The organism is Streptomyces sp. NPDC007088, assembly GCF_042869355.1.
GTDB lineage: Bacteria > Actinomycetota > Actinomycetes > Streptomycetales > Streptomycetaceae > Streptomyces.
In genome coordinates this window covers 185157-241822 of sequence record NZ_JBIAFO010000003.1, presented here as the reverse complement: position 1 = coordinate 241822, position 56666 = coordinate 185157, and the positions used below count along the sequence as shown (strand labels likewise).

General features: G+C 74.3%; 47 protein-coding genes and 1 pseudogene. 26 read left to right on the top strand and 22 right to left on the bottom strand.

Translation table 11 applies throughout. The features are described from left to right. Positions 1-29: 29 nt before the first annotated feature. On the top strand, positions 30-752 hold the full coding sequence (locus tag ACFYMP_RS06775) for a hypothetical protein (protein WP_388851609.1): 723 nt from the start codon (positions 30-32) through the stop codon (positions 750-752). Between the two features lie 16 nt (positions 753-768). On the opposite strand, the gene ACFYMP_RS06770 is transcribed toward ACFYMP_RS06775, so the two are convergent. Then, positions 769-1386, bottom strand: a complete 618-nt coding sequence (locus ACFYMP_RS06770; protein ID WP_388851606.1) for a DinB family protein — start codon at positions 1384-1386, stop codon at positions 769-771. A gap of 260 nt (positions 1387-1646) precedes the next feature. Between ACFYMP_RS06770 and ACFYMP_RS06765 the strand changes: the two genes are divergently transcribed. After that, a complete protein-coding gene (locus ACFYMP_RS06765; RefSeq protein WP_388851603.1) occupies positions 1647-2642 on the top strand; it encodes an aldo/keto reductase in 996 nt (331 codons plus the stop codon). 266 nt (positions 2643-2908) lie between these two features. On the opposite strand, the gene ACFYMP_RS06760 is transcribed toward ACFYMP_RS06765, so the two are convergent. Beyond that, entirely contained in the window at positions 2909-3523 is a 615-nt protein-coding gene (locus ACFYMP_RS06760; protein ID WP_388851600.1) for a 2'-5' RNA ligase family protein, read from the bottom strand. 51 nt (positions 3524-3574) lie between these two features. On the opposite strand from ACFYMP_RS06760, the gene ACFYMP_RS06755 reads away from it, so the two are divergent. Then, a complete protein-coding gene (locus tag ACFYMP_RS06755; protein WP_388851597.1) occupies positions 3575-4102 on the top strand; it encodes a GNAT family N-acetyltransferase in 528 nt (175 codons plus the stop codon). Positions 4103-4333: 231 nt separating this feature from the next. On the opposite strand, the gene ACFYMP_RS06750 is transcribed toward ACFYMP_RS06755, so the two are convergent. Both ACFYMP_RS06750 and ACFYMP_RS06745 read right to left on the bottom strand, forming a co-directional pair. Beyond that, the gene (locus tag ACFYMP_RS06750; RefSeq protein WP_388851594.1) at positions 4334-5896 is read right to left on the bottom strand and encodes an MFS transporter; all 1563 of its coding nucleotides are present in this window, start codon (positions 5894-5896) and stop codon (positions 4334-4336) included. A gap of 81 nt (positions 5897-5977) precedes the next feature. Continuing rightward, positions 5978-6415, bottom strand: a complete 438-nt coding sequence (locus ACFYMP_RS06745) for a MarR family transcriptional regulator (RefSeq protein WP_363144367.1) — start codon at positions 6413-6415, stop codon at positions 5978-5980. Between the two features lie 180 nt (positions 6416-6595). Between ACFYMP_RS06745 and ACFYMP_RS06740 the strand changes: the two genes are divergently transcribed. Continuing rightward, on the top strand, positions 6596-6772 hold the full coding sequence (locus ACFYMP_RS06740; RefSeq protein ID WP_388851590.1) for a ribbon-helix-helix protein, CopG family: 177 nt from the start codon (positions 6596-6598) through the stop codon (positions 6770-6772). 254 nt (positions 6773-7026) lie between these two features. Here ACFYMP_RS06740 and ACFYMP_RS06735 read toward each other — a convergent pair whose 3' ends face one another. After that, a complete protein-coding gene (locus tag ACFYMP_RS06735) occupies positions 7027-8484 on the bottom strand; it encodes an NCS2 family permease (RefSeq protein ID WP_388851587.1) in 1458 nt (485 codons plus the stop codon). Between the two features lie 417 nt (positions 8485-8901). Between ACFYMP_RS06735 and ACFYMP_RS06730 the strand changes: the two genes are divergently transcribed. After that, a complete protein-coding gene (locus ACFYMP_RS06730; RefSeq protein ID WP_388851584.1) occupies positions 8902-9174 on the top strand; it encodes a DUF2530 domain-containing protein in 273 nt (90 codons plus the stop codon). A 42-nt stretch (positions 9175-9216) separates the two neighbouring features. Here the strand turns inward: ACFYMP_RS06730 and ACFYMP_RS06725 are convergent, their stop codons facing one another. Next, a complete protein-coding gene (locus ACFYMP_RS06725; protein WP_388851581.1) occupies positions 9217-9732 on the bottom strand; it encodes a MarR family winged helix-turn-helix transcriptional regulator in 516 nt (171 codons plus the stop codon). A gap of 135 nt (positions 9733-9867) precedes the next feature. Between ACFYMP_RS06725 and ACFYMP_RS06720 the strand changes: the two genes are divergently transcribed. Together ACFYMP_RS06720 and ACFYMP_RS06715 are read left to right on the top strand one after the other, a co-directional pair. Next, a complete protein-coding gene (locus ACFYMP_RS06720; protein WP_388851578.1) occupies positions 9868-12321 on the top strand; it encodes an FUSC family protein in 2454 nt (817 codons plus the stop codon). A 107-nt stretch (positions 12322-12428) separates the two neighbouring features. Beyond that, a complete protein-coding gene (locus ACFYMP_RS06715; RefSeq protein ID WP_388851575.1) occupies positions 12429-14888 on the top strand; it encodes an HAD-IC family P-type ATPase in 2460 nt (819 codons plus the stop codon). 13 nt (positions 14889-14901) lie between these two features. Here ACFYMP_RS06715 and ACFYMP_RS06710 read toward each other — a convergent pair whose 3' ends face one another. The 5 genes from ACFYMP_RS06710 to ACFYMP_RS06690 form a co-directional block, all read right to left on the bottom strand. After that, positions 14902-15885, bottom strand: a complete 984-nt coding sequence (locus ACFYMP_RS06710; protein ID WP_388851572.1) for a hypothetical protein — start codon at positions 15883-15885, stop codon at positions 14902-14904. A 346-nt stretch (positions 15886-16231) separates the two neighbouring features. Then, on the bottom strand, positions 16232-16870 hold the full coding sequence (locus ACFYMP_RS06705) for a class I SAM-dependent methyltransferase (protein WP_388851569.1): 639 nt from the start codon (positions 16868-16870) through the stop codon (positions 16232-16234). Positions 16871-17003: 133 nt separating this feature from the next. Continuing rightward, on the bottom strand, positions 17004-17609 hold the full coding sequence (locus ACFYMP_RS06700) for a hypothetical protein (RefSeq protein WP_388851566.1): 606 nt from the start codon (positions 17607-17609) through the stop codon (positions 17004-17006). A 58-nt stretch (positions 17610-17667) separates the two neighbouring features. After that, on the bottom strand, positions 17668-20817 hold the full coding sequence (locus ACFYMP_RS06695) for a sacsin N-terminal ATP-binding-like domain-containing protein (RefSeq protein ID WP_388851563.1): 3150 nt from the start codon (positions 20815-20817) through the stop codon (positions 17668-17670). A 533-nt stretch (positions 20818-21350) separates the two neighbouring features. Beyond that, positions 21351-22262 carry a DUF3027 domain-containing protein gene (locus tag ACFYMP_RS06690; RefSeq protein WP_388851560.1) on the bottom strand — a complete coding sequence of 304 codons (912 nt, stop codon included), beginning with the start codon at positions 22260-22262 and terminating at the stop codon, positions 21351-21353. Positions 22263-22738: 476 nt separating this feature from the next. On the opposite strand from ACFYMP_RS06690, the gene ACFYMP_RS06685 reads away from it, so the two are divergent. The 4 genes from ACFYMP_RS06685 (at position 22739) to ACFYMP_RS06670 (ending at position 26692) form a co-directional block, all read left to right on the top strand. After that, positions 22739-24223, top strand: coding sequence for an MFS transporter (locus tag ACFYMP_RS06685; RefSeq protein WP_388851557.1), 1485 nt, complete (start codon positions 22739-22741; stop codon positions 24221-24223). Between the two features lie 150 nt (positions 24224-24373). Next, on the top strand, positions 24374-24853 hold the full coding sequence (locus ACFYMP_RS06680; protein WP_388851554.1) for a DUF2771 domain-containing protein: 480 nt from the start codon (positions 24374-24376) through the stop codon (positions 24851-24853). A gap of 8 nt (positions 24854-24861) precedes the next feature. Next, positions 24862-25632, top strand: coding sequence for a futalosine hydrolase (locus ACFYMP_RS06675; RefSeq protein ID WP_388851551.1), 771 nt, complete (start codon positions 24862-24864; stop codon positions 25630-25632). Between the two features lie 121 nt (positions 25633-25753). Beyond that, positions 25754-26692, top strand: coding sequence for a 1,4-dihydroxy-6-naphthoate synthase (locus ACFYMP_RS06670; RefSeq protein ID WP_388851547.1), 939 nt, complete (start codon positions 25754-25756; stop codon positions 26690-26692). Between the two features lie 163 nt (positions 26693-26855). Here ACFYMP_RS06670 and ACFYMP_RS06665 read toward each other — a convergent pair whose 3' ends face one another. After that, on the bottom strand, positions 26856-27239 hold the full coding sequence (locus tag ACFYMP_RS06665) for a cold-shock protein (RefSeq protein ID WP_388851544.1): 384 nt from the start codon (positions 27237-27239) through the stop codon (positions 26856-26858). A gap of 217 nt (positions 27240-27456) precedes the next feature. On the opposite strand from ACFYMP_RS06665, the gene ACFYMP_RS06660 reads away from it, so the two are divergent. Continuing rightward, entirely contained in the window at positions 27457-27684 is a 228-nt protein-coding gene (locus ACFYMP_RS06660; protein WP_388852279.1) for a hypothetical protein, read from the top strand. Positions 27685-27751: 67 nt separating this feature from the next. On the opposite strand, the gene ACFYMP_RS06655 is transcribed toward ACFYMP_RS06660, so the two are convergent. Beyond that, the gene (locus tag ACFYMP_RS06655) at positions 27752-28567 is read right to left on the bottom strand and encodes an HAD family hydrolase (RefSeq protein ID WP_388851541.1); all 816 of its coding nucleotides are present in this window, start codon (positions 28565-28567) and stop codon (positions 27752-27754) included. Positions 28568-28703: 136 nt separating this feature from the next. On the opposite strand from ACFYMP_RS06655, the gene ACFYMP_RS06650 reads away from it, so the two are divergent. The 4 genes from ACFYMP_RS06650 (at position 28704) to ACFYMP_RS06635 (ending at position 33259) form a co-directional block, all read left to right on the top strand. Further along, positions 28704-29735 (top strand): FecCD family ABC transporter permease, encoded by a 1032-nt coding sequence (locus ACFYMP_RS06650; protein WP_388851538.1) that lies wholly within the window; start codon positions 28704-28706, stop codon positions 29733-29735. Between the two features lie 416 nt (positions 29736-30151). Continuing rightward, complete coding sequence (locus ACFYMP_RS06645; RefSeq protein WP_388852276.1) at positions 30152-31171, top strand: FecCD family ABC transporter permease; 1020 nt, start codon at positions 30152-30154, stop codon at positions 31169-31171. Next, positions 31168-32040 carry an ABC transporter ATP-binding protein gene (locus ACFYMP_RS06640; protein WP_388851535.1) on the top strand — a complete coding sequence of 291 codons (873 nt, stop codon included), beginning with the start codon at positions 31168-31170 and terminating at the stop codon, positions 32038-32040. Before ACFYMP_RS06645 ends, ACFYMP_RS06640 begins: the two co-directional genes overlap by 4 nt. Before the next feature lie 169 nt (positions 32041-32209). Then, on the top strand, positions 32210-33259 hold the full coding sequence (locus ACFYMP_RS06635) for an ABC transporter substrate-binding protein (RefSeq protein WP_388852273.1): 1050 nt from the start codon (positions 32210-32212) through the stop codon (positions 33257-33259). 644 nt (positions 33260-33903) lie between these two features. Here ACFYMP_RS06635 and ACFYMP_RS06630 read toward each other — a convergent pair. After that, a complete protein-coding gene (locus tag ACFYMP_RS06630; RefSeq protein ID WP_388851532.1) occupies positions 33904-34974 on the bottom strand; it encodes an HAAS signaling domain-containing protein in 1071 nt (356 codons plus the stop codon). Between the two features lie 435 nt (positions 34975-35409). On the opposite strand from ACFYMP_RS06630, the gene ACFYMP_RS06625 reads away from it, so the two are divergent. Next, a complete protein-coding gene (locus tag ACFYMP_RS06625) occupies positions 35410-37896 on the top strand; it encodes a helicase-associated domain-containing protein (protein ID WP_388851529.1) in 2487 nt (828 codons plus the stop codon). Between the two features lie 50 nt (positions 37897-37946). On the opposite strand, the gene ACFYMP_RS06620 is transcribed toward ACFYMP_RS06625, so the two are convergent. After that, entirely contained in the window at positions 37947-38747 is an 801-nt protein-coding gene (locus ACFYMP_RS06620) for a VanZ family protein (protein WP_388851526.1), read from the bottom strand. Between the two features lie 124 nt (positions 38748-38871). Between ACFYMP_RS06620 and ACFYMP_RS06615 the strand changes: the two genes are divergently transcribed. Further along, positions 38872-40515, top strand: a complete 1644-nt coding sequence (locus tag ACFYMP_RS06615; protein WP_388851523.1) for a DNA repair helicase XPB — start codon at positions 38872-38874, stop codon at positions 40513-40515. Between the two features lie 161 nt (positions 40516-40676). Here ACFYMP_RS06615 and ACFYMP_RS06610 read toward each other — a convergent pair whose 3' ends face one another. Beyond that, positions 40677-40925 carry a hypothetical protein gene (locus tag ACFYMP_RS06610; RefSeq protein WP_388851520.1) on the bottom strand — a complete coding sequence of 83 codons (249 nt, stop codon included), beginning with the start codon at positions 40923-40925 and terminating at the stop codon, positions 40677-40679. A gap of 780 nt (positions 40926-41705) precedes the next feature. Between ACFYMP_RS06610 and ACFYMP_RS06605 the strand changes: the two genes are divergently transcribed. After that, positions 41706-43745 (top strand): HelD family protein, encoded by a 2040-nt coding sequence (locus ACFYMP_RS06605; RefSeq protein WP_388852270.1) that lies wholly within the window; start codon positions 41706-41708, stop codon positions 43743-43745. A 32-nt stretch (positions 43746-43777) separates the two neighbouring features. Here the strand turns inward: ACFYMP_RS06605 and ACFYMP_RS06600 are convergent, their stop codons facing one another. Continuing rightward, positions 43778-44317, bottom strand: a complete 540-nt coding sequence (locus ACFYMP_RS06600; RefSeq protein ID WP_388852267.1) for a flavodoxin family protein — start codon at positions 44315-44317, stop codon at positions 43778-43780. Between the two features lie 225 nt (positions 44318-44542). Beyond that, on the bottom strand, positions 44543-45238 hold the full coding sequence (locus tag ACFYMP_RS06595) for a copper homeostasis protein CutC (protein WP_388851517.1): 696 nt from the start codon (positions 45236-45238) through the stop codon (positions 44543-44545). Positions 45239-45483: 245 nt separating this feature from the next. Between ACFYMP_RS06595 and ACFYMP_RS06590 the strand changes: the two genes are divergently transcribed. Beyond that, entirely contained in the window at positions 45484-46161 is a 678-nt protein-coding gene (locus ACFYMP_RS06590; RefSeq protein WP_388851514.1) for a hypothetical protein, read from the top strand. Positions 46162-46360: 199 nt separating this feature from the next. Here the strand turns inward: ACFYMP_RS06590 and atpF are convergent, their stop codons facing one another. From atpF to ACFYMP_RS06575, 3 genes are all read right to left on the bottom strand, one after another. After that, entirely contained in the window at positions 46361-46879 is a 519-nt protein-coding gene (gene atpF / locus ACFYMP_RS06585; protein ID WP_388851511.1) for a F0F1 ATP synthase subunit B, read from the bottom strand. Positions 46880-47033: 154 nt separating this feature from the next. Further along, a complete protein-coding gene (locus tag ACFYMP_RS06580; protein WP_388851507.1) occupies positions 47034-47303 on the bottom strand; it encodes a DUF4031 domain-containing protein in 270 nt (89 codons plus the stop codon). 13 nt (positions 47304-47316) lie between these two features. Then, on the bottom strand, positions 47317-47700 hold the full coding sequence (locus tag ACFYMP_RS06575) for a hypothetical protein (RefSeq protein WP_388851504.1): 384 nt from the start codon (positions 47698-47700) through the stop codon (positions 47317-47319). A 295-nt stretch (positions 47701-47995) separates the two neighbouring features. Here ACFYMP_RS06575 and ACFYMP_RS06570 point away from each other — a divergent pair, with 295 nt between their 5' ends. The 6 genes and pseudogenes from ACFYMP_RS06570 to ACFYMP_RS06545 all read left to right on the top strand — a co-directional run bounded on the left by ACFYMP_RS06570 (position 47996) and on the right by ACFYMP_RS06545 (position 55788). Continuing rightward, on the top strand, positions 47996-48988 hold the full coding sequence (locus ACFYMP_RS06570; RefSeq protein ID WP_388852264.1) for a MurR/RpiR family transcriptional regulator: 993 nt from the start codon (positions 47996-47998) through the stop codon (positions 48986-48988). An 83-nt stretch (positions 48989-49071) separates the two neighbouring features. Next, positions 49072-50118: an N-acetylmuramic acid 6-phosphate etherase gene (gene murQ / locus ACFYMP_RS06565; protein ID WP_388851501.1), complete on the top strand. Its 1047-nt coding sequence runs from the start codon at positions 49072-49074 to the stop codon at positions 50116-50118. 52 nt (positions 50119-50170) lie between these two features. Continuing rightward, a pseudogene (locus ACFYMP_RS06560) lies at positions 50171-51850 on the top strand (PTS transporter subunit EIIC); the annotation flags it as partial. Positions 51851-52658: 808 nt separating this feature from the next. Next, a complete protein-coding gene (locus tag ACFYMP_RS06555) occupies positions 52659-53957 on the top strand; it encodes a glutamine synthetase (protein WP_388852261.1) in 1299 nt (432 codons plus the stop codon). Between the two features lie 466 nt (positions 53958-54423). Next, the gene (locus ACFYMP_RS06550) at positions 54424-55128 is read left to right on the top strand and encodes a hypothetical protein (protein ID WP_388851498.1); all 705 of its coding nucleotides are present in this window, start codon (positions 54424-54426) and stop codon (positions 55126-55128) included. A 417-nt stretch (positions 55129-55545) separates the two neighbouring features. Continuing rightward, positions 55546-55788 carry a hypothetical protein gene (locus ACFYMP_RS06545; protein WP_388851495.1) on the top strand — a complete coding sequence of 81 codons (243 nt, stop codon included), beginning with the start codon at positions 55546-55548 and terminating at the stop codon, positions 55786-55788. Between the two features lie 27 nt (positions 55789-55815). Here ACFYMP_RS06545 and ACFYMP_RS06540 read toward each other — a convergent pair whose 3' ends face one another. Continuing rightward, a complete protein-coding gene (locus ACFYMP_RS06540; RefSeq protein WP_388851492.1) occupies positions 55816-56556 on the bottom strand; it encodes an ATP-binding cassette domain-containing protein in 741 nt (246 codons plus the stop codon). Positions 56557-56666 lie beyond the last annotated feature (110 nt).

Sequence of the window (56666 nt, the reverse complement as noted above, 5' to 3'; positions counted from 1 at the left end):
AGGCCGGGCGTTCCCGGGACGCTCTCCCCATGGACCTTCCCTCCCCCGCCTCGCGCGGCCCCGGCACGGTCGTCGGCCCCGCTCGCTGGCTGCTGCCCTGTGCGCTCGCCGGGGCGCCGCTGCTCGGCGCGGTACTCGCCGGCTGGGCGCTGCCACCGCTCGGCCGGTGGCTGTCCGGCCTTCCCGCGCTGCCCTTCCGTATCGTGTTCCGCCTCCTCGGCGGGATCGACGCGTGGTGGGAAGTGGCCCTGGCCGTCCTCGCGGGCGCCGGTATCGGCCTCGTCCTCGGGTTGTCGGCGCTCGAAGGGCGGGTGCTGCGGCTGACCGTCGACGCCGAGCGGCTCCGCCTGGAGGGCGGTACGCGGGACGGCGCCGTGCCGCGCGCGGAGGTGTCCGCCGTCTTCCTCGACGGGGACCGCCTCGTCGTCCTGGGCCCCGACAGCTTCCCGGTGCTCCACGGCCCGCTCCCACCGCCGCGCACCGCGACCGCCGACCGACTCGCCGAGTCCGCCCGGCGGTACGCCCTGCCGTGGCGTGAGGCCGACCCGTACGCCACGGAGTACCGGCGCTGGGAGCACGGACGCACCCCCGGCCTCCCGCCCGGGGCCGACACGCTGCTCGACGCGCGCCGTACCGCACTGGAACGCAAGGCGGTGCGCGAAGCCGGTTCGCTGGAACTGGCGTTGGGCGAGCACGGCTGGACCGTACGCGACGAGGACGGACAGCAGTACGTCCGGCCGCTCGTCCACTGAGGCGCGTCCAGAGCCGTCACTCCCCCGTCGAGCCGTCCGCCAACTCCCGGACGATGTCCAGGTGTCCGGCGTGCCGGGCGTACTCCTGGAGTACGTGGAAGAGGATCCAGCTCAGCGCGGGCGGCGTCGCGGGCGGCTGGAAGCGGCCGCCGGTACGGGCGCGCTGCTGGAGCGAGGAGGCCGCCGCGACGATCTCCCTGGACCGCGCGCACTCCTCGGCGAACAGCTCGCGCACGTCGGCCACGCTCTCCTCGGCCGGCACCTGCCAGCGGCCCGACTCCGGGTCCTCGTCCCCCCAGGCGGCACGCTCGTCCATCGGCTCCGCCGTGAACCCCCAGCGCAGCCAGCGGCGTTCGACGTGGGCAAGGTGCTTGAGCAGTTCCAGCGGCGTCCACCCGGAGGGCAGCCGGCTGCCGCGCAGCTCCGCCTCGGACAGCCCGTCGAGCTTCCCGAGGACCGTCGAACGGTAGTAGTCGAGATAGGCCGGGAGGAGTTCAGCGGGGTCGTCGATCGACTGCGGCGGCTCGGCGGCGGCCACCGGGGCCACCGGGGCCCCCGCACCAGGCGTGGCCGACGGGTCGGGTGTGGCGGACAGGGCGGGTGCGGCGGACGGGCCGGGTGTGGAGGAGGTCATGTCGGCACGCTAACGCGCGCCCCCTCCCGCCCACGCGCCTTCGCCTCAACTGTTCGGCCGCGCTCCGGATCGCGCCCCCTCACCCGGCCGGAACCGGCGGCCGGGCCGGCCGTGACGCGGGAAGGCGTCCAAGGCCTCCGGCGTCGTCCCGTCCGCCGTCTCCCGTACACGCAGAGCTGACGCGGCCCCCTCCCCCCGCGACCACCGGTTCACCTCGTCCACTTGCCTGGAGCGCACTCCAAGGAGTTGGCTGGAGTGTCATGAGGTACACGCAGCTCGGACGTACGGGACTCAAGGTCAGCAGGCTCGTCCTCGGGACGATGAACTTCGGACCGCAGACCAACGAGTCGGACAGTCACAGCATCATGGACTCCGCGCTGGACGCGGGGATCAACTTCTTCGACACCGCCAACGTCTACGGCTTCGGCGAGAACAAGGGCCGTACCGAGGAGATCCTCGGGACTTGGTTCGCGCAGGGCGGCGGCCGGCGCGACAAGGTCGTGCTCGCCACCAAGGTAAACGGCTACATGGGGGTCGGCGACCCCTGGCCCAACCACGACAAGCTCTCCGCCGTGAACATCCGGCGGGCCGTCGACGCGAGCCTCAAGCGGCTCCAGACCGACTACATCGACCTCTACCAGTTCCACCACGTCGACCGGGACACCCCGTTCGAGGAGATCTGGCAGGCGATCGACGTCCTGATCCAGCAGGGCAAGATCCTCTACGCGGGGTCCTCCAACTTCCCGGGCTACAAGATCGCCCAGGCCAACGAGCTGGCCGCCCGGCGCGGCCTGGTCGGGCTCGTCAGCGAGCAGTGCCTGTACAACCTCGCGGAGCGGCGCGCCGAGATGGAGGTCGTCCCGGCCGCCCAGGAGTACGGGCTCGGCGTCATCCCGTGGTCGCCGCTGCACGGCGGTCTGCTCGGCGGCGCGCTGAAGAAGGAGCGGGAGGGGGCCACGTCCGGCCGCAGCGCCTCCGGTCGTTCGGCGGACGCGCTGAAGAACCACGCGGTGCGCGAGCAGATCCAGGCGTACGAGGACCTGCTCGACAAGCACGGGCTCCAGCCCGGCGACACGGCGCTGGCCTGGCTGCTGACGCGGCCCGGGGTGACCGGACCGATCGTCGGCCCGCGTACGGCGGAGCAGCTGGAGTCGGCGGTGCGCGCGATCGACGTGGAGCTGTCGGACGAGGTGCTCGCCGGTCTCGACGAGATCTTCCCGGGTCCGGGCCCCTCCCCCGAGGCGTTCGCCTGGTAGGTCCGCCCTCCGGACGGCCACCGACCGGTTCCAGCCGGATTACGGCCGCCCTGTGACCGGTCTTCGAGGCGACGGCGGTGGGCCGCGGCCGGCGGTCCACCGCCCCGCGGTCCACCAGACGCGGTCTACTGACCGCGGTCCACTGACCGACGGCCACCGGCCGCGGTCTACTGGCCGACGGCCGCCGCCACCGCCACCACGACGAACATCAGTACGAGCACACCGGCCATGATCCGGTTCCTGGTCTTGGGGTCCACCCTTCGAGGTTATCGGTCCCCCGGGGCCCCTCCGGTCAGTGGGTACGTCGCCTGCGTCACGTAGCGCGGCCGGGCGCCGCGCAGCCCGCCGGGCGGCAACTCGCTGCGGACCAGACTCAGCTCCCGTACCGTCCACGGCGTTCCGGCGAAGTCGTCGAGCGCCCGCGCGAAGGGGCCGAGCGGCGTGCGGCGGTCGCCGCGCGCGAGGGTGAGGTGCGGGCGGTAGGGGTGCTCGCGCCGCCCGGGACCGGCCGGTCCCGCGGCCCCGGCCCCGTCCCTTCCGTCCGTCTCCGGGGCCTCGGGCAACGCCACCGGCACCGCGGCCGCCAGTTCCCGCAGGGCGCCGACCTCGCCTCGTACGCCCGTCCACAGCGTGCTGTCCCCGAAGTGGCCGCCGCCGCGCAGGGCGAGCCGCAGCGGGCCGTGCGAACGGGCCGCCGCGCGCAGGGCGGTCTCCAGCGCCCCGGGGTCGGCCTCCCCGTGGAAGGCGAGGGTCAGGTGACGGCCCGCGTCCTCGGTCCAGCGCAGCCGGTCCGCGCCCGGCAGGGACCTGACGGGGCGCAGCGCGCGGGCGAGTTCGGCGAGCGCCCCGGCGGGCGGGAGCAGCGCGGTGAAAAGTCTCATGCCGAGCAGTCTGCGCCGCGCCGCCGCCCCCGGACGCCTACCCTCTGGCGCATGGACACCTCCCGCGCACTGACCCTCCGGCCCGGTTCCGCAGACGATCTCCCCGCCGTGCTCGGCCTGTTCGACGGCGCGGTGGAATGGCTCGTGGCGCAGGGCCGGACGGGGCAGTGGGGCACCGCCCCGTGGTCGGCCCGGGAACCGGCGGTCGCGCTGGTCGAGGCGTACTTCGCGAAGGGCAGTCCGTGGGTCGCCGAGCTGGACGGGGCGGTCGTGGGGACGGTCACGCTCACCGACGGGCCCGGCTCCTGTGTCGGCCCGGCGCCGGAACCGGAGCGGTACGTGCATCTGCTGGTGAGCGAGCGGCGGCTCGCCGGGCACGGCATCGGGGCGGCGCTCCTCGCGCACGCCGCCGCCGAGACCCGCCGGGCGGGCGTCTCGCTGCTGCGCGTGGACTGCTACGCGGGCGGCGACGGGAAACTGGTCGACTTCTACCGCAGTTGCGGGTTCCGGCCGACGCTCGCGTTCACCGAGGGGCCGGACGACTGGCCGGGGCAGGTGCTGGAGATGCGGGTGGACTGACCCGGCGACGCGGGAGCCGCCGCCGGGGGCACGGGCCGCGCGCGGGGCCCCGCCGCACTCGCGTGACCGCCCGGCTCGCGCGCCCACACCGGACCCGCGTACGGGAGAACGGTCTCGCGCCCGGGAGACCTGACCCGCGTACGGAAAGGGGTGACCGCCCCGGCCCTCGGGCCCAGGGCGGTCACCCCTCCGTTCCTCCGTGCCTACGTGCTTACACGGGCCGCTCCCGGTTCAGGCCGCCGCGGCGAGCTGTTCGCGGGGGACGAACCTGACCTGCGGGTGGCCGTGGTTCCAGCCGAGCTGGACGCGCAGGCCGCCGATCCGGGCGAGGACGAGGCCGACCCCGGCCGCCGCGAGCGCCGCGATCGCGCCACCGGCCGCGAAGCCGATCCGGGCGCCGTAGGTGTCGGTGATCCAGCCGAGCAGCGGGGCGCCGATGGGCGTGCCGCCGGTGAACACCATCATGTAGAGGCTCATCACGCGGCCGCGCATCTCGGGTTCCGCCGCGAGCTGCACCGACTGGTTGGCGGTGACGTTCGTGGTCAGGCCGAACATGCCGATCGGGACGAGCAGCGCCGCGAAGGCCCACAGGCTCGGCGTCACGGAGGCCACGACCTCCAGGACGCCGAAGGCGAGGGCCGCGCCGACCAGGAGCCGCAGCCGGGTGCTGCTGCGCCGCGCGGCGAGCAGGGCGCCCGCGAGCGAACCGGCCGCCATCAGGATGTTGAACATCGAGTAGGTGCCGGCCCCGGCGTGGAAGACGTCGTCGGCGTAGGCCGAGAGCCACACCGGGAAGTTGAACCCGAAGGTGCCGATGAAGCCGACCAGGACGATCGGCCAGATCAGCTCGGGCCGCCCCGCGACGTAGCGCAGGCCCTCGCGCAGCTGCCCCTTGCCGCGCTGGGTGCGGCGGCCCTCGTGCAGTTCCGAGGAGCGCATGAGGACGAGGCCGACCAGCGGCGCGATGAAGGACAGCCCGTTGAGCAGGAAGGCGTAGCCGCTGCCGACCGCCGTGATGAGGACACCGGCGACGGCGGGGCCGACGAGCCGGGCGGTCTGGAAGTTCGCCGAGTTCAGCGAGACGGCGTTGCGCAGCTGGTCGGGGCCGACCATCTCGGAGACGAAGGTCTGCCGGGCCGGGTTGTCCACGACGGTCGCGAGGCCGAGGACGAACGCGGTGAGGTAGACGTGCCACACCTCGACGTGGCCGCTCAGGGTGAGGATCGCGAGGGCGACACCGGTCAGGCCCATGACGGACTGCGTGACGAAGAGGATCTGCCGCTTCGGCAGCCGGTCCACGAGCACGCCGCCGTACAGGCCGAACAGCAGCATCGGGAGGAACTGGAGCGCCGTCGTGATGCCGACCGCCGCCGAGGAACCGGTCAGGCTCAGCACCAGCCAGTCCTGGGCGATGCGCTGCATCCAGGTGCCGATGTTGGAGACGACCTGTCCGGTGAAGAACAGGCGGTAGTTCCGGATGCTCAACGAGCTGAACATGCCCGGCCTGCGCGGCTCATGGCCTTCGTGGCGCTCGCGCGGCTCACGGTTCTCACGGGACTCGCGCGGCTCCCGGTTCTCACGGGGCTCACGGCTCTTGTGGGCCTCACGGCCCTCTCGGGGCTCGACCGGCGTGTCCGGCGCGCCCGCCTCGCCGGGCTCCGCGCTCTCGCGGAGTTCTGCGGGCCTGCCGGTCCCGGCGGTCCCGCGGGGCTTGCCAGGTCCGGCCGGGCTGCCCTGGGTCTTGTCGAAGTTGTCAGGTGCGGGGGCGGAGTCTGCTCCGGTTCCCGTACTCAAAGACCTTCGCCTTCCTTTCATGCGCTCGTACGTCGGTCACGGACGCGGGGCGGTCGGCGTACTTCCCCCGGGTCCGGCGGCTCACAGGTGCGCGAGCTTCTCCAGGACGGGAGCCGCTGCTCTGAGCTTCTCCCACTCGTCCTCGTCCAGCTCGGCCGCGAGGCCCGCGAGCCAGACGTTCCGCTTGCGGCGGCTCTCCTCCAGCATGCTCACCGCGCGTTCCGTCGAGCTGACCACCTTCTGGCGCCGGTCCTCGGGGTGCGGCTCCAGCCGGACCAGGCCCTTCGCCTCCAGCAGGGCCACGATCCTGGTCATCGAGGGCGGCTGCACGTGCTCCTTGCGGGCCAGCTCACCTGGGGTGGCCGAGCCGCAACGGGCGAGCGTGCCGAGCACCGACATCTCGGTGGGGCTGAGGGACTCGTCGACCCGCTGGTGCTTGAGCCGACGCGAAAGCCGCATCACTGCGGAACGGAGGGAGCTGATGGCGGCCGCGTCCTCGCCCTGACTGAGGTCAAGCATGGTAGTTAGAGTAACTCATTACTCTGGCTAAAGACACTGGGGGAACGCGGCACCGACGTGTCCTCGAACACATCCAGTCGACACACCGAGGACACTCGTACGCAAGCACGTCTTCACCCGTACGAGTGAGACACGTCCGGAAAATATCGGTCTCCGCCCCGTCACCTGGACGCTGGAGGCATGGGGACCGATGTGCTCAGCCTGCGGATCGACGGTGAGCTGCTGGACCGCGTGCGCGCGCACGCCGCCCGGCGCGGGATGACCGTACAGGACTACGTGATCAAGACCCTCGTGCGCGAGGACTTCGACGAGCGGTTCAAGACGGCCGTGGAGAAGACGGAGAGGTTCTACGGCTGAGCCGCGGCGGACGCGGCGGCGGCCCTCGCGCGGGGAGAGCCGGTGGCGCCGCCTCCTCGGCGTCACGGCCCGTCACTGCCGCCGTCCGCCCGCCCGTCCGCCCGCCCGTCCGCCCGGCCGCCGCTCGCCGTCTGCCGTACGCCGCTCGTCGCTCGTCGCCCCGGCGTACGCGAAGGGCCGCCGCCCCTCGCGGGGGCGGCGGCCCTGATGTGCGGTACCGGGCGGCGGACAGGCCGCGCCGGCCTCCGGACCGCTCAGGTCAGCTGGAGCGCCGGCATCAGGTAGTAGAAGGCGAAGACCGCCGAGACGACGTACATCGCGGCCGGCACCTCGCGCCAGCGGCCGACGACGATCCGCAGCACGGTGAAGGTGATGAAGCCGATCCCGATGCCGTTCGTGATCGAGTAGGTGAACGGCATCATGAGCATCGTCAGGAACGCCGGGATGGCGATCGTGAAGTCGCTCCAGTCGATCTTCGCGATGGAGCCGGACAGGATCAGGAAGCCGACCGCGACCAGCGCGGGGGTCGCCGCCTGGGAGGGGACCATCGTCGCGACCGGCGTGAGGAACAGCGCGACGACGAACAGGCCGCCGGTGATCAGGTTCGCGAAACCGGTGCGCGCGCCCTCGCCGACCCCGGCCGTGGACTCCACGAAGCAGGTAGTGCCCGAGGAGGAGCTGGCGCCGCCCGCGGCGACCGCGATGCCGTCCACGAAGAGGATTCTGCTCATGCCCGGCATGCCGCCGTCCTCGGTCGTCAGGTGCGCCTCGTCACCGACGCCCATGATCGTGCCCATGGCGTCGAAGAACGAGGACAGCAGGACGGTGAAGACGAAGAGGACGCCGGTCAGGATGCCGACGTGCTGGAAGCCGCCGAACAGGCTCACCTCGCCGATCAGCCCGAAGTCGGGGCTGGAGACCGGGTTGCCCGGCCACTCGGGGACCGTCAGCCCCCAGGACGCCGGGTTGACGTCGGCCACCGCGTTGATGACGAGCGCGAGGATCGTCATGGCGACGATGCTGATGAGGATCGCGCCCGTGACCTTGCGGACCAGCAGGGCCACGGTGAGCAGCGCGCCGAGTACGAAGATCAGGACCGGCCAGCCGTTGAGGTGGCCGTCGTTGCCGAGCTGGAGCGGAACCGTGGTGTGCGCGGCGTCGGGCACGCGGGAGACGAAACCGGAGTCGACGAGACCGATCAGCAGGATGAACAGGCCGATACCGATCGAGATGCCCTTGCGCAGCCCCCCGGGGACCGCGTTCATGACGCGTTCGCGCAGTCCGGTCGCGACGAGCAGCATCACGACGAGACCGGCCAGTACGACCATGCCCATCGCGTCCGGCCAGGTCATCCGGGGCGCGAGCTGGAGCGCGACCACCGTGTTGACGCCGAGCCCCGCCGCGAGGGCGATCGGGACGTTGCCGATGACCCCCATGAGCAGGGTCGTGAAGGCGGCGGTCACGACGGTCGCGGTGACGAGCTGGCCGTTGTCCAGCTGGTGCCCGTTCATGTCCTTCGCGCTGCCCAGGATGATCGGGTTGAGCACGATGATGTAGGCCATCGCGAAGAAGGTGGCGAAGCCACCCCGGATCTCCCGGCCGAAGGTCGAGCCGCGCTCGGAGATCTTGAAGTAGCGGTCCACGGCGTTGTGGGGCGGGGCCCCTGCCGGGCCGCCGGGCACGGCGTCCGTGACGGTTGCCGAGGTGGGCATGGAGAACCTCAAAGGTGCGGAGAGCTACGGGGACGACGGGTACGCGGGTGGGCGCGCGGTCCGCGCGCCGTTCCGGGTGCCCGGCTTCGGCCCCAGAGGTTGGCCCAAACCGGTTGCTTTGTTGCTTCTTACGAAAGAACTCAGCCATACCCGAGCTGTTTCAGTATGAATACATGAGCCCGAAATAGCTATCTCCGCGCGTAGAACGCAAGCGGGACTATTCTCCGGGCGTGTCGCGCGCCGCGCCGGACGCTCCGGACCCGGCGGCACGACGGCCCCCCGTCGCACCGGACCCGCCTTCGCACCGGACCCGCCTTCGCACCGGACCGGTCTTCCGGGGGCCCGGCCCGGCTCCTCGCCCGTGGCGGACCGGGGTGCGCCCGCCCCGCCCCCAGGCGCGCTACGTAAGCTGGGCGCATGGAGAAGTGGACCCCGAAGCACGAGGCGCCCGAGCCGCTCGAAGGCCCTGTGGTGGCGACCATCACGACCGGCACCGGCATCTGGTTCCTGCTTTTCCTGGTGCAGCTGCCGTTCTACGGCTGGTTCGACGACCACGGGCACCTGTGGTGGCTGTGGACCTGCCTGGCCGGGGGCGGTCTCGGCCTGTTCGGCGTCTGGTTCGTGCGCCGCCGCGACCAGGCCATCAAGCGGCACGAGGCGGAGCGGGGAGCGGGGACCGCGCGGGCCTGAAGCCGCCCCTCCTCCCCGGCCCCGGAGCCGGGCGGGCCCGGCTCAGGGCTCGTGCGTCAGATACCGGCGGGCCACCGCCCTGTTGTACTTCTGGAACATGTCGCCGAGCGTGCGCAGATCGTCCTCGCTCCAGCCTTCGAGCAGTTCGCCGAAGCCCTCCGCCCGCAGCCGGCGCACCCGCGCCACCCGCTCCAGCCCCTCCCCGGTCGGCGTGACGAGGCTGCGGCGCCGGTCGGCCGGGTCGGGCGAGGTCACCACGAGCCCCTTGCGGCGCAGCGCGGCGACCTGACGGCCGGCCGTCGAGGGGTCGAGGCCCAGCATCGTGGCCAGGCGGTTGATGTCCGTCGCCCCGGCGTCCCGCGGGGAGGCGGCGCCCGGCTCCCCGGCCGTGAGGGTGCGCAGCATCAGGTACTCGGCGCGGTCGAGGTGGTCGTGGATGGTGCTGCGGCGGTGCAGCAGTTCGAAGTTCCTGTTCAGGAAGGCCGTCTGCCGCTCGATGCGGTCGATGAGGGGGGACGGCCGGGCGGCGGCGGGGCGCTCTGGCTCCTCGGTGGTCAACTCGTCGCTCCTGGCGCTCCCGGGCGTACGGCCCGTTTATCGGTACGATACATGCTATTATATGCATCGTACATGTATCGCGGTGGTCCCCGTGTCCACCGCCACCGCCCCCCGACCGGCTCCCGAAAGGATCAGATGGCAGGGCTCACGCAGGGCAGGGCAGCGGGGATACGCGACCTCTTCGTCGCCTCCGACCCCGGACTCGGCAGGTTCAGGACGGCCGCCTCGGCCGGGCTCGCGATGGCCGGCGCGCTCGCGCTGGAGTACCTCTTCGCGCGGCTGACCCACGCGGACGCGCAGTCGACCATGGTGTCGATGATCATCGGGACCGTCGTGGCCATGCTGGGCTCGAACGCGCTGGACGGTCCCGAGGTGCTGCCCAAGATCCGTACGGCCGTGTTCTTCCCGGTCGCGATCGGGCTGGGCCTGGCCGCCGGGATGGCGGTGAGCGACCGGCCGGACCTCATGCTCGTGGGCTTCGTCCTCGTCATGTTCGCGGCCGTCTTCGTGCGCCGCTTCGGGCTGCCCTTCTTCTTCTACGGCTTCATGGGCTGGATGGGGTACTTCTTCGCCTCCTTCCTGCACCCGCCGATGAGCCGGCTGCCCTCCCTGCTGCTCGCCGTCACGCTGTCCACGGCCTGGGTCCTGCTGATCTCCACGACCGTGCTGCACACCCGTTCCGGTACGACGCTGCGCCATGTGCGGCGCTCCTTCGGGGCGCGGGCCAGGTCGGTGGCGCGGGCCGCCGCCGACCTGCTCGCCGCCGGGGAGCCCCGCCGCGCCCGGCTGCGGCACCGGCTGCACGTACGGCAGCTGCGGCTCGTCGAGGCGGCGCTGATCGTGGAGGGGTGGTCGGCGCGGTCCGGCGCGCTGCCCGAGGGCTGGTCGGCGACCGCGCTGCGGCGCCGGCTGCTGGAGTCCCAGCTCGCGATCGAGTCGCTGGCCCAGGCCGCGGACGCGCTGGCCGGCCCCGAGGGCGAGGGCGCCGGCCCGGACGCCGTGCGGCGCTCCGCGCACCGCGTGGCGGACCTGCTGGCCCGCCACCAGTACGAGCGGGCGGCGCGGGCCGCGCGCGCACTGCTGGACGCCGTCCCGGACGCGACGCCCGGCGCGGCGCTCCCGGCGGCACGGCAGCTCGCGGCCGCCGCCGCCGAGTACGTGGAGCTGGCGCGGCGCGCGCAGCAGCCGCCCCGGGTCGGTGACACGGGGCCCGAGTTCGAACCCGCCGTGGGGCTGGTGCTCGGCGCCCTGCCCGGCTCGGCCTCCGTCGCCAAGGAGGTCGACGCGCGCGGCCGGCGCTGGAACCCGGTACGGCGCCTCACGCTGAGCACCCGGCAGGCGTTCCAGGCGGCGCTCGCGGGCGGTATCGCGATCGTGGTCGGCAAGGAGATCTCGGAGCAGCGGTACTACTGGGCGGTGATCGCCGCGTTCATCGCCTTCACCGGGACCGCGACCCGCTCGGAGACCTTCATCAAGGCGACGCACCGCGTCACCGGGACGCTGCTCGGGCTGGTCGCGGGGATCGGGCTGGCCCACCTCACCGCCGGGCACACGGTGACCGCGCTCACCGTGATCGTGCTCAGCATGAGCTGCGGTTTCTACCTCGTGAAGGTCTCCTACGCCTTCATGATCTTCTTCGTCACCATCATGGTGTCGCAGATGTACACGGTGCTCCACGAGTTCTCCCCCGCCCTGCTCGTGCTGCGACTGGAGGAGACGGCGGCGGGCGCCCTCGTCGGCATCCTGGTGTCCCTGCTGTTCCTGCCGACGAGCACGCGGGACACGGTGAACGACGCGCGCGGTCACCTGTTCTCGGCCCTCGCCGACCTGCTCGACGAGGTCGCGCACCGGCTCACGCCGGCCCTCGCGCGCGGCGGTGACGACAGCGGCCGCCCCGATCCGGACGCCCTCTCGCGCGCCGTGGACAACCGGCTGCGGGCGATGGCCCTCGTCGCGGCCCCGCTGACCCGGCCCCTGGTCTGGGGCAACGACCCCCGTCTCGTACGGCACCGGCTCACGCTGTACGCGGCGGCGGCCCGGCGGGGGCGGGTCCTCGCGGCGCTGGTCCGCGAGGCACGCACGCCGGACGGGGCGCGCGGGGTCCTCGGAGACGAGGCGGCGGCCACGGCGGCCGCCGCGGCCTGCCGGGCGCTCGCGGCGGCCTGCCGTGACCTCGCGGCGCACCCCGGCCGCTCCCTCGTGCCCACCGCGGAGGTCACGCTCCGGCTCGGCCAGGCGCGGGCCGCCCTGGCGGAGGCGGACGGCGCGGGTGTCCTCGGGCGGAGCGCGGCGCTGCTGCCCGCCGTACGGCTCACGGCGCTGCTGGGCGAACTGGCCACCGCGCCTCCCCTGCGGCGGGGCGGGCCCGCCGCGCCGGTGCGGACGGAGCGGTCCGGCTCCCCGGTTCCGCCGGCCCCCGTCACGGCGCCCACGGCGTCCGTGACGGCCTCGCTGACCGTGGCGCGGGGCGGGCCGCGGACACCGAACGGCGTACCGGCCGCCCCGCTGCCCGCCGCCCCCGCGGCGGCGCCGGGCACACAGGGTCACCTGCCGGAACCGCCGGTCAGCAGCGGTACTGCGCAGGGATGACGCGGGTCCCCCCGCGACTCCTCCCTGAGGGGGAACCTTGCACGGTGCGCAGGTTTTCGCCCCCGGCCGACGGGTGTCCCGCCGCCGCTCGTCATACGGTCGTACTCATGACACACCGGGCAGACGCCGACACCGGGGACCACACGGAAGACGTGGGAGACGCGGACGACGCGAGGGGCCCCGGGAAGCCGGACCGGCGGGCGGGCTCCGTCGAGGCGGGGTCCGCCTCGGGCCGCCCCTCCGGGCTGAGCGGCGCCGAGGTCGCCGAGCGGGTCGCGCGCGGCGAGGTCAACGACGTGCCGGTGCGCAGTTCACGCTCGCTCACCGAGATCGTCCGGGCCAACGTCCTCACCCGGTTCAACGCGATCATCGGCCTCCTGTGGATCGTCATGCTGGCCGTGGCGCCCTTCCAGGACAGCCTGTTCGGCTACGTGATCCTCGCGAACACCGGCATCGGCATCTTCCAGGAGTGGCGCGCGAAGAAGACGCTGGACTCGCTCGCGGTCGTCAGCGAGGCGAAGCCGACGGTACGGCGCGACGGACGCGCGGCGGAGGTCTCGGCCTCGGAGCTGGTCCTCGGCGACCTCGTGGAGATCGGCCCCGGCGACAAGATCCCGGTGGACGGCACGGTCACCGAGGCGGACGGCCTGGAGATCGACGAGTCGCTGCTGACCGGTGAGGCGGACCCGGTGCTCAAGCGGCCGGGCGAGGCCGTCATGTCGGGTTCCTTCGTGGTGGCGGGCGGCGGCGCGTTCACCGCCACGAAGGTGGGCCGGGAGGCGTACGCGGCGCGGCTGGCCGAGGAGGCGTCCCGGTTCACGCTGGTCGCCTCCGAGCTGCGCAGCGGCATCTCGACGATCCTGAAGTACGTCACCTGGATGATGGTGCCCACCGCGATCGGGCTGGTGCTCAGCCAGCTCATCGGAGAGAACAACGACTTCAAGGGCGCGGTGGCCCGCACGGTCGGCGGCATCGTGCCGATGGTGCCCGAGGGGCTGGTCCTGCTGACCTCGGTGGCCTTCGCGATCGGGGTGATCCGGCTGGGCCGGCAGCAGTGCCTCGTGCAGGAACTGCCCGCCATCGAGGGGCTGGCCCGGGTCGACACGGTGTGCCTCGACAAGACGGGGACGCTCACCGAGGGCGGGATGGACGTCACCGAGGTGCGGCCGCTGGGCGGGTACGACACGGCGGAGCTGGGCCGGGTCCTCGGCGCGCTCGGGGCCTCCGACCCGCGTCCCAACGCGAGTCTCCAGGCCGTCGTCGACGCCTACCCGGACACCTCCGGCTGGACCCTTGAGGCCGCGCTGCCCTTCTCCTCGGCGCGCAAGTACTCGGGCGCGGCCTTCACGGACCACGGCGGCTGGCTGCTCGGCGCCCCCGACGTCCTGCTCGGCCGGTCCGACCCGGCGCTCGCCGACACGGAGGAGCTGAACCGGCAGGGCCTGCGGGTCCTGCTGCTGGCGCGGGCCCCGCGGGGCGTGGCGCTGGACGACCCGGGGATCGGCGCGGGCGCGGAGCCGGCCGCGCTGGTCGTCGTCGAGCAGCGGCTGCGGCCCGACGCGGCCGCGACCCTGCGCTACTTCGAGGACCAGAACGTGGCCGCGAAGGTCATCTCCGGGGACAACGCGGTCTCGGTCGGCGCGGTCGCGGCCAAGCTCGGCCTGCCGGGCGCGGACCGCACGGTGGACGCCCGCGAACTGCCCGAGGAGCCGGAGGCGCTGGCCCGCGCCATCGAGGAGCACACCGTGTTCGGGCGGGTCACCCCGCAGCAGAAGCGGAACATGGTCGCCGCGCTCCAGTCGCACGGGCACAACGTCGCGATGACCGGGGACGGCGTCAACGACGTGCTCGCCCTCAAGGACGCGGACATCGGCGTGTCGATGGGCTCGGGCGCGGAGGCGACGCGGGCGGTGGCGCAGATCGTGCTGCTCAACAACAGCTTCTCGACGCTGCCCTCGGTCGTCGCGGAGGGCCGCCGGGTCATCGGGAACATCACGCGCGTCGCGACGCTGTTCCTGGTCAAGACGGTCTACTCGGTGCTGCTCGCGATCCTCGTGGTGTGCTCGCAGGTCGAGTACCCGTTCCTGCCGCGCCATCTGACGCTGCTGTCCACGCTCACCATCGGGGTCCCGGCCTTCTTCCTCGCGCTCGCCCCGAACAAGGAGCGCGCGCGGCCGCACTTCGTGCGCCGGGTCATGCGGTACGCGATTCCCTGCGGGGTGATCGCGGGCGCGGCGACCTTCGTGGCGTACCTCGTGGCGCGCGCGTACTACGCGGGTACAGGGGCGCTGGCCGCGGAGACGAGCGTCGCGACGCTGACGCTGTTCCTCATCTCCATGTGGGTCCTCGCGATCGTCGCGCGCCCGTACACGTGGTGGCGGGTGCTGCTGGTCGCGGCGATGGGCCTGGGCTTCCTGCTGGTGCTGACGGTGCCCTGGCTCCAGGACTTCTTCGCGCTGCGGCTCGTGGGGGCCACGATGCCGTGGACCGGGGTGGGGATCGCGGCGGCCGCCTCGCTCCTGCTGGAGCTGCTGTGGCGCTGGGCCGGCCGCCGCTTCCCCGCCTAGGCGGGCCGCCGGGTCACTTCACGTCGACGTAGTCCGAGGTGGAGCTGAGGGCCTGGCTGGCGGCCGTACCGGCGAAGGCGTACCGGTAGTAGCCGTCCGCGGTGGACTTGACGGTGGTCTTCAGCTTGCCCTTGCCGTCCGACTTGACGGTCTTGAGGGTGCTCCAGGTCTTGGCGCCCTTCTTCAGGTACTGGAGCCTGACCGACTGGCCGGTGAAGGCGCCGTAGTTGCCGGCCTCCCAGTTGGCGCGGGTCAGGGCGCCGGTGACGGTGAGCGTCGCGCCCTTCTTCACGGGCTCGGGCGCGGCGTTGGTGGTGAGCCGCACGGCGCGCTGGAGCGTCGCCTTGGTGGTGGCGACGTTCTCGTTGTCGTAGATGCCGACCTTGCTCCAGTCGGTCTTGTTGCCGCTCGTGTCCTGGCCGTTGAAGGCGATCGCGAACCCCTCCACCTTCCAGTTGGCGCCCGCGTCGCTGTTGAACAGCGCGTACGGCGAGGTGTCCAGCTTCGCGGAGCAGGTCGCGGCCGTCGAGGTCGACTTCTTGCAGGTCACGTCGGTGGCCAGGAAGAGGTCGTTGGTGGAGTTCTCCCACGAGGGCCCGCGCCACAGCGAGAGGTCGAGGAAGAAGTCCTTCGCGAAGACGTCGACCTTCGCGTTGTGGTTCAGCGTGAAGGTGACGGCGGGGTGCACGTCCTTCGTCGAGCCGACGACGACGGGCTTGCCCTTGTTGACCGAGACCTTCGAGAAGGACACGTCGAGCGGGAGCGACGGGTCGGGCTCGTCGCTGACGGTGGCCGCGCGGCTCATGGCCTTCGGCGCGGAGTGCGCGGCGGCCTTCTTCTGGGCGTCGGCGATCCGCTGGACCGCCTCCTGGTGTATCCGCGCGCCGGCGGTGTGGCCGGACGCGCTGTCATCCGCCTGCGCGGCGGGAACGGCGAGGGCCCCCAGCGCGAGGGCGCCGGAGACGGTCACTGCTGCCACGGTGGCACGAATGCGCATGTGTTCCCCATGTGGAGGAAGGTGCCCGCCGCCTCACCCCTGAGGGGGGCGCGGGGCACATGTGATCGAGGAGCCTGCTGGCCCGGCTGATCAGAGGCCCGTGCGCGCCCCGCGGTTCCATGAAGGTCGCAAAATCTTCACCCGGTCACCACGGGTGCGGGCCGGAGCCCCGGGTGACCGGGGCCCGGATGCCCAGGAGCGGGAGGCGCCCCCGGGGCACCCGGGCCAGCGCCCGCGCCCGCGCCCGCACCCGCACCCGCTCGTCCGCGTGCGCGTGCGCGCCGGTCTCCGCGCCGAACTCCGCCTCGGCCGCCGCTTCCGCTTCTGCTTCCGCTTTCGCTTCCGCTCAACGACGCCTGATCATCAGCGCGTTGTCGGTGCGCACGCCTTCGGTCCCGTCCGGCTTCCGCTGCTTGCGCTCGTGCTCCTCGGCGGCCAGCACCTCCCACGCGCCCTCGGGGAGCTCCAGGGACTCCAGGACCTCCCGCGGGCTCGGCAGGCGCATGTCCGCGTGCGCGTGGTCCGGCTGCCACTCGGGGTGACCGGCGTGCCCGATGACGAGCAGTACGCCGCCCGGGGCGGTCGCGGCGGCGGCCTGCCGCAGGACGCGCTCGCGCGGCATCGAGTCGTCGGGGGTGTGCAGGAAGCTCGCGGTGACGAGGTCGTACTCCCCCTCGGGGAAGCTCAGGCCGAGTTCGTGCCGCTCGAAGCGCACGCGGTCCGCGACGCCCGCCTCCCGCGCGTGTTCCCCGGCCCGGCCGAGCGCGACCGGGGAGATGTCCACCCCGGTGACCGTCCAGCCCCGCCCGGCCAGCCACACCACGTCGGCGCCCTCCCCGCAGCCGAGGTCCAGCGCCCGGCCGGGCGGCAGGTCCCCCGCCAGCCGGACCAGCGCGACGTTGGCCTCCCCGCTCCAGATCCGCGTGCTCTCGCGGTAGCGGCCGTCCCAGAACTCCTGCCCGCTCCCGGGCTGCGACGTCGACATGCCGTTCCTCCTCGCCTGACACGGCGCCCGTACGCGGCCGTGGCCGCCCATGGTGCGCGGAGCGGGCCGGAGCGCCAAGAAAACTTGCCGGTCCGGCAACAGGCGGCGGGACCGGCCGCCGTGCCCACCGCGCTCAGGCTGCCGGCTTGCCGCCCACGCCGTCGAGGAACTCCGCGAGCAGCGCCCGGTAGTCGGCCCTGGCCTGGTCGACGCGGCCCCGTTCGAAGGGCCAGGGATCGGCGGAGCGCAGGTCACGGCCCTCCTGGGTGCGGAAGTCCTCCGCCGCGACCGCGTCGCCGGCGGCGCTGCCCTCGGGCAGGTAGCGGGCGAGCTGGTCGGCGGCGCCGGCCGCGACGCGCAGCATCCGCGCCACCGCCGCGCTCTCCCGTTCGCCGGGCGTCTCGCCCGACTCGGCGAGCGCGCGCACCGCCGCCGCGCCCCCCTGCGCGTAGCCCGCCTCCACGGTGAACCAGTCCAGCGGGTCGAGCAGCGAGGAGCGGCCCGGCCCGTAGTCGACGGCGTCCGGCCGGTGGTCCTGCGCGGCGGGCGGGGCGGGCAGGACGAACACGTACTCCTCGCCGGGCAGCGCGCAGCGCATCCGGGTCGCCCCGGGGCCGCCCTCCGGGTACGGCTCGAACCGCGTCGAGCGGGAGGGCTCGGCCCGCCCCCCGCCCTCACTCGCCCGCAGTTCGAGGTACAGGTACGCCTCGGCCTCGTTCCTGGCCGCCAGCTCGGTCACGCGTCGCGCCTTTCCTCGGGGTGCGGGGTCACGCGGGCTTTCCCTGCCCCGCGCGGGATCAGTCGAACCAGCGGTCGCGGGCCAGTTCCGCCGTGCGGGAGGGGTCCTCCAGGAGCGCGGCCACCTCGAAGCGGCGCGGCCACTGACCGGCCGCCCACGCGAGACCGGCCGCGACGCCCTCCAGGGTCGCCGCGTGCACGCGGCCGTCGGGGGTGCGGCGCCAGTCCAGTTCCCGGCCGCCGACGGTCAGTTCCTCGTACTCGGTGTACGTCGACGGGGCCGCGGGGCCGAGCAGGGCGCGGACCGCCTCCGGCACCTCGTGGACGGTGCCCTCGCCGTGCACCGACGCGTCCGGCAGGGCCTCGCTCAGGCGGCGCACCTGGAGGAGTTCGGCGAGGTCGGCGGCGTACGCGGGGCGCACCGGCAGCAGCGGGCGGCGGTCCGCGAGGGGCAGCAGGTCGGGGGCGTCCACGACGAAGGCGTCGGCCGCGTCGACCACCTTGACGGTCCCGTCGACCACGGCGCGCAGTTCGTCGGGCAGCGTGACCCGCTCCGGGTCGAGCCGGGCCAGCTCCCCGTACAGGCCGTGCAGCTGCGGGCCGCTCACCGGGAGGTCCGGGTCGGCGAGCAGGTCGAGGAGTTCGGCGGCGCCCCCGGGTTCCTCCAGGAGGGCGGCGGCGGTGGTGCGTACGCCGAGGGCCCGCAGGACCTGCGCGTCCTCGAAGCCGGTCGCGTCCACGTCCTCGTACAGGCCGTCGAGCAGCGGGTCGCCGCCCGCCGCGCGCAGTCCGGCGGGGCGGCGGCCGTCGAGGACGGGATGGCCGCGCAGCCACCACGCGGTGTACGGCCGTACCGACTCCGTCGTGCCGTCCGGGAGCAGGACGCGTACCGGCGAGGTCAGCGCCTCGCGCAGCGGCGGCCGGGACAGCAGGGCGAGCGCCTCGGGCCAGCGGTCCTCGTCCACGAGGTCGAGGTCGCGCACGGCGAGCAGCTCGGTCGCGACGGGCGGCACGGGGGTCTCGGGGAGCTGGTCGAGGACGTCCTCGCACCACACGTCGACCGCGTCGAGCAGCCCCGCGTCGTCGGGCTGCGCGAAATCGCCCTCACGGGGTTCGAGTTCGTCCGGGTCGAGGACGACGTCGTGGGCGCGCACCAGGGCGAAGCCGGTCAGCACCCCGCACGCGGCCAGCGGCCGCTCGCCCCAGCGGACGGCGAGTTCCTCGTCCACGGCGGCGAGCGCCCCCGGCCGCATGACGGAGGCGAACTCCCCGCCGGGCAGGACCAGTTCGGAGGCGGGGGCGAGTTCGCCCTCCTCGTCGGTGAGGGCGAGCGCGCCGAGCCAGGGTTCGTCGCCCGCGTCGAGGTGCGCGTCGCGCACCAGGGTCAGGACGAGTTCGGCCAGCTCCTCGGGGCCGGGCGGGGAGCCGGGGCCCTCGTCGAGGCCGAGCCCGCCGTCCCACGCCTCCTCGTCCAGGGAGGCGGCGACGGCGGCCCGCACCTGCGGGGTCGTCAGGACGGCGCGCGGCGTCGCGGGCAGCGCGCCGAGCTTCTCCAGAAGCGGGTGGGCGGCCCGCGGATGGGCGACCTTGAGGCCGAGCCGCGCGAGGGTGGCCGCCTCGGGGCCGCCGTCCGCGAGGGGCAGCAGGATCTGGCGCGGGCCGATCGCGGTACGCCCCGAGGCGAGCGGCACGGGCAGTCCGGTGAGCCGGTCCGGGTCGACCCCGGCGAGGCTGTCGTACAGCGCGTGCCACCACTCGGGGCTCCGCTCGATCCCGGCGAGCCGGTCGACGGCCTCGGTGAGCGGGACCCGGGCGATGTCGAGGGTGCGCAGCGCGGGGCGGCGCTCCAGACCGGCGGGCAGCAGGCTCGGCAGTACTTCGGCGAGGACGGCGACGGTCTCGGCGCCCGCGCCCTCGACCACCTCGGCCTCGATGGGGCGCAGCGCCGTGAACTGCCCCGGCTCCTCGCCCTCGTGCGGGAGGGCGGGCGGCAGGAAGGCGGTGCGCGGCAGCCGGCCGAGGATCGCGGAGCGCAGCTTCCCGTCGAGTTCGGCGCGGCCCAGCGGACCGGGCACGAGGTCGAGGACGCCCTCGGTGAGCGGCTGCCAGCCGGCCAGGAGTTCGGCGTAGGCGGCGGCCGCGCGCTCCACCAGGAAGTCGGTGAGCGGCCCGTGCGCGGCGTGCCTGCGGGCGGTGTCGAGCGGGAGCGTCGCGATGAGCAGCGCGGGCACCCCGAGGGGTTCCTCGCTGGGCGTCGGGGCGTGCACGACGGGGGTGGTGCGCGGGGTCTGCGGGGCGCCGTCGGCGTCGACGGGCACCGCCCAGGTGACGGCCCAGAACGGGCGCAGCCGCTCCTCCACGGGGCGCCCGGTCAGCAGCTCGGGGGCGAGCGGCCCGCCGTGGCTGACGGTGCGCCACCGCCGTACCTCCCCGTCGTCCTCGACGAGGGTGTACGGCTCCTCGGTGCGGCGCCGCAGCACGCGCGTGCCGTCCGGGGTCTCCACGACGATCTCCTCCAGACCCGGCAGGGTCAGCAGGAGGGCGTCGTCGATCCCCGCGAGCAGGCGCTCCACGAGGTCCTCGGCGACCGCGTCGCGCAGCGGCAGTATGACGACGGTGTCGTACCCCTCGGGCGCGGAGCCCTCGGCGGGGAACGGCAGGCGCAGCAGCGGTACGTGCCCGTCGCGGCGCCGCACCTCCTCGTCCAGGGCGGGCAGGCCGAGGGCGCGCACGGCCTCGCGGGACTCGCTCAGCGACCAGCGCACCCCGCCGGTGCGGCCGACGACGGCGGGTTCGTCGGTGACGGCGAGCACGGCGGCGAAGCCGACGCCGAAGCGGCCGACGGTGCCCTGGCCGTCCTCACGTTTCGCGGAGGCGCGCAGCGTGGAGAGCGAGGCGACCCCGGCGGCGTCCAGCGGGGCGCCGGAGTTGGCGACGGCGAGGACCGGCGGATCGTCGCCCGCCGAGTCGCGCAGCGCGATCCGCAGCCGGCCGGGCACCCCCGCGCGGGCCGCCGCGTCGGCGGCGTTCTGCGCGAGTTCCACGACGACCCGGTCGCGGTAGCCGCCGAGCGCGAGGTCCTCCTCGGCGTTGGCGTCCTCGCGCAGCCGGGCGGCGGAGGCGGCCCACGCGTCGAGCACCGCACGCCGCTGCCGTCCGGTCCCGAACACGTCGGCACCCTCGTCGGCCGGCCGTACGTCTTCACTCACGGTGCTCACTCCTCGTCCCGGGGACAGCGGATGCCGTCCTCTGTGCGTTGCCGCCCAGCCGGATCTCATACCCGTGGGCGCGGACCGGCGTTTGAAGGTACCTCGCGGCGGGAGCGCGGTGACCGGGCAGCCGCACCCGTCCTCGCCCGCGCGCCCGCCCGGGGGGCGCTGCTCTCGGTCCCGTTCCGGGGAGGGCCCGCGTGCCCCCGGAACGGGCCGCGGGGCACGCCGGAGGGAGGCGTCCCCGGGGCGGGGCGGTGGGAGGGGGCGGTGCCCGGTACGGACGGGGTGGCGCGGGGAGACCGGCGGCGCGCGCGACGGGGCCGGTCCCCGTCGGGCTCGCGGTGCGGTGCGCGGCGGCCGGGGAGACCGCGGCGGCCGTGTGCGCGGCGCCCTCGTCGCCGGACCGGGCCTCGGCTCCGTCCGGGAGGCGCCGGCCGCCGCGACGGGCCGGACGCCGGTGGGGGGACGTACGGCGGTAGCGGCGCCGGGGCGGAGTGGGGCCGGGGCGGGGCGGGAGCAGGGGGGGGCGGTCAGCCCTCGCCGTCCGCCTCGGGCCGGGTGTCCGGCCGCTCGCCGCTCGCGCCGAGCGGCAGCGTGTCGGTGCGGGTCTCGTCGAGGACGAGCGGCGGGGCCTGCGGGGTCCTCGGCATGACGGCCGCCTCGGAGTGCCCGCCGCAGCCGAAGGTCAGGGCGACGACGTGCCCGTCCGCCGGGCTGTACTCGTTCGCGCACACGCCGAACGCCTGCCGCAGCGAGGACCCGGTGAGCGGCACCAGGAAACCGCAGGACTGGCACGAGGCGGGCGCCGCCTGCGCCATCGGGGTCCCCGGGCCGTACGACTCCTCCCAGCGGTCGGCGGCCACGTGCAGCCCGTAGCGGGACAGGACGCGCGCCCGGCCCAGGCCCAGCTCCTCCGCGACGTCGGCCACCGAACCACGACGGGGCGCGACGGGGAGCGCCGCGGGGGCGCCGTCGCTCAGGTCCGCGTCCTCGGCCTCGGCCAGCTCCGCGAGGTCCTCGGAGACCGCCGAGTCCGGCGGCGGCTCCTCGTCGGCGGCGAAACCGGGCTCCAGACGCAGGTCGTCGGCGTCCGTGGGCAGCAGGTCGCCGGGGCCCATGTCGCCCGGACGCAGCCGCTCGCTCCACGGCACCCACTCGGGGGCCAGCAGCGAGTCGGGGCCGGGGAGCAGCACCGTTTCGTCAAGGGTGACGACCTTCGCGCGGGAGGCGCGGGCCACCGTCACCGCCCAGCGCCAGCCGCGGTAGCCCATGTCCTCGCACGCGAAGAGGTGGGTCACGACGCGGTCGCCGTCGGCGACGACGCCCACGTGCTCGCCGACGACACCGGGCGCCGCGGTCTCCTCGGCCGCCGCGCGCGCCAGGTCGACCGCCTCGACACACAGTCGGTCAGGGGTGCGGCTTCGCGTTGTCGCTGCGCTCACAGGTATCGCTTCTCTCCTACGCCGTCTCACGAGTGCGCCCCCTCAAGGGGCCGAGGCACGGTATGAGGCGCGAACGGAGCGGACCGGGGGACCGCGTCGACGTCCGCGCCCGATCCGGTGGTTCCCGGGCGCGCCCACGCCATCCATTCTGCGGGATCGCGAAAAGGGCGCGCGGCCAGGTACAACCGCCGCGGGCGCGCTAGGCACGCTACCCTCTTCGCGCCCCGGCGCCCACACGGACGTCACTCCGGGCCGCCCGAAGCCCCTCGACGGGAGCCGCCGCGAGCCGCCACATGGCCCCGCGCGAGCACGGGCCCCAGCGCCCCGGGCGCCCCGGGCGGGGCCCCGCGTCCCGCCTCGTCGGCCGCTTCACGAAGGGGTGGCCGGGGTGGCATTCGGCCCCCTCGGTCCCCTTCCCGCACACCGGCACGTACCGGGAACGGGCTACGGGACGCCCGACGGGGCACTATGACGGGGTGACCGCATCCTCGTCGTCCGCCGGGCCGCCGGAGCGCGGCGGCGCGCTGCGCGGGCGTGCCCGCGCGGTACGCCGCGCGGTGGCGGCGCCGTTCACCTCCACCGGCCGGCTCGTGCGCCGGGTGACGCACGCGCACGGGGCCGGCGAGTCGGGGCTCGGCAAGCTCATCGAACTGCACGGCGTCAACGGCGCGGGCGACGTCATGATCACCGTGTCGCTGGCCTCCACCGTGTTCTTCGCGGTACCCACCGACGAGGCGCGCGGCCGGGTCGCGCTGTACCTGGCGATCACGATGGCGCCGTTCACCCTGCTCGCCCCGGTCATCGGCCCGCTCCTGGACCGGTTGCCGCACGGGCGGCGCGCGGCGATGGCCACCTCGATGCTGGCGCGCGCGGTGCTCGCCCTCGTCCTGTCGCACGCCGTGGCCGGCGGGAGCCTGGAGCTGTACCCGGCGGCGCTCGGGGTGCTGGTCGCCTCGAAGGCGTACGGGGTGGTGCGCAGCGCCGTCGTCCCGCGACTGCTGCCGCCGCGCTTCTCCCTCGTGAAGGCCAACTCGCGGGTCACCCTCGGCGGTCTGCTCGCGACCGGCGCGGCGGCCCCGGTCGGCGCGGGGCTCCAGATGCTCGGTCCGCGCTGGCCGCTGTACGGGGCGTGCGCGCTGTTCGTCCTGGGCGCGTTCCTGTCCTTCCGGCTGCCGCCCGTCGTGGACTCCGCGAAGGGCGAGCGCACGGCGCGGCTGCTGCCCGGCGATCCGGTGCCGCTCTCGAAGGCCCCCGGCGGGGCCGGGGAACCGGGCGCCGCCACCGGGGGCGCGCGGGACACCGGCGGGCCCGTCGGCGCCCCGGGGGACGCCGGGGCGGGGCGGGCGCGGCGGCGCCGGCCGGGGCTGCGCTCGGTCGGGCCGACGGTGATGTTCGCGCTCGGGGCGAACGCCTCGCTGCGCGGGCTGTCCGGTTTCCTCATCTTCTTCCTCGCGTTCCTGCTGCGCGACCAGCCGCTGGGCGGGCAGAGCGCCGCCGTCTCACTCGGCGTGGTCGGGGTCGCGGCGGGCACGGGCAACGCGCTGGGCACGGCGGTCGGGGCGTGGCTGCGGGCGCGGGCGCCCGAGGTCATCATCGTGACCGTGGTCGGCGGGGTCCTGGGGGTCGCGATCACGGCGGCCGCGCTGTACGGCCAGCTCCTGGTCGCGGCGCTCGGCGCGTGCGCGGGCTTCGCCCAGGCGCTCGCGAAGCTGTCCCTCGACGCGCTGATCCAGCGGGACGTGCCGGAGCAGGTGCGCAGTTCGGCCTTCGCCCGCTCGGAGACCTTCCTCCAGATGGCCTGGGTGCTGGGCGGCGCCATCGGGATCGCGCTGCCGCTCAACGGCGTCCTCGGCCTGTCGGTCGGCGCGGCCCTCGTCGCGACCGGCTGGCTGTCCACGATCCGGGGCCTGCTGACGTCCGGTCGGCGGGACAGGCAGCGGGAGCGGGCCCGGGTCGCGTAGCGCGGACCCCGCCGCCGCCGGTGCCGCCCGGTCCCGGCGTCCCGTGTCCGCGCGGGGCCTGACGGGGCGCCACCGGGAGCCCGTGCGCGGCCCCACGGCACGCCGTACCCTCGTGAGGTGCGTGGGGCCGGGGCCATATAGCCTTCGGCCATGACCTCCCCGCGTTTCCCGGCCAGCCGCCGTCGCGCCGTGGCCGCCCTCGGCGCCGTGTCCGCCGGACTCCTCGCCCTGTCCGCCTGCGACAAGCCGACTCCGCTGGCCACCGTGACGGTGGGCACGACGTCGGTGAACTCGGAGGCCGCCTGCTACCAGGACGGTGACCCGCTGAAGGCCGCCGACGTGCAGAAGTGCCTGAAGGAGACCGACGACGTCAAGACCGTCAAGGTCGACCCGGACGCGACCGTCCGCTTCGGCGTGGACCCGAAGATCGCCGACAACGGCTGGACGATCCTGATGAACGGCCAGCCGCTCACGGAGTCCAGCAAGAAGACGTACCGGACGATCCCCGGCAGCGTGTTCTTCAACCAGCAGTACGGGGGCGGCGCGAAGGGCTCCACGATCTCCATCCTGGAGGGCTCCGGCCAGAAGGCGTTCGGCCTGTGGTCCTTCAAGATCGAGAAGGACGACTGACCCCGGCCATGCGTGTCCTCGTCGCCACCGCCGTCCCCGCCGAACGGGACGCGGTGGCGCGCGCGTTCCCGGGCCCGCCCGCGACGCACCCGCTGCCCGGCCTCGTCCTGCACGCGCTCGGTACCGCGACCGGCCTGGCGGGCCCTGCGGCCCCCGCGCCCGCCGTGCACGTCGTGGCCGCCGGGGTGGGCCCCGCCGCGGCGGCGGCCGGCACGGCGACGGCGCTCACCGCCGCCGCGCTCGCCGCGCGCCCCTACGATCTGGTGATCTCGGCGGGCATCGGCGGCGGTTTCGCGCCCGGTGCCCCGCTCGGCGCGATCGTCGTCTCCGACGCGATCATCGGGGCCGACCTCGGCGCGCAGACCGCCGAGGGCTTCGTCCCGGTCACCTCGCTCGGCTTCGGCACCGACACGCACGAGCCGCCGGCCGCGCTCGTGCGGTCCTTCGTCCGGGCCCTGAGCGCCGAACCGGCCCCCGCGCTGACCGAACCCGCCGCCCCGCTCACCGTGCTCGTGGGCCCCGCCCTCACCGTGTCGACGGTGACCGGTACGGCGGCGGGCGCCGCGGCGCTGCGCTCCCGCCACCCGCGGGCGCTGAGCGAGGGCATGGAGGGCTTCGGGGTCGCCGAGGCCGCCGCCGCGCACGGCGTCCCGGCGCTGGAGATCCGCGCCGTCTCCAACACGGTGGGCCCGCGCGACCGGGCTGCCTGGCGCGTCGGCGAGGCCCTGACCAGCCTGAGCACGGCCTTCACGGCGCTCCTCCCGGTCCTCACGGCCTGAGCGGTCCGCGAGCCGTCCGCGAGCCGCTGCGGGGGCCGGACCGGTTCCGCCGCCGACCCCGGGCCGCCGCTCCGTCGCCGTCGGGCGCACTATGGCTGGGGCACCAGAGAAGGAGAAGCACATGACGACGGCAGAGACGACCGGCACGACCGAGGCGACCGAGGCGACCGGCACGAGCGGCGAGCCGCGCCGACAGGACGGTCCCGGCACGCCCGCCCTGCGGATCGCGTACTCGCCCTGCCCCAACGACACCTTCGTCTTCGACGCGTGGGCCCACGGCCGGGTCCCGGGGGCGGCGGCCCCCGAGGTCACCTTCGCCGACATCGACGTCACCAACGGCATCGCGGAGCGCGGCGGCGAGAGCTCCCCCGAGGTCCTGAAGGTCTCGTACGCCGTGCTGCCCTACGTCCTCGACGAGTACGCGCTGCTGCCGTGCGGCGGCGCCCTGGGCCGGGGCTGCGGCCCGCTGGTCCTGACGAAGGAACCGGGCCGGGACCTGAGCGGCGCCCGCGTCGCCGTCCCGAGCGAGCGTTCGACGGCTTACCTGCTGTTCCGGCTGTGGGCCGCCGACACGATCCCCGGCGGGGTCGGCGAGATCGTCGTCATGCCCTTCCACGAGATCATGCCGGCCGTGCGCGACGGCGCGGTCGACGCGGGACTCGTCATCCACGAGGCCCGCTTCACCTTCCAGAACTACGGTCTGCACCGCGCCGCCGACATGGGCGAGCACTGGGAGAACACCACCGGGCTGCCGATCCCGCTCGGCGCGATCGTCGCCAAGCGGGACCTGGGCGCCGAGCGCCTGAGCGCCCTCGCCGACACGATCCGCGCCTCGGTCCGGATGGCCTGGGCCGAGCCGGAGGTCTCCCGCCCCTACGTCCTCGCGCACTCCCAGGAGATGGACCCGGCCGTCGCGGACCAGCACATCGGCCTGTACGTCAACGAGTTCACCGAGGACCTCGGCGAGGACGGCTACGCCGCGATCCGGGGCCTGCTGGAGCGCGCCGCCACCGAGGGGCTCGTACCGGCCCTTGGCCCGGACGCGCTGCGCTTCCCGTAACGGGGCCTTCCCGTAACGGGGCCGCCGCGTACGCCGCACGCGCGCACCACCCGCGCGCCGCGCGCACCGGCCCGGCCCGGCCCCGTACGCCGAGAGAGCCACCCGACGTCTTCGTCCGGGTGGCTCTCCTCCCGCTCACGCGTCCGGTGCTACACCGCGTGCCTCACACGTCGAGCTGGTCGGCGACGGCGCGCAGCAGTCCCGCGACCTTCGCGCCGCTGGCGCGGTCGGGGTAGCGGCCGCGCTCCAGCTGGCGTCCCACGCCCTCCAGCAGAGTCGTCAGGTCCTGGACGATCGAGGCGAGTTCGTCGGGCTTGCGGCGCTGGGCGGCGGCCACGGAAGGGGCCGGGTCGAGCACCACGACGGAGAGCGCCTGGTCACCCCGCTGCCCCGCGACCACGCCGAACTCGACGCGCTGGCCCGGCTTCAGTGTCTCGACCCCGTCGGGCAGCACGGACGAATGGACGAAGACGTCGCCGCCGTCGTCGCGGGAGAGGAAACCGAAGCCCTTCTCGCTGTTGAACCACTTGACCTTGCCGGTAGGCACCTGAAGTCCTCGTCCTCGTACTCTGCGGCCGTTCTCCACAGTGAAAACGGCTCCGGATAGCACAGCAGCGGGCCATCGGGACCCGCCGTGACCCAGGCTAGTGCTCCGGGGGCCGCTGACAAGACGCACCGGGCGCATACCTGGGCCTTGGAACTACCCTGGTGCGGTGCGTGACAAAACCACCGTCCACGAGCGCGGCCCCGGCGACCGGCTCGTCATGACCGGCACCGTCCTCTTCGTCGTCGGCGCCCTCGCCACCCTGGTCACGATCGCCCCGCTGCTGCTGGGCACCGACCCCTTCCCCACCGTCGCCTACGCCGTGTGCATGCTGATGGCCGTGGGCTTCGTGACGGCCGCCGTCGGCCTGCTGTACGGCGTCGCCGCGCAGCGGAGGTCGGCGGCGCGGGCGCGGGAGAGCCTGCCGACCGGGGGCGCCGGGGGCTGACGCCCCGTCGGCCGGGCCGCCGCCGCTCTCCCCCGTCGCGCGGCGACCCGGTGGTCCGGCCGGTAGCTCAGACGGCCGCCGAGCCCGCCGCGACGTGCCGGGCGAGCCAGCCGGGGAACTCGGTCAGATCGCGCAGGACGACGTCGGCCCCGGCCGCGCCGAGTTCGGCCGGGTCGCAGGGGCCGGTGGCGACGGCGACCGACAGGGCCCCGGCCGTGCGGGCACCCCGTACGTCGCCGGTGTGGTCGCCGACGTAGACCGAGGCGCCGTGCTCGCGCAGCGCCTCACCCTTGGCCTCCGCCCACAGCCCGCCGATCAGCAGGTCGGGTTCGATACCCAGGTGCTTCAGGTGCAGGGCGGCGCTCGGTTCGTACTTCGCCGTCACCACGAGCACCCTGCCGCCGGCCGCCCGGACCGCGTCCATCGCCTCGCGCGCCCCCGGCATCGACAGCGAGCCGGTGATCGCGTACGAGGGGTACAGCGCGCGGTAGCGCTCACTCATCCCGGCGACCTGCCCGGCCGGGAACCAGTTCGCCAGCTCCTGCTCCAGCGGCGGGCCCAGCCGGCTCGTCACCAGCTCGACGTCGATGTCCACGCCCGTCTCGGCCGCGAGCGCCGCGTAGACCGCGCCGATGCCGGGACGCGAGTCGATGAGCGTCATGTCGAGGTCGAAACCGACCACGGGCCCGGCGGCCGCGGCTCCCACTCCGGACGCCGCCGTGGGCGCGGAGGGCGTCCCGGCGGGGGCGGAGGGCGTCCCGGCAGGGGTGGAGGGCGTCCCGGCGGGGGCGGGATGCCGCGTGGTGCCGGGGGTGGTGGTGGCGGCGGTCGTGGTGGCCGTGGCGGTCGTGCTGGCCGCGGCGGTGGGGAGGTCCTCAGGCATGAGTCCAGTCTCGCAGGCCGGCCGCGAACCCCCCGGTCCTATACTTAGCCAAGCCTAAGCTGACCGTAACAGCCAGGCGCTGACCTATCCGTACCCATCGGGATGAACCACCGCACAACAGCCTGGATCGGGATTCATGGCCACCGCCACCACCGCCGCGCCCGGCCGGCGCACGCTGCTCGCCCGGCGCACCGGCTGGACGGTGACCGCCCTGCTCCTGCTGTGCGTCGCCGTCCTGCTGAGCCTCGCCGTCGGCGCCCGCACCCTCGCCTTCACGGACGTCCTGCACGTCCTGCTGCACGGCGGCGACTCGGACACCGCCGACATCGTCCTCCACCTGCGGCTGCCCCGGACCCTCGTCGGGCTCATGGTCGGCGCCGCGCTCGCCCTCGCGGGCACCGCGCTCCAGGGCATCACCCGCAATCCGATCGCCGACCCCGGCATCCTCGGCATCTCGCAGGGCTCCTCCGTCGGTGTCGTCCTCGCCATCGCCTTCTTCGGCGTGCACACGCTGAGCGGCTACGTGTGGTTCGCCTTCGCGGGCGCCGCGTTCGCCTCCGTCGCGGTGTACGCGATCGCGGCGAGCGGCCGGGGCGGGGCCACGCCCGTGAAACTCGCGCTGGGCGGCGCCGCGATCAACGCGCTGCTCGTCTCGGTGACCAGCGGGGTCCTCACGACGAAGGCGGCGGCCCTGGAGGAGTTCCGCTTCTGGAACGTCGGCTCGATCTCGGGACGCGACAGCGGCATCGTGAACGACGTGTGGCCGTTCCTGCTGATCGGCCTGGTCCTGGTGCTGTCGGTGGCGCGGGGACTGGACGCGCTCGCGCTGGGCGAGGACGTCGCCAAGGGCCTCGGCCAGCGCGTGGCGACGGTACGGATCGTCGCGGGTCTCGGCGCGACCGTGCTCACCGGGGTGGGCGTCGCGGCGGCCGGCCCGATCGCCTTCGTCGGCCTCGCCGTACCGCACATCGCCCGCGCGATCGTCGGCTCCGACCACCGCTGGGTCCTGCCGATGGCAGCCCTGATCGGCCCGGTCATGCTGCTCGTCTCCGACGTCGTCGGCCGGGTGGTCTTCCCGCCGAGCGAAGTACCGGCCGGAGTCATGACGGCCCTCATCGGCGTGCCGTTCCTCGTCACGCTGGTCCGCAGGAAGGCGGTGTCGGCATGAGTGACCGTACGGAGACGACGAGGCCGGCGAAGGACGTGCGGACCTCGGAGGTCGCGGGGGCGTCGACGGAGCGCGCGGAGGCGGCTGAGACGACCGGGACCGAGGGTGCCGTGCGGGCCGGGAAGAGCGTGCCGGGGGCGCGGGAGGGTTCGCTGTCCCTGTCTTCTCCGTCCCGGCCGGGGGCACGGGCGCGGTCCCGGCCCGCGGGGTACGCCGTCGTGCGCTTGGGCGGAGGCGGAGGGCGAGGGGGAGGGCGAGGGGGAGGGCGAGGGGGCCTCGGGAGGACGAGCAGCGGGTCCGGAGAGGCTTCCCGAGACGTTTCAGGAGGCGTTTCAGGACACGCTTCAGGAGGCTCCTCAGGAGGCGTTTCAGGAGGCTTCTCAGGACGAGTTCGCGGGCGCGCTTCCGGAGGCGGGATCTCCTTCCTCCTGCACCGGCGATCCGCCGTCGTCGCGGGCTGTCTGCTCGTCCTGCTCGCGCTGTCCTGCGTCGCGTACCTGAGCGTCGGCGAGGGCTTCGTGCCGCCCGCCGAGGTCGTCAAGGTGCTGCTCGGCCGGCCCTCCCCCGACGAACTGGTCGTCGGCACGCTGCGGCTGCCCCGCATGGTCGTGGGCCTCCTCGTGGGCCTGGCCTTCGGGGTGGCCGGGGCGCTCATCCAGACCGTCGCGCGCAATCCGCTCGCGAGCCCGGACATCATCGGCATCAGCCAGGGCGCCGGCGCCCTCACGGTCGGTGCGATGACGCTCGGCGTCACCTCGTACACCGTCCTCCCCTACCTGTCGGTCGCGGGCGGGATCGGCGCGGCGGCCCTCGTGTACTTCTTCGCGTGGCGCGGCGGCCTGCACGCGACGCGCTTCGTGCTCGTCGGCATCGGCTTCGCGATCGCGCTGCGCTCCCTGACGACGCTGTTCATGACCAAGGGCGACTATCTGGTCGCCCAGCAGGCCCAGGTGTGGATGACCGGCTCCCTCAACGGGCGGGGCTGGCCCGAGGCCCGCACCCTCGCCTGGGTGCTGCTCGTGATGCTGCCCCTCGTGCTGTGGGCGGCGCGCGCGCAGCGCACCGTCTCCATGGACGACGACACCGCGACGGCCCTCGGCGTCCGGCTGGGCCGGGTCCGCTTCGGCCTCGTCGCGGTCGGCGTGATCCTCGCGTCGGTGGCGACCGGGGCGGCCGGGCCGGTCGACTTCGTGGCGCTGCTCGCTCCGCAGATCACCCGCCGGCTGACCCGGAGCGCGCAGATCCCCCTGCTGTCCTCGGCGCTCGCCGGCGCCCTGATCGTGGTGCTGGGCGACCTGCTGGCCCGCCGCCTGTTCTCGCCCACCGAACTGCCGGTGGGCGTGCTGACGGCGGCGGTCGGGGCGCCGTATCTGATCTGGCTGATCGTGAGGCGCAGCGGCCCGCGCCGCTCCGCCGGTTCTGGAGGTACCGCATGACCGCCCGGCTCACGACGCGAGACCTGACGCTCGCGTACGAGGAACGCACCGTCGTCACCGGCCTGGACCTCGACGTGCCCGACGGCGCCGTGACGGTCGTCGTCGGCCCCAACGCCTGCGGCAAGTCGACGACGCTGCGCGCGCTCGGGCGGCTGCTGAAACCGCGCGGCGGGGCGGTGCTGCTGGACGGCGAATCCCTCGCGAAACTGCCGACCCGCCGTATCGCCCAGCAGATCGGGTTGCTGCCCCAGACCCCCGTCGCCCCCGACGCGATCACCGTCGGGGACCTCGTGGCGCGCGGCCGGCAGCCGCACCAGCGCTGGTGGCAGCAGTGGTCGGACGAGGACGAGCGCGCCGTCGCCGACGCGATGGAGCGCACCGACGTGTCGGCGCTCGCCGACCGCGCGGTGGACGAACTGTCCGGCGGTCAGCGCCAGCGCGTGTGGATCGCGATGGCCCTCGCCCAGGAGACCGAACTCCTCCTGCTGGACGAGCCCACCACCTACCTCGACATCTCCCATCAGGTGGAGGTCCTCGATCTGGTACGCCAGCTCAACCACGACCGGGGACGCACCGTGGTGATCGTCCTGCACGACCTGAACCAGGCCGCCCGCTACGCCGACCACCTGATCGCCATGAAGTCCGGCGAGGTCGTCGCCCAGGGCAGCCCCGCCCAGGTGGTGACCGCCGAACTCGTCGGCGAGGTCTTCGGCCTGGACTGCGTGGTCGTCCCCGACCCGGTGACGGGCTCCCCGCTCGTCGTTCCCGGCGCGCCGTGGCAGAGCGGTACGACGAGCGGCACCGGCGGGGCCGGCGCCCCCCGCGCCGGGAGCGCCGGCGACCACAGCCGGGAGCCGGCCACGACATAACCGGCGCCGGGCCACTTTCCGTACGAGGGACACGAGGAGAGACATGGCAACAGCGCGACAGACGAAGACGCGAGACCGCGAACCGGGAAGGGAACCGGGACGGGTGTCGGGACGCGTGCAGGGACGGGCGCCGGGACGGGTGCCAGGACGGGTGCCGGCGTCCGCGCCGGTGGGGACCCGCGTACGGGCGCGCGCGGGCGGCACGTTACGGACGACGACGGGACGCGCCGCCACGGCCCTGGCGGCGCTGCTGACGCTCGCCGCGCTGGCCACCGCGTGCGGCTCCTCCGGCGAGAACGGCGGGGACGGTTCGGAGAAGGGCGGCGGCGCGGCCGGGAACGCTTCCGCCGGGCCCGCGAAGGACCACGTGGTCGATACGGCGATGGGCCCCGTCCACCTCCCCGCGCACCCCCGGCGGGTCGTCGTCCTCGACACGGCGGAACTCGACTCCGCGATCACTCTGGGCGTCACACCCGTCGGCTCGGTGAAGGCCGGTGCCGCCTCCGACTTCCTCGACTACCTCCCGAAGTCCGCGGTCGCCGGCATAAGGAACGTCGGCGAGATCGCCGGCCCCGACCTGGAGGCCGTCGCCGCCCTGAAACCGGACCTCATCCTCACCAGCGAGGTCCGCGACGGCGCCCGCTACGAACAACTCAAGGCCATCGCGCCGACCGTCATGACGGAGAGCACGGGCTACCCCTGGAAGCAGAACTTCCGACTGCACGCCCAGGCGCTGGGCCGCACGGCCGAGGCGAAACGCGTCGAGGCCGCCTACACGGACAAGGTCGCGAAGGTCCGCGCCGCGATCGGCGGCGCGGAGCAGGCGGCCGCGACCTCCGTGAACGTCGTCCGCTTCGTGGAGGGTGCCGACATCCGCCTCTACGGCGACCGCACGTACATCGGCACGATCCTCAAGGACGTGGGCCTGGGCCGCCCCCCGATCGTCGCGAAGGCGAAGGACGGCTTCTCGTACGACGTGAGCCCCGAACGCATCGACCTCGCCGACGCGGACGTCATCTTCCACGCGACCTACGGCGACGCCCGCAAGTCCAAAGCCACCCAAGTCCTCGACAGCGGCCTGTGGAAGCGACTCCCCGCCCACAAGAACCACCGCGTCACCCCCGTGGACGACGAACTGTGGCTCCAGGGCATCGGCTACACCGCCGCCGACAAGATCCTCGACGAGCTGGAGGCCGGGGTACGGAAGGGGAAGAGCTGAGCACACCCGGGTCAGGGGAAGGGCTGAGCATGCCCGGGTAACGGGAAGGGCTGAGCACACCCGGGTAACGGGACGGGCTGAGCACACCCGGGTCAGGGGAAGGGCTGAGCATGCCCGGGTCAGCGGACGTGCCTCGGCCCGTCGGCGCGGCAGATCGCGGGTACCCGTCGCGACAACAGGTACCCGCCGGTGCCGACAAGACAACAGGTACCCGCCCGTCGCGACCACGGGAAGCAGACCGATAACGCCCTCGTGGGCCCGCCCGCCGAAGGCCGGGTTCACGTGGGCACCCGTCGAAGGCCGGTTTTTCGTGGGCCCGCCCGTCGAAGGCCGGGTTCACGTGGGCCCGTGTTGCCCCCCTTGTGCTCGCCGCCGGGCGGCGGGGTCCTCTTGGCGGGCGGTGGGGTCCTGTTAGCGGGCGGCGGGCTCCTCTTGGCGGGCGGCGGGGGGCCTGTTGGCGGGCGGCGGGGTCCTGTTAGCGGGCGGCGGGCCCCAGGTGGGCCCGGCGGCCCGCGTTCTCCTGGCCACCCCGCGCGCCCCTGGCCGTCCGGCGTCCACCGGTCCTCGGCGCGCCGACCAGTCCTCGGCGCGCCGACCAGTCCTCCCGCGTACCCGCTTCGCGACCTCCCTCCGCGCCGGGACCGTCACTTCACCTTCTGCGAGCGCCACACCACGAAGACCGCCGAGGCGATCGCGGCGCCCCGGATCACCCAGGGCCATGCCTCGGAGATGGCCGCGCTCATCTGGTCCTCGGCCAGCGGGGCGCCCCAGCGTTCCGTGCGGCGGCCCCACAGCCAGACGCCCGTGGTGACGACCGCGAGGGCCGGAATGCCCGCCACGGCCAGCTTGGACTCGGCGGGCGTCAGACGACGTGAGCCCCAGGCGAACAGCCAGCCGACCGCCAGCAGTATCCAGTTGCCCAGGACCGCGCCGACGACCAGCGAGGCCGCCGCCAGGAGCAGGAACGGATTCGAGAAAGAGGGCGGTCGCGGCACGCGCAGTCGGCGACGGGCACGCGGGTCACCGCCCACCACGACGGCCGCTCCCTCCACCACCGCCCCGTCACCGGCCGGCGCGTCCGTCCCCGCTGCCCCCTCGGCCGGGGCAGGGCGCCTGCCAAAGCCGTCCTCGTCCTCGAACGCGCCCGGACGACGCAGCAGTTCGGGGATCTCGATGCCGCCGACGAAACCGGCGACGCGATCCCCCGTACCGAACGGCCCGCTGTCCACCCGCCACCAGTCCGCGCCCGCGCCCGCCTCGTCCACGGGTCGCCCGGCGCCCGGCGGTTCCTCCCCCGAACCCAGGTCGTCCAGGCCGCCGGCACCCGGTGGACGCTGGGCCGGGACGCCCGGCTGCTTGGAGAGGTCGGGGCCGGGCGCCGCCCTACGGAACGTCCCCTTCCGGTGCGATCCCCCTCGCCCGGCCGCCCCCGCACCGCCCGACGCGGGGGCGGCCTCCCCACTGGGCTGTTCGGGAATGTGCGGCCCCGGGGCGACCGCGTCCACGATCTCCTCGGGGCTGCCCAGGCGCGCCAGGATGCGGCGCACGGCGGTCGGCGAATCGGGCGTCGCCGGGCGGGACCGACTGTGGTCGATCCTGCCTCGCAGGTCCGACACGAGTCGCATCCTCGTCGCGGACGGTAGTTGACGCTGCTGCGCCAGGTCACCGACCCGGCTCAGATAGTCGAAGACGAGCTGGTCGCTCTCGATCCCCACGCCGCCCCTCCGCCTCTCCGTCTCTCCGTGAAGTCCTCGGCCCACCGGCCGACCGGTCCTTGCCGGCTCACCGGTCCTTACCGGCCCGACGGCGGCCGTTCGTCGGTCGCCGTCCGCCGGTCACGATGACCGGCTGCCCGCCCCGGCCGCCCGGCCGCCGCCGCGCGTCGACGACCCGTCAGTTCCCCTGCCTCAGGGAGTCAACCGTGACGCTTACAGCCGCTCCGCGACCGCACGGACCGACGGTACCGCCCCGCTCGGCCACCCCACGAGGGGTCGCCGCTCCCGGTGGGAGGAGCTCGGGCCGCACGGGGGCTCACCGGGCGGCGTGATCACCGGGGTGGTGCGCCCCGGCGCGTCCCGTGCCGTGCGCCAACACCCCCGTGGGCGGCCGGGACCACCCCCGCCCCCTCCGTACCCGCTACCGTGGGCGGGATGAGCAGCCCTGCACCATCCGAGGACGAGTCGGCCCGGCGGCCGGCCCCGCGTTCGCTCGCCGAAGCGCTGCGCGCGCGGGACGACGCATCGCTGGCCGCGCTGCTGCGCACGCGGCCCGATCTGCTCAACCCGGTTCCCGTCGACCTCACCCAGCTCGCGACCCGCGCCGGGACCCGTGCGTCCGTGGTGCGGGCCCTGGAACGGCTCGACCGGTTCACCCTCCAGACCGCCGAGGCCCTGGCCGTAGCCCCCGAGCCGGCGCCCTACCCGGCTCTCGAACGCCTCCTGACCGGCGACGACGGCGATCCCGAAGTGGCCGCCGCCCTGCCGGGGGCCGTCGCCGAGCTGCGTGAACGCGCCCTCGTCTGGGGCGGGGAGGACCAGCTGCGCCTCGTACGCACCGCGCGCGAACTGCTCGCCCCCTCCCCCGCGCACCCCTCGCCGACCGGCCTCGGGCCGACCATCGCCGAGGCCACCGCCGGCATGTCGCCGGGCCGTCTGCAGTCCGTGCTCGTCGAGACCGGACTGTCCTCGACCCACGACTCGGTGAGCGCCGTGCGCGCGCTGACCAGGCTGTTCCAGGACCGGCAGCGCATGGCCGCCCTCCTCGACGAGGCTCCGACGGACGCCGTCGAGATCCTCGGCCGTCTCGTGTGGGGCCCGCCCTACGGTCAGGTCACCGCCGCTCCCGCCCCGCACCTGCGCTGGCTGCTGGATCGCGGGCTGCTGCTGCCCACCTCGCCGGGCACGGTCGTGCTGCCCCGGGAGGCCGCGCTGTATCTGCGCGGAGGCCGGGCCCACCGGCTCGTGGAGCCCCACCCGCCGCGGCTGACCGTCACCGTGGAGCGCGAGCCCACCGTGGTGGACGCTGCGGCGGCCGGGCAGGCGTACACGACGCTGAGCACCCTGGAGGACCTCCTCAAGGAATGGGGCGCCCCCAACGAGACCAACTGGTCGAAGACCAGGGGCACCGGCCCCTCCGTCCTGCGCGCCGGGGGCCTCAGCCAGCGCGACCTGAAGCGGACCGCGGCCTTCATGGAGGTCCCCGAGGACATCGCCGCGTTCTGGCTCGAACTCGCCCTCGCGGGCGGACTGCTGGCCTCGGACGGCGAGGCCGACGAGCACTACGCCCCGACCCCGTACTACGACGACTGGCTGGAACTCCCGCCCGCCGAACGCTGGGCGCCGCTCGCCGCCGCCTGGCTCCTCGCGACCCGGACCGCCGGACTGGTCGGCGGGAGTGACACCAAGGACCGCACGCTCTCCGCGCTCGGCCCGCACCTCGACCGGTCCGCCGCTCCCGAGGTACGCCGCCGGGTGCTCGAACTGCTCGCCGAACTCCCGCCGGGTGCCGTGCCCGAGCCGGATTCCGTCCTGGCCAGGCTGCGCTGGGAGCGGCCCCTGCGCGGGGCCGCCGCCGAAGGCGACCTGCGCTCGCGCATCGCCCGCTGGACGCTGTCCGAGGCCGAACTGATCGGCGTCACCGGGCGCGGAGCGCTGTCCGGCCAGGGCCGGGCCCTGCTCGGGGGCGACGCGAAGCAGGTGGTCTCCGCTCTCGCCCCCTATCTGCCGGAACCGCTGGACCACGTGCTGCTCCAGGCCGACCTCACGGCGGTGGCCCCCGGTCCGCTGGAACGGCCGCTCGCCGAACGGCTGTCCGTGCTCGCCGACATCGAGTCGAAGGGCGGCGCGACGGTCTACCGCTTCACGCCCGGTTCCGTGCGCCGCGCTCTGGACGCCGGCTACTCGGCCTCCGACGTGCACACCTTCCTCGCCTCGCACTCCCGTACGCCGGTGCCGCAGCCGCTCACCTACCTCGTGGACGACGTGGCCCGCCGCCACGGGCACCTGCGGGTGGGGGCCGCCGCCTCGTACGTACGCTGCGACGACGAGGCCGTACTCGACGAGATCATGGCCGACAAGCGGGCCCAGCCACTGCGGCTGCGGAGGCTCGCGCCCACCGTCGTCGCCGCGCAGATCGACCCGGCCGCGCTCCTCGACGGCCTGCGCTCCCTCGGTTTCGCGCCCGCCGCGGAGGGGCCCGGCGGCGACGTCCTCATCCGGCACACCCCGCAGCGGCGCACCCCGCAGCGGCGGGCGCCCGAGCCGGTGCCGGAAGGGCCGCCGCTGCCCGACGCGACGCTCCTGTCCGCGGCCGTGCGCGCGATCCGGGCCGGGGACTCGGCGGCGACCACCCCGCACAAGCCGCTGCCCAGGACCACGCCCCCGGCGACGCTGCCGCGCACCAGCCCGGCCGAGACGCTCGTGACGATGCAGAACGCCGTCCTCACCGGGGAACCCGTCTGGATCGGCTACATCAACGCCGAGGGCACCGCGAGCCAGCGGGTGATCGCTCCCGTACGGGTCGAGGGAGGGTTCGTCACCGGCTTCGACCACACCGCGGACGAGGTCCGCACCTACCCGCTGCACCGCGTCACGGGCGTCGCCGAGATCGAACCGCCTTCGGAGGGGCCCCGGCGATAGCCGGCGGCCGAGCCGGGCGGTCCGCGGGACCGCCGCCCCTCGGCTGCCGATCAGTCCGCGCTGAGCTTGCCGCCCTCCGGCGGGGGGCCGGCCGGCCGCGACCGCCGCGAGAGCCGCGAGGAGCGCCAAGTGGAGCGGAGCCGTTCGGTACGCGAGACACCATGAGGGGGCTCGGAGGTGTCGGCGGATACGGCGGCCGGCTCCGGAACCGGCTCCGGCCGGTTCACCACGACGGGCGCGGTGCGCCGCTGGAGGGAGCGGGCGAGCCGACGGCCGAGCAGCCAGTAGCCGAGCAGCGCGCCCGTCGTGTTGAGGATCACGTCGTCGACGTCGAAGGCCCGGCCCTCGATCACCGCGCCCTGCGCCATCTCGACCAGCACCATGACGAGCAGGGCCACGAAGAACACCCGGACGACCCGCAGCCGCCCCGGTACGAGCAGCGGGACCAGGACGCCGAAGGGCGCTCCGAGCAGCAGATTCCCCCCGGCCTGCTTGCAGGCCGCGAGGAAGGTGTACTCCTCCGCGTACTGCCGCAGCGAGTGTCCGGGCCGCAGATTGGAACCGGCGATGCCGTCCGAGGCGGGCGAGGGGGTGAGCGTCAGTTTCGCGAGAACCGCCGAGAACGCGACGAGCAGCACGAACGCGCACACCATCGCGAACGCTCGCAGAAGGGCACGGCCCCAGGGGCGGCGCGTCTCGGGCGGCCTGCCCCCGCCACTCCCGGTGAGCGACTTCGGCCGCTCGGTCCCGGTGTCCTCCCGGACCCGGTGCGGCCCGCGTCCGGACCGCCAAGTCCTCGCCCGTAAGGCCGTCCTGTCGTGCTCCGGCTGCTGCGCCGCACGCGTCGTCATACAACCCGGATACCCGCGCCGGGCCCGGACACGCCGCCGGTGCGCGACACTGGTTGTTTGGCCCCGCCGTACCGGCCCCGTCGGCAGCGGCCCGCACAGGGCCCCGTAGCAGGAAAGGGAGAGCGTGAACGGACCTCTCATCGTGCAGAGCGACAAGACGCTGCTGCTCGAAGTCGACCACGAGCAGGCAGACGCCTGCCGCCGTGCCATCGCCCCGTTCGCGGAGCTGGAGCGGGCCCCCGAGCACATCCACACCTACCGCCTGACCCCGCTCGGCCTGTGGAACGCACGGGCCGCGGGGCACGACGCCGAGCAGGTCGTCGACGCGCTCGTCGCGCACTCCCGCTACCCGGTGCCGCACGCGCTGCTCGTCGACATCGCGGAGACGATGGCCCGCTACGGGCGGCTCACCCTCACCAAGCACCCCACGCACGGGCTCGTGCTGACCAGCACCGACCGGCCGGTGCTGGAGGAGGTGCTGCGCTCGAAGCGGATCGCGCCCCTGGTCGGGGAACGCGTCGACGCGGACACGGTGGTCGTGCACCCCTCCGAGCGCGGGCAGATCAAGCAGACCCTGCTCAAGCTGGGCTGGCCGGCCGAGGACCTCGCGGGCTACGTCGACGGGGAGGCGCACACCATCGACCTCGCCGAGGACGGCTGGGCCCTGCGGCCCTACCAGAAGCAGGCCGTGGAGAACTTCTGGCACGGCGGCTCCGGGGTCGTCGTGCTGCCCTGTGGAGCGGGCAAGACCCTGGTCGGCGCGGGTGCCATGGCCGAGGCCAAGGCGACGACGCTGATCCTGGTGACCAACACGGTCTCGGCGCGTCAGTGGAAGCACGAGCTGGTCAAGCGCACCTCGCTCACCGAGGACGAGATCGGTGAGTACAGCGGGACGAAGAAGGAGATCCGGCCGGTCACCATCGCCACCTATCAGGTGCTGACGACGAAGCGGAAGGGCGTCTACCCGCACCTCGAACTGTTCGACTCGCGGGACTGGGGCCTCATCGTCTACGACGAGGTGCACCTGCTGCCCGCGCCCGTGTTCAAGTTCACCGCCGATCTCCAGGCCAGGCGCCGGCTGGGCCTGACCGCGACGCTCGTGCGGGAGGACGGCCGCGAGTCGGACGTGTTCTCGCTGATCGGGCCGAAGCGCTTCGACGCGCCGTGGAAGGAGATCGAGGCGCAGGGCTACATCGCGCCCGCCGACTGCGTCGAGGTCCGGGTCAACCTGACGGACTCGGAGCGGCTCGCCTACGCAACGGCGGAGTCGGAGGAGAAGTACCGCTTCTGCGCGACGACCGCGACGAAGCAGCGCGTCACCAAGGCGCTCGTGCGCCGGCACCAGGGCGAGCAGACGCTCGTCATCGGTCAGTACATCGATCAGCTCGACGAGCTGGGCGCCGATCTGGACGCCCCCGTCATCAAGGGCGAGACCTCGAACGCGCAGCGCGAGAAGCTGTTCAACGCCTTCCGCGAGGGCGAGTTGTCGGTGCTCGTGGTGTCGAAGGTCGCCAACTTCTCCATCGACCTGCCGGAGGCGACCGTCGCCATCCAGGTCTCCGGTACCTTCGGCTCGCGGCAGGAGGAGGCCCAGCGGCTCGGGCGGGTCCTGCGCCCGAAGGCCGACGGACACGAAGCCCGCTTCTACTCGGTCGTCGCCCGCGACACGATCGACCAGGACTTCGCCGCCCACCGGCAGCGCTTCCTCGCCGAACAGGGCTACTCGTACCGCATCGTGGACTCGGAGGATCTGCTCGCGGACAGCTGAGCGCCACCGCGCGAGGGCGGGCGCGAGGGGACGGGGGACGTGTGAGGGGCGCGGGGGCGCCGGGAGACATGAGCAGGCCGGCGCGTGAGCAGGCCGGCGAACGACGAGGCTCGGTGCCGCGGCCTCGCGTGTCCCGGCGCCGCCGCGTGGGGTCGGGAAGGTCATGTCCGGTGCTCACCCGGCCTCTCCCGCCCTTCGTCGACGTGGCGGAGGCGGCGCCGTATCCCCGCGCGCCCGCCGTAGCCCTCCCTCCCCTCGTACTCCCCGAGCACGACGACCTCGAAGGCGGTCTCGGCCACGGCACGAACCGCGCGCAGGGCGTGGAGCGCGCGGGCGGAGGACAGGCGGCGCGAGGCGGCGCCGGCGGAGGATGCGGTCACGGACGGTGTCAGGAAGGTCACGGTGCTCATGCGCCAAGAATGCCGATCCGCGCCCGGTTCCCGCATCGGACCACGGGTGGAATCCTCGGACCCTCCCGTCTCCACCCGTGGGTCGATTACGGCCGGTCACCCCCTACTCCGGTACGACCCGTGCCCCCTACGACGGTAGCGACGCCCCGGGCCTGACCGCTCGGCCACGCACGGGCGCCGGTACCGTCGACCGTGCCGGTGCCGGTGCGCACCAGAGCCAGCGCCCACCGCCATACGTAGCCGGCAGCGGGCAGAATCCCCTCACCAGCGCCCCGGTCTGGCGGGCTCGCCGTACCCGGGAAGGCGGTCTGCCGGGGTCAGGAAAAAATCAGCTTGGCCGTCTCGGCGCTCTGCCCTAGACTCCTCCGTCTGCCCGCCTCCCTTTCGCGGAGTGCCGCCTGCCGGACGGAAACCGGCGGCTGACCGACGTCCGTCCCGCGTGCCCGTACACCCCGCGTGTACCTGTCCGCGTGGTCCGTCCGTCGCGCCCGATCGCACTGTCCGTACGCCTCAGCCAGCTCTCGTCCGCGCGACGCGGTCCCGCCCGTCGTGCCCTGTCGTGCCGTGCCCGTCCCCGGTGGTCCCGGGTGCGGGCCGGCTGCTGCGCCGTGCCGTACCCGTACCGTCTGGAGCCGCACCGTGTCCGCGTCCGCACCTTCCTCCGCCCGGGACAACGCCGACAACGCCGGGGCCAGGGACCCCGGGAACGAAGAGGGAAGGGACGACCCGCTCAGCCGGGAGCGCGCCCACCTCGCCGTGTCCCGCGCGGCGCTGCGCACGATGCGCGAGGAGGCCGAGAACCTGGACATCTCCGACGTGACCGCGAACTGGGTCAACGCGGTCGTCCTCCAGGCACAGATCGAGGAACGCGTGAAAGCGCTCGCCGATCTCTCGCACACTCCGTTGTTCTTCGGCCGGCTGGACTTCACGCGGCCCCCGGGGCTCGGCCTCGCGGAGGGAGCGGCCGGGGAGCGTTTCTACATCGGGCGCCGCCACGTGCACGACGCGGAGGGCGATCCCCTCGTCATCGACTGGCGCGCCCCGGTGTCGACGGCGTACTACCAGGCGTCCAGGAAGAACCCCATGGACGTGGCGCTGCGCCGCCGCTTCGGCTACACGGCCGGGGAGCTGACGGCGTACGAGGACGAGGCGCTGTCCGGTCCCGCCGCCGAGGCCGCCCCGGCGGCGGACGGCGAGCACGCGAGCCGGCTGCTCCAGCAGGAGATCGAGCGCCCCCGCGTGGGCCCCATGCGGGACATCGTCGCGACCATCCAGCCCGAGCAGGACGGCATCGTCCGCAGCGGGCTGTCCGGCACGGTGTGCGTGCAGGGCGGTCCCGGCACCGGGAAGACGGCGGTGGGTCTGCACCGTGTCGCCTACCTGCTGTACGAGCACCGGGAGCGGCTGGCCCGTACCGGCACTCTCGTGATCGGGCCGAACCGCTCCTTCCTGCACTACATCGAGCAGGTGCTGCCCGCGCTCGGCGAGCTGGAGGTGCAGCAGGCGACCGTGGCCGATCTGGTGCTCGTCCCCGGGGTGGAGGTGCGTGGCGAGGACGAGGCGCGCGCCGCGACCGTCAAGGGCGACGCGCGCATGGCGCAGGTCCTGCGCCGGGCGCTGCGCTCCCACGTGACCCCGCCTGCCGAGGCGACCGTGGTCGTGCGCGGTTCGCGCCGCTGGCGGGTCCCGGCGTACGAGGTCGAGGAGATCGTCACGCAGCTCCTGGAGCGCGACATGCGGTACGGCGCGGCCCGCGAGGCCCTGCCGCACCGCATCGCGCACGCGGTCCTCGTCCGTATGGAGCAGGCCGGGGAGGCGCCCGACGACCGGGTGCAGGACGCGGTGGCGCGCAACGCGGCGGTCAAGGCGACGGTGAAGGCCGTGTGGCCGCTGGTCGATCCGGCGAAACTCGTGCTGCGGCTGCTGTCCGACGCCCCCTTCCTCGCGGAGCACGCCGAGGGGCTGCTGTCGGAGGAGGAGCAGTCGGCGATCCTGTGGGCGAAGCCGGCGCGCGGCGTGAAGTCGGCCAAGTGGTCGGCGGCCGACGCCGTCCTCATCGACGAGGCCCGTGATCTGGTCGAACGTACCCACTCCCTCGGCCACGTCGTGCTCGACGAGGCGCAGGACCTGTCCCCGATGCAATACCGCGCGGTGGGCCGCCGCTGCACGACGGGTTCGGCGACCGTGCTCGGCGACCTCGCGCAGGGGACGACGCCGTGGGCCACACGGACCTGGGCCGAGGCGCTGCGCCATCTCGGCAAGGAGGAGGCGCACGTCGAGGAGCTGACGGCCGGTTTCCGTGTGCCGCGCGAGGTCATCGCGTACGCCTCCCGGCTCCTGCCGTCGATCGCGCCGGGCCTGGCCGAGGTGCGGTCCGTGCGTGAGTCGCCCGGTTCGCTGTCCGTGCGCGAGGTGGCGGCGGGGGCGACGCTCGACGAGGAGGTCGTGGCGGCGTGCCGGTCCGCGCTCGCGCACGAGGGGTCGACCGGCCTGATCGCGGCCGACGTGCGGATTCCCGCCCTGGCGGCGGCGCTGGAGGCGGCCGGCCTCCCGTACCTGTCGCCGGGTCAGGAGACCACGCGGGAGTCCCGGCTGACGCTGGTGCCCGCGTCCCTCGCCAAGGGCCTGGAGTACGACTACGTGGTACTGGACGAACCGGCGGCGGTCGTGGCGGGTGAACCCGACGAGCCGACCGGCCTGCGCCGTCTGTACGTGGCGCTGACCCGCGCGGTGTCCGGCCTGGCCGTCGTGCACGAGGGCCCGCTGCCGGAGGTACTGGGCGTACCTGAGCAGTCAGGGAACGCGCGGACGGCGGCCTGAGCCCGCGCGGCGCCCCGTGGCGTGGCCGCCGCCTACACCGCTCCGTCCGCGAAGAACGCCTTCGCGCGCGCCAGCGCCTCGTCGTCCGTGTGGATGTCACCGGGGCGGCTGCCGTTGCCGAGCAGGACGCCGCCGAACCGCATCTCCATGTACTCGGCGGACAGGCGCAGCGTGTCGACGAGCGGGGCCGCGCGCCTCGCGTCCTCGTCCGCCATCGCGCTGACGCCCCACAGGGCGCGGCCCGCCATACGGGAGCGGAACCCGAGGCCGGGCAGGCGCAGCCAGGCCGACCAGTAGTCGAGGTAGCGCTTCGCCTGGGCGGACAGGGAGTACCAGTACAGCGGGGAGGCCACGACGACGTCCGTGGCGGAGAGCGTCGCGCGCAGAAGCTCCGCCTCCGCCTCGGAGCCCGGTGCGGCGGCGGGCCCCGCCGGGCTGTGGCGCAGGTCGCGGAAGTCGGGCAGGGCGAGGTCGCCCAGGTGTATCCAGCGCTGCTCGGCCCACGGCGGCAGGTACTGTGCCGCCGCGCGAGCCAGGGCCTCCGTGTTGCCGTCCTCCCGTGCCCCGGCCAGGAGGAAGAGAAAGGAGGAGGTGGGCGCCTCGGAGAGAGTGGGCGCCTCGGAGAGAGCGGGCGCCTCGGAGAGGACGGGCGCCGCCGTCTCCGACGGGGCGGGCTCCGGCGGCTGCTCGGCCAGAGGTGGCACGGTGCACGCTCCTCGTACGTCCCGGGTGCCGTCCCGGCCCGGCGCCCGTCATCCCACCCGAACTCCCCGCGCTCTTACGGCATTCCCGGGTCGTCAGTCGAGTGCTTCGCGCCAGCGGGCGACGGCATCCGCGTCCACGGGCGCCGTCCACCCCTCGGGCCGGGCCGCGCCACCGATGTGGAAGGCCGTGACGCCCGCCTCACGCAGCGCGGGAAGGTGTTCGAGGCGCAGCCCACCGCCGACCAGCAACTGCTGGGTGTAGCCGGGGGTGCCCTGGCGGGCCGCCTCGGCGCACAGCACGGGAAGCCCCTCGTCGACCCCGTCCGCCGAACCGGCCGTCAGATACGTGTCGAGGCCGGGCAGTCCGTCGAGCGCGTGCCGCAGGGCGGCCCGGTCGGGGGTGCGGTCGATCGCCCGGTGGAAGGTCCAGCGGCAGCCTTCCAGGGCCTGGGCGAGCCGGGTCACGGCGGCCAGGTCGGGGCCGCCGTCCGGGTCGAGGAAGCCGAGGACGAACTCCTCGGCACCGGCCGCCCGCAGCGCCGCGGCCCGCTCGACGAGCACGTCCAGCGTCCGGGCGCCCCCCACCGCGAAGCCGTCGGACAGGCGCAGCATGACGCGCAGCGGAACGGTCACGGCGGAGCGGATGTCGCGGAAGGTCTCGACCGTGGGCGTCAGCCCGTCCGCGGCCATGTCCGTGACCAGCTCCAGCCGGTCGGCGCCGCCCGCCTGCGCGGCCTTCGCGTCCGCCGCGTCGAGCGCGATCACCTCCAGCACTGCCCGCTTGCTCATCAGTCGCCTCTTCCCGTTCCCCACGGTGTCGTTTACGGACCTACCCGCACATATCCGTACAGGTCTAGTCCAATCTCAACAGCACTTTACGTGGCGCGGGCCCGGCCGGGCAGCCGCGTCCACTTCTCGGCCGGCCCCGACATCCGGCAGACGTCGGTAGGACGGCCGCCGGGACGGGCGGCTGGACGACGCGGCGGCGTCGGCACGGGGGCGGGGAGACGCGGGTACCGAGCGACAATGCCCTCATGGACCGAGAGGAACCCGGAACGACGGTGGCGGCGGACGGGCTGAGCGCCCAGTGGCGGGAGACGCTGCTGCGGGTGCGCGGCGGCGAGCCGGAGCCGGACCCGGCACCGTACGCGGAGAACCTGCTGGCGCGCTGGGCCGAGCCGCAGCGCGCGTACCACACGACCGCGCATCTGCGGGCCGTCCTGTGCCACGTCGACGCGCTCGCCGGTCACGCGCGGGACGCCGACGCCGTACGGCTCGCGGCCTGGTTCCACGACGCGGTGTACCGGCCGGACCGCTCCGAGAACGAGGAGCGCAGCGCGGCCCTCGCGGTCCGCGCCCTGACCGAGGCGCGGGTGGACGAGGCGTACGTGGCGGAGGTCGCGCGGCTCGTGCGGCTGACGGTGAGCCACGACCCGGAGAACGGCGACACGAACGGCGAGGTGCTGTGCGACGCCGACCTCGCGGTACTCGCCGGTACGCCGGAGGAGTACGGGAGGTACGCGGCCGCCGTCCGCGAGGAGTACGGATTCGTGCCGGACGAGTCCTTCCGCACCGGCCGCGCCGACGTGCTGCGTCAGCTTCTCGGGCTGCCCCGGCTGTTCCGTACGCCCCTCGGGCGGCGTGAGTGGGAGGCGAGGGCGCGTCAGAACCTCGCGACGGAACTGGAACTACTGACCGTCCGGGGCGCCTGAGAGGCCGCGGGCCGCCGGCTCGGCTGGGGGCCGGCTGCCGCGGGGCCCGTCGCCGGAGACGCCGCCGGCTCGGCTGGGGGCCGGCTGCCGCGGGGCCCGTCGGCCGACCGACCGGACCGGGCGGGAACGGTTCGCCCGCACGCGGCGCGTCCACCGGCGCGGCTGTGCGGCCACGTCCCGGCCGGACGGGCCCAGCCGGTCAGTCCGGCCGCGCGGGGCCCACCGGCCGGGGGCCGAGTTCGGCGAGGAAGCGTTCGATCACGGCCTCGTTCCTGGCCACGTCCTCGACGCTCTCCCCGACGAGCCGCCCGGCGAGGGTGACCGCGAGCGTCACGACGTCCCCGCGCAGTTCCGCCTCGGCGCGTACGCGCTCGGCACTGAGTTCACGGTCGGCGCGGGCGAGCAGCGCCTGCCGTTCACGCAGCCCCTCGGCGCGCAGCCGGGCCATGAGTTCCGCGCCCTCCTCCTGGGCCCGCTGACGCGAGCGGGCCGCCTCGTGACGGGCCTCGGCGAGCTGTCGTTCGAGGGCTTCCCGCGTCTCACGCGCCTCCTGGAGCAAGGTCTCGGCGCGCTCCCGCCGGCCCTCGATGGCGTCCACCCGCTGCTCAAGGACCCGGTTGATCCGGGGCAGCAAGCGACGGGTCAGGACGAGGAGGAGAACGAGGAAGCAGAGAACGGCTGCCAAGGTCTCCATCGGCTTCGGGGCCAGAACCTCCATCGCCCCAGCCTAGGGGCCCCTTCCGATTGTCGTAAGAACAACGGCGGTTACTCGTCCGCGATGGCCGGTATGCCCTCGGCGGACCCGCCTGCGTGGCCGGAAACACGTACAGCGGGACTACCGCGCTGCGGCGCGCGGCCGGCCGCCCGCCGCCTCACCGGTCCCGGGGCGGCTTACGGCGTCTGAGACCGGCCGCGACGAGCCGGCCGAGGAGTTCCTTGCTGCCGACCGGGGTCGCACCGGCGGCCACCGCGTCCTCGTACCGGGCGGACGGCAGGTCGTAGTGGTCGCGGTCGAAGGCGCGGCGCGGCACACCGAGCGCGGCCGCGAAGGCGTGCAGTTCCTCGTAGGACACGTCGCTCACGACGTGCGACCACAGGCGGCCGTGGCCCGGCCAGTCCGGGGGGTCGATGTAGAGGGTCATCGCGCCACCGCGCTCACCGCGGGCCCGGCATCCCCGGGACCGCCTCCAGGCCGCCGACCGGGGCCACGACGATCCCGGCCTCCGCGCACACCCAGTGCGGATCAGGCCCCAGCTCGGGTTCGACGGTGAGGGCGTGCGGCTCCTCCTCGGCGCACACGGGGCACACCGGCCACCGCCCGTACCGCTCCAGGAGGCCGTCCTGGACGTCCTGGGCGACGAGGCCCGGCACGAACTCGGCACCCTGCGGCCACTGCTCCACCCACCAGCGGCGCTGCGTGACCGACTCCTCGACGAGCGACACGATCCGGGCGTCCGCCACCTCGCTCGCGGCGAGGTCGGCCAGCACGCGGGCGCGCGCGAGGTGCAGGGTCTGTTCGAGGGCGCCGGGGTGGTCCATCCGTCCATTGTGCGGCAGCGCGCGCACGAGCCGGAAGCGAGCGCCGACCGGCCCCCGCCCGGCGGAGCGCCGGGCGACCGCCGGAAGTACCACTGGGACGGCCCAGCACGCCTTGACCCCCCTGTCGGGCTAAAAGTAAATTTCAGATGTGAATAAGGATATGAAAAATAGTTTCAGCGGACGGTCGACAGGCCACCCCGCTCCGGCCCGCGGCACCCCGCCCGGCCAGGACCCGATACCCGCGTCCGTACCGGCATCGGCCGCCGCGCCGGCCGCGATACCGGCCGTGACATCGATGATGGCCTCCGCCAACCCCCCGCGTCCCCGCTCGCGCGCCGCGGCGGCCGTCCCCGCGCCCGCCACGCGTGCCGCCGCGGCGGCGCAGACCCCGGTGCCACCCGCGCCGGCGGCGCTGGCCGCGAAGGTGCGGACCCTCGCCCCCTCCATGACGCGCTCGATGCAGCGGGTCGCGGAGGCGGTCGCGGCCGACCCCGCGGGCTGCTCGGCGCTCACCGTCACCGGTCTCGCGGAGCGCACCGGCACGAGTGAGGCCACGGTCGTGCGCACCGCCCGCCTCCTCGGCTACCCCGGCTACCGCGATCTGCGGCTCGCCCTCGCCGGTCTCGCCGCGCACCAGGAGTCCGGCGCGGCGCCCTCCGTCACGGCCGACATCGCGCTGGACGACCCCATGGCGGAGGTCGTGGCGAAGCTCGCCCACGACGAGCAGCAGACCCTCGCGGACACGGCCGCGAACCTCGACACGACCGCGCTGAGCGCCGCGGTGTCCGCGCTGGTTCAGGCCCGCCGGGTCGACATCTACGGCGCGGGGGCCTCCGGGCTCGTCGCCCAGGACCTCGAACAGAAGCTGCTGCGCATCGGGATGCTCGCGCACGCGCACGCCGATCCGCATCTGGCGATCACCAACGCGGTGCAGTTGCGCGGCCGGGACGTCGCGGTCGCCATCACGCACTCGGGTTCGACGAGCGACGTCGTCGAACCGCTCCGGATCGCCTTCGAGCAGGGGGCGACGACGATCGCCGTGACCGGCCGGCCCGACGGGAGCGTCGCGCAGTACGCGGACCACGTCCTGACGACGTCCACGGCGCGCGAGAGCGAACTGCGCCCGGCCGCCATGTCGAGCCGCGCGAGCCAGCATCTGGTGGTGGACTGCCTGTTCGTCGGCGTCGCGCAACGCACCTACGAGACGGCGGCGCCCGCGCTGTCCGCCTCCTACGAGGCGCTGGCGCACCGCCACCGCGCACGCCCCGCCCCGGGCACCCACACCTGAACGGCGCCCCGTCCCGCGACGGGGCCCCCGCCGCGTACCGCAAGACCACCACCCCGACCCTGAGCACAGCGGAGCAGCCGCAGATGACGACCACCGGGCCGACCGACCAGGCCCCGCAGGACCAGAGCCGCACCCCTCTCTCCTCCCTCCCGCCGCTTACCGGGCACGACGGCCGGGCCACCGGCGCGTCCGTGGACGGCCGTCGGTACGACGAGCTGCGCGTGCAGCTCGACCGCCTCACGACCGAGGCGTTCCGGCCCGAGCTGGCCGAGATCGACCGGTTGTCGACCGAGGAGATCGTCCGGACCATGAACGGGGAGGACGCGACGGTCCCCGCGGCCGTCGCCGCCTGCGTCCCGGGGATCGCCGCCGCGATCGACGGCATCGCCGCCCGTATGGCGCGCGGCGGCCGGCTGATCTACGCGGGGGCGGGCACCGCGGGACGGCTCGGGGTCCTCGACGCGAGCGAGTGCCCGCCGACCTTCAACACCTCCCCCGACCTCGTCGTGGGGCTCATCGCCGGGGGCCCGACCGCGATGATCACGGCCGTGGAGGGCGCGGAGGACAGCAAGGAGCTGGCCGCCGCCGACCTGGACGCGCTGGACCTCACCGCCGAGGACACCGTCGTGGGCATCTCCGCCTCGGGCCGCACGCCCTACGCGGTCGGGGCCGTCGAACACGCGCGGAAGGTGCGCGGCGCGCTGACCGTGGGCCTGTCCTGCAACGCGGACAGCGCCCTGGCCGCCGCCGCCGACCACGGCATCGAGGTCGTCGTGGGGCCCGAGCTGCTCACCGGCTCGACCCGTCTGAAGTCCGGGACGGCCCAGAAGCTCGTGCTCAACATGATCTCGACGATCACCATGATCCGGCTGGGCAAGACCTACGGGAACCTCATGGTCGACGTCCGCGCCTCGAACGAGAAGCTGCGGGCCCGGTCCCGCCGCATCGTCGCCCTCGCCACCGGCGCGGACGACGCGGAGATCGAGGCGGCGCTCACCGCGACCGGCGGTGAGGTCAAGAACGCCATTCTCGTGATTCTCGGCGGGGTGGACGGTCCCACGGCGGACCGGCTGCTCACCGAGTCCAAGGGCCACCTCCGTGCGGCCCTGACCGCCCCGCGCACCGGCTGAGGCTCGACCGCCGCGGGTCCCCCCACCCCCGCACAGCAAGGCAGCACGCACCATGGCTGAGAACAAGAACCGCGAGACGGCGGCCGAACTCCTCCCCCTGGTGGGCGGCGCGGCCAACGTGACCTCCGTGACCCACTGCATGACCCGGCTCCGGCTGGGCCTCGCGGACCGCTCCCTGGTCCGCGAGGAGACGCTCAGGGCGCACCCCGCCGTCCTGGGCGTCGTCGAGGACGAGACCTACCAGATCGTCCTGGGGCCGGGGAAGGTCGCCCGGATCACGCCCGAGTTCGAGAGGCTGGTCACCGAGGGACGCGGGGAGGAGGACCACCGTGCGGCGCCGGCCAACCCGGGTCTCCCGGGTGACGTGGTGGACGAGGCGGTCAGCGGGGCGGCGGACGCGCGTCTCGGAGCGGCCGCGGACGCCGCCGCTGAGGCCGGAGCGATCGGTCCGTCGGCTTCCGCGGCCGCGGCCGCGGGAGCAGCCGGACCGGTGGCGCCGGGGGCGGGGCCGGGAGCAGCCGGACCGGCGGCGCCGGGAACGGAGGCCGGAGCACCCGGTGCTGCGGCGAGCGTGGGCGGAACGCCTGGTTCCGCTCCCACCGCCGGAGAACTGGCCGCACAGGGCGAGGCGATGAGGGCGCGACGGAAGGAGCGCAACCGCACGCCGGTCAAGCTGTTCCTGCGGCGGATCGCCGACATCTTCGTGCCGCTGATCCCGGCGCTGATCGGCTGCGGGATCATCGCGGGGCTGGGTGGTCTGCTGGTCAACCTGGGCTGGCTGGGCGGGGTGACACCCGCGCTCAGCGCGATCGCCTCGGGCTTCATGGCGCTCATCGCGGTGTTCGTCGGCTACAACACGGCGAAGGAGTTCGGGGGGACGCCGGTCCTGGGCGGGGCGGTCGCCGCGATCATCGTCTACCCGGGCGTCGCGAACGTCGAGGTGTTCGGCGCGAAACTGGCCCCCGGCCAGGGCGGGGTACTGGGCGCGCTGGGCGCGGCGGTACTGGCGACGTACGTGGAGAAGGGGTGCCGCCGCGTCGTCCCCGAGACGGTGGACGTGCTCGTGACACCGACCCTCACCGTGCTCGTCTCCGGACTCGTGACCCTCTTCGGCCTCATGTACGTGGCCGGTGAGGTCGCGTCCGGGATCGGTACGGGGGCGAACTGGCTGCTCGACCACACGGGCGCCCTCGCGGGTCTCGTCCTCGGTGGCCTGTTCCTCCCGCTCGTGATGCTGGGGCTGCATCAGGCGCTCATCCCCATCCACACGACGCTCATCGAGAGCCAGGGCTACACGGTGCTGCTGCCGATCCTGGCGATGGCGGGCGCGGGCCAGGTCGGCTGTGCCGTCGCGGTCTACGTCCGGCTGAAGCGGAACAGCTCGATCCGCAAGACCATCAGGTCGGCGCTGCCCGCCGGACTGCTGGGGGTCGGGGAGCCCCTCATCTACGGTGTGTCGCTGCCGCTGGGCAGGCCGTTCGTCACGGCCTGCGTGGGCGGCGCGGCCGGTGGCGCGTGGGTCGGCCTGTTCTCGATGCTCGGGACGAAGGTCGGCTCGACCGCCATCGGCCCCTCCGGCTGGGCCCTGTTCCCGCTGCTCGCGGGCGACAAGGGGCTGGGGGCCACCGCAGCGGTCTACGGCATGGGACTGTTCGTCGGCTATCTGGTGGGCTTCGCCGCGACGTACGCCTTCGGCTTCAGCAAGCAGATGCTGAGCGAACTGAACGCCGAGGCCCCGGCACCGGGCACAGTCGTGGCGGCCGGCCCGGACGGCCCGACCACGGCGCCGTCCCCGAACGCGACGGCGTCGCGGACGTCGGCGACTTCCCCGAATGCGGCAGCGGCACCGGAACCCGTCTCGACGCCCGCGCCGCCTCCCGCCTCGGCCGCCGCGCCGGCGCGGGAGCCGGCCGCGTCGGGTCCCCGGCCCGGCGCGACCGGCCCGTCAGCCACTCCGGCCCCTTCTCTCCCGCCGGCCGCACCGCGTGGCGGAATCGTCGCCCACGACCCGCTCCTTCCGGCCGACGTGCCGCCGAAAGCCGTGGTCGAGGACTGAGAGGCACGCCCCGCCCTCCTCCGGATCGCGCGCCGGCCACGGAGGGCCGCACGACCACCCGGCCCCGGATCAGGGACGCGTCGTCACACCGTCGGCTCGGGGGGGCCGAGGGCAGCGGGGCCCGCTGCACGGCCGCGTGTCCAGGCCGTCGGCACCCGCCGCCGAGCCGACCCGCACCACAGTCGTCCGGCACCGGGCCGGCCCTCCTCGCCCAGAAATAATCACGGAAAGTAACCAAGTGCGTGTACTATCCGTGACCAAGGGGTAGCCCAGTGTCGTCGGCGACTGGCCGACGGTTTCGGGCGGATCGAGGAAAGGGGCGGTCATGATGTCGGCAGAGGTAACGGAAGGCGCGGGCACGGCGGTGCGGGGGCCGGGCGCGGAGTTCGGGGAACCGGACACGACGGCACGGGCCGTGAGCCCGGCAGCCCACCCGGCGGAGGAGTCCCGCGCGGACATGGTTCCGCGCCGGCTTCCGCCCGGGGTGGTGGGCGTGGCCGTGACCTGTGTGGACACGGCGGGCATCACGCGGGTGAAGGGGGTACCGGCCCGGCGGCTGGCGGAGGCCGCTCACGCCGGAGTGGGGCTCTCCCCGGTCTTCGATGTCGCCCTGGTCGACGACTCCTTCACGTCGAGTGCGCGGATCGGCGGCCCGGAGGGGGACCTGAGAATGGTCCCCGACCTGGACGCTCTCGCGCTCCTGTCACCGTTGCCCGGCTGGGCCTGGGCCCCCGGCGACCGTTTCGAGCAGTCGGGGGAGCCCTACGCTGCCTGTCACCGGGGTTTCACACGGCGGATGGTGGAGCGGGCCCGTGCGCGGGGCGTCGATCTGGTGATGGGCTTCGAGACGGAGTGGGCCGTGACACGGTCCGCTTCCTGGGGTCACGAGGAGGCGCCGCCCCAGGCCCCGTTCGAGGGCAGCGCGTACGGCATGACGCGACTGGCCCCGATGAGCGACTACCTGCGTGAGATCCTCACGGCCCTGGACCACGCGGGCGTCGAGGTGCTGCAGATCCATCCGGAGTACGCGCCGGGGCAGTTCGAGGTGTCGGTGACGCCCGCGGACCCGGTCCGGGCCGCCGATCTCGTGGTCCTGGTGCAGGAGATCGTCCGGGCTGTGACGGTACGCCACGGCTGGGAGGCGAACTTCGGGCCGTCCGTCCTCGCGGGGCAGGTGGGCAACGGGCGTCACGTGCACCTGAGTCTGTGGCGCGAAGGGCGCAACCTGTGCGGCGGCGGTTCCGGGGTGTGCGGGCTGGCCCCGGAAGCGGAGTCGTTCCTCGCCGGGGTACTTGAGGAGTTGCCTGCTCTGCTGGCGATCGGCGCCCCGAGCCCGGCCAGTTACCTCCGGCTCGGGCCCTCGCGCTGGACGGGTGCGTTCCAGTGCTGGGGGCCGGAGAACCGTGAGGCCGCGCTGCGCCTGGTGCCGGGCCCGCAGGGCGGTCCCCAGTCGGCCAACGCCGAGGTGAAGTGCTTCGACGCGGCTGCCAGCCCGTACCTCGTGGCGGGTGCCGTGATCGCGGCGGGCCTGGCCGGGATGGACGCGAAAGCCACCCTCCCCCAGGCCACGCACGGCGATCCGGCGGCCCGGACAGACGGCCCCCCGCGCCTGCCCGAGAACCTCCCCGAAGCCGTGACCCGTTTCCGGAAGTCGGCGGTACTGCGGGAGGCACTGGGCGACGCGCTGTTCGAGGCGGTGATCGCGGTGCGTGAGGCCGAGTCGGCGCTGTTCGACGGCTGGTCCCCACAGTCGATCGCCAACGCGACACGACGCCGGTACTGAGGGGGACTCGTGAGCACGCACGATCCTCAAGTGCGCGAACCCCGCCGGGGAGCCGCCGGGAGACCACCGGTTCGGGGGCCGGCGACGGGCCGCGTCACCGCGATCGGGTACCGGGAACGGACGCGGCGCACAGTTCCGGTTCTCGCGTTCGGCGGCGAGGAGGGGCCCGGCGGGCGCGGGACGCAGACGTCGCGGCTCGGGCCTGCGGACCGTCCTCCGTACACCGCCCCTCCTGCGCAACGCGGTTCACCCTTCACGCCGTACGCTCCCGGTCATGGGGAACAGTGGGGGCCGAGGGGGCGCGGGGCAGCCCGGTCGTGAACGTGGGGACGGGAGTCTCGCGGACGGGCCCGGCGAAGGCGAGAGAGAAGCAGAAGGAGAAGATCGAGAAGGGCGAAAAGGGCGAGACGGGCGAGAAGAGGGGCAAGCGGGGGACGAGCGGCGGGCCGGGCGTCGTCTGCGGACGGTGGTCGCGAACCGCCTGTGGAGCGTCTTCGGGATCACCTTCGGGTTGAGCGTCATGTCGTGGGTGCTCGCGGGCCTCGCGAGGATCTGGGCAGAGGAGGAAGGCGACTGCCGTCTCGCCGGGCTGCGGGAGGACAGCGGGCTGCTCAGGACCTGGGACACCGTGTGGCCACCGTCCCAGCGGTGCACGTTCGTGGACGGCACGACCCTGTCCTCGGCGGGTTTCCTGGTTCCGGTCTTCTGGGTGGCCACGGCTCTCGCCCTGCTGTGCGGGGTGCTCGCCCTGGCGAGCGAACTGTGGGGCTTCAGCGACGTGTTCGCCGGGCGCCGGCTGCGGGCCGTCGTGGTCAGTGCGGGGCTGACGCTGGTGATGGTCGGCGGCATCGGGTACCTGCTCGCCGGTACGGAGGGCAGCGAGGCGTGCCGGGCGAGCCGTACGGGGCTCGCCGGGCCGGCGACGAGGACGGGGTACCGGCTGTTCCCGCCACAGCGGGTGTGCGCGTACGCGGACGGGGGCCGGGTCTCCCTCGTGCCGGGGCCGGTCGTCGGGGCGACGTGGGCGCTCACGGCGGTGGTGGTGACGGCGGGGCTCGGCTGGGGCGCCGCCACACGACACGGGCGCACACGACAGGGCGGGAACACCACTGCGGCGGCCTCCTCCACCCCGGGCACACCGCCCACCCGAGCCGGGGAAACCGCTCACTGACCGGCGGGAGGCCGCTAGGTTACGCCGCACCCGGGCCGCTCCCAGGTCCGGCCCGTCGCGGAACGCCGTACCCGGGCCGCTCCCAGATCCGGCCGGCCGCGGAACGCCGTACCCGGGCCGCTGTCACGTCCGGGCCCGCCGCGGAACGCCGTACCCGGGCCGCGCCCTCGTCCATCCCTCGCTCCTTCCCCGGACTGCCCCCCAGGGTCCCCCAGGTCCCCCAGGTCCTCCAGGTCCCTCAGGCCCCCTCGGCCCGTCCCAGCCCGTCCTCACCTGCCACGTTCCCCGTGAGCAGCGCCGTCCGATCCCTTCTCCGAACGCCGCCTGGCCCCTCTCCTCCCTGGCCGCCTGGCCCCTCTTCCGAACGAAGCCCGATCCCTCTTCCGGCGGACGGGTCCCTGCCGTAGCGTTTCGCTTATGCGCACATCGTCCCGTCGCCTGCTGGGTGTGACCGCACTCGTCGGGCTCGCCGTTGTTCTCGCCCTGTTGATGTGGCCGGTGGGCGGCTCCGGCTGTGGGAGCGTTCTCGGGACCGGGGAGTCCGGTGGCCCCACCGCGAGTTCCTGCAACGCCGACCACCAGCGCCAGGCAGGCTGGGCTCTCGGCTTCGCCGTGCCGACCGCCGTGACCGGCGTGCTCTACCGGAGGAGGCAGCGGTGAGGCCGTGACACCGGTCGGCGCCCGCGGTCACACCTCGTACACCCCGCGTCCCGTGCTCCCCCCGTCGTACGCGGCGGTGGCCGTCAGCGAGGCCCAGTAGTCGTCCGCCGGGCCCTGGTAGCGGGGCAGACCGGCCTCAAGGACGACGACCTCGTCGTAGAGCGAGACGGTCTGCCGCAGGTCCTCGGGGCGTTCCGTGGAGACGATCACCGGGAGTTCGGAGCCGAGCCCGGCGAGCAGTCCGGAGAAGCGGTCGCGCTGGCGGGGGCTCAGGCCCGCGGCGGGCTCGTCTACCAGCAGCACCTCGGCGCCGTGGACGAGGGCTTGGGCGAGCCCGAGCCGGCGCAGTTGTTCCGCGTCGAGCTGGTGCGTGCGGTGCGCACAGAGCGCGGCGAGCCCGGACCGGGCGAGCGCGCGCGGCGCGCCGGCCCAGGACTCGGCCTTCGTGAGCCCCCTCAGGCAGCCCGCGTGGGCGACTTGTTCACGTACCGTCAGCCCCGGGATCGGACGGGTCTCCTCCGGCAGCCAGCCGACGCTGCGCCGGTACTGGGCCCGGTCGCGTCCGTCTGAGGCGTCCAGGCCCCGGAACCGCACCGCGCCCGACCACGGTACGAGCGCGGAGGCGGCGAGACCGAGCAGCGTGCTCTTGCCCGCCCCGTGCGGCCCGAGCAGCACGCAGCTACCGGAACCGAACTCCAGGTTCAGCCGGTTGAGCACCGGGATGCGACGGCTGTAACGGAAGCTGCACTCGACGAAGTGAAAAGGCACAAGTCGGGAATGTACGCCAGAACCCCGGGCGGAGGACCGGAATGTCCCCGCCGCTACCCGCGCGGGTGACGCGAGGATCACCGGCCGGCGCGCAGGCACCTGCCCCCTCC

Bases quoted from the DNA above. Each gene is read 5' to 3' on its own strand.
- murQ (WP_388851501.1), top strand. From the start codon at position 49,072: ATGACGACCACCGGGCCGACCGACCAGGCCCCGCAGGACCAGAGCCGC.
- ACFYMP_RS06740 (WP_388851590.1), top strand. From the start codon at position 6,596: ATGGGGACCGATGTGCTCAGCCTGCGGATCGACGGTGAGCTGCTGGAC.
- ACFYMP_RS06715 (WP_388851575.1), top strand. From the start codon at position 12,429: ATGACACACCGGGCAGACGCCGACACCGGGGACCACACGGAAGACGTG.
- ACFYMP_RS06735 (WP_388851587.1), bottom strand. From the start codon at position 8,484: ATGCCCACCTCGGCAACCGTCACGGACGCCGTGCCCGGCGGCCCGGCA.
- ACFYMP_RS06760 (WP_388851600.1), bottom strand. From the start codon at position 3,523: ATGAGACTTTTCACCGCGCTGCTCCCGCCCGCCGGGGCGCTCGCCGAA.
- ACFYMP_RS06625 (WP_388851529.1), top strand. From the start codon at position 35,410: ATGAGCAGCCCTGCACCATCCGAGGACGAGTCGGCCCGGCGGCCGGCC.
- ACFYMP_RS06710 (WP_388851572.1), bottom strand. From the start codon at position 15,885: ATGCGCATTCGTGCCACCGTGGCAGCAGTGACCGTCTCCGGCGCCCTC.
- ACFYMP_RS06775 (WP_388851609.1), top strand. From the start codon at position 30: ATGGACCTTCCCTCCCCCGCCTCGCGCGGCCCCGGCACGGTCGTCGGC.
- ACFYMP_RS06595 (WP_388851517.1), bottom strand. From the start codon at position 45,238: ATGAGCAAGCGGGCAGTGCTGGAGGTGATCGCGCTCGACGCGGCGGAC.
- ACFYMP_RS06705 (WP_388851569.1), bottom strand. From the start codon at position 16,870: ATGTCGACGTCGCAGCCCGGGAGCGGGCAGGAGTTCTGGGACGGCCGC.
- ACFYMP_RS06575 (WP_388851504.1), bottom strand. From the start codon at position 47,700: ATGGACCACCCCGGCGCCCTCGAACAGACCCTGCACCTCGCGCGCGCC.
- ACFYMP_RS06570 (WP_388852264.1), top strand. From the start codon at position 47,996: ATGATGGCCTCCGCCAACCCCCCGCGTCCCCGCTCGCGCGCCGCGGCG.
- atpF (WP_388851511.1), bottom strand. From the start codon at position 46,879: ATGGAGGTTCTGGCCCCGAAGCCGATGGAGACCTTGGCAGCCGTTCTC.
- ACFYMP_RS06660 (WP_388852279.1), top strand. From the start codon at position 27,457: ATGACCGGCACCGTCCTCTTCGTCGTCGGCGCCCTCGCCACCCTGGTC.
- ACFYMP_RS06745 (WP_363144367.1), bottom strand. From the start codon at position 6,415: ATGCTTGACCTCAGTCAGGGCGAGGACGCGGCCGCCATCAGCTCCCTC.
- ACFYMP_RS06755 (WP_388851597.1), top strand. From the start codon at position 3,575: ATGGACACCTCCCGCGCACTGACCCTCCGGCCCGGTTCCGCAGACGAT.
- ACFYMP_RS06675 (WP_388851551.1), top strand. From the start codon at position 24,862: ATGCGTGTCCTCGTCGCCACCGCCGTCCCCGCCGAACGGGACGCGGTG.
- ACFYMP_RS06610 (WP_388851520.1), bottom strand. From the start codon at position 40,925: ATGAGCACCGTGACCTTCCTGACACCGTCCGTGACCGCATCCTCCGCC.
- ACFYMP_RS06650 (WP_388851538.1), top strand. From the start codon at position 28,704: ATGGCCACCGCCACCACCGCCGCGCCCGGCCGGCGCACGCTGCTCGCC.
- ACFYMP_RS06655 (WP_388851541.1), bottom strand. From the start codon at position 28,567: ATGCCTGAGGACCTCCCCACCGCCGCGGCCAGCACGACCGCCACGGCC.
- ACFYMP_RS06670 (WP_388851547.1), top strand. From the start codon at position 25,754: ATGACGACGGCAGAGACGACCGGCACGACCGAGGCGACCGAGGCGACC.
- ACFYMP_RS06545 (WP_388851495.1), top strand. From the start codon at position 55,546: ATGCGCACATCGTCCCGTCGCCTGCTGGGTGTGACCGCACTCGTCGGG.
- ACFYMP_RS06680 (WP_388851554.1), top strand. From the start codon at position 24,374: ATGACCTCCCCGCGTTTCCCGGCCAGCCGCCGTCGCGCCGTGGCCGCC.
- ACFYMP_RS06770 (WP_388851606.1), bottom strand. From the start codon at position 1,386: ATGACCTCCTCCACACCCGGCCCGTCCGCCGCACCCGCCCTGTCCGCC.
- ACFYMP_RS06580 (WP_388851507.1), bottom strand. From the start codon at position 47,303: ATGACCCTCTACATCGACCCCCCGGACTGGCCGGGCCACGGCCGCCTG.
- ACFYMP_RS06590 (WP_388851514.1), top strand. From the start codon at position 45,484: ATGGACCGAGAGGAACCCGGAACGACGGTGGCGGCGGACGGGCTGAGC.
- ACFYMP_RS06765 (WP_388851603.1), top strand. From the start codon at position 1,647: ATGAGGTACACGCAGCTCGGACGTACGGGACTCAAGGTCAGCAGGCTC.
- ACFYMP_RS06605 (WP_388852270.1), top strand. From the start codon at position 41,706: ATGCGCGAGGAGGCCGAGAACCTGGACATCTCCGACGTGACCGCGAAC.
- ACFYMP_RS06720 (WP_388851578.1), top strand. From the start codon at position 9,868: ATGGCAGGGCTCACGCAGGGCAGGGCAGCGGGGATACGCGACCTCTTC.
- ACFYMP_RS06730 (WP_388851584.1), top strand. From the start codon at position 8,902: ATGGAGAAGTGGACCCCGAAGCACGAGGCGCCCGAGCCGCTCGAAGGC.
- ACFYMP_RS06620 (WP_388851526.1), bottom strand. From the start codon at position 38,747: ATGACGACGCGTGCGGCGCAGCAGCCGGAGCACGACAGGACGGCCTTA.
- ACFYMP_RS06640 (WP_388851535.1), top strand. From the start codon at position 31,168: ATGACCGCCCGGCTCACGACGCGAGACCTGACGCTCGCGTACGAGGAA.